This is a genomic window from Roseiflexus sp., assembly GCF_057785375.1.
This window is the reverse complement of the sequence record NZ_JBYNRX010000074.1, coordinates 1-57,671: the sequence shown is the minus strand read 5'-3', so window position 1 is coordinate 57,671 and position 57,671 is coordinate 1. Positions and strand designations below refer to the sequence as shown.

Sequence of the window (57,671 nt, the reverse complement as noted above, 5' to 3'; positions counted from 1 at the left end):
TACCAGGATTTGCGTGCATCTATCGAGGGAAGCCAGGAATGAGGGGAGGTTCTCATGTCCAAAAGACCCAACCTTAACAACCTTATTCTCTCCACCTGCGGCACGAGCCTGCTTACCAACGGACGTTCTGAGGGAGAACGCCGGTTGGTGACAAAGCACTCAAATGTGAAACAACGCGATGATTTAGCATCTGAGGTCGTGCAACAAATCGAATATCTCATCAATGACGTGCGCCAGAAAGCGGAAAACGCGCCTCTGCCCGATATAGCGCGCACGTCTGCTGAACTGAACGCACTGGTGCAATTGTACAACAACCAGCCGTTTCCCAAACAAGACGTTCATATTTTGCTTTGTACCGACACATGGCTTGGTGAAGAGGCTGCCCGCATCGTAGAGCAGTATCTTCGACGCCAGGGATGTCAGCAAGTCATACTGTACCGCCAGAAAGACCTGCAAACTGCAGAGTTGAGCGGTTTCCAGCTGGCACTGGCTGACCTCGTCAGATGGCTTGATGAAAATCTTTCTGGCTATAGGCAGCATTACCGTATCATCTTCAACCTGACCGGAGGCTTCAAAAGTGTCCAGGGTTTCCTGCAGTCGCTGGCGCCCTTCTATGCTGATGAAGTCATCTACGTTTTTGAGTCGCAAAAAGAATTGCTGCGCATTCCGCGCCTGCCGCTGCGCATGGCCGCCACCGAAACGGTACAAAACCACCTGGTGACTATACGACGCCTGAGCCTCAATCTGCCGGTATCTCATAATGAGATCAGCGAACTGCCCGAAACGTTGATAATGCGAGTAAACAGCGATGTCGCGCTATCGCCGTGGGGTGAGGTCATCTGGAGTCAGGAGAAAAAAGAGATATATCAGGAGCGACTTCATCCCTCCCCTTCTGAACGCATCGTTTTCAGCCCAAAATTTGAGCGCGACGTCAGCAATCTCCCGCCTGACCGCTGTATCCTGGTCAATGAGCGCATCGACGACCTGGTACGCTATCTGGAGACAGGCGCCAACCCGAAATCGCTCGACTTCAAGCAGTTACGCGGCAATCCCTGTCCTCCTTCCACGCACGAATGCGATGCCTGGAGCGACCGCGACGCCCGGCGAATATTCGCGCATTTTGGCGGTGACAGACTCGTTCTTGACGCACTGGACAAGGGGTTGCACTGATAGAGCATTAACCCCTGATGGAATCCCGCTTCGTGGCTGGCGTTGGCTTCGACAGGCTCAGCCAACGCTGGCTGCAAGTCGGTCAATGTGTGCGAGATTAGGCAACGTCCGATTGATTGCTCCGCGGGATGCTCAGCGACTCCATCGTTGCCTGAGCCTGTCGACGTTAACGGTGGGGCGACTGAGATCGTGCAAGCCCCTTCGGGGCTTACTTGTCCTGAGCCGGGGCGCTGCGGGCTGAAGCCCTGGCTGAGATCGTGCAAGCCCCTTCGGGGCTTCTACGTACTGAGCGAGAGCTTTAGCCCGCAGCTCACAGAACGCGCGACCGGGCCGCAAGGGTTACTAGAGGAGGCGCGGCATGGCAGTCCAAGCGATGCGGCACTCCTGTCAAAGCGTAAGAGTGCTTCGAATTCCCGCGGCTGACTTACTCCCCGCCCGTCGGCGTCACATCGCACACCGCCACATACCCCGCCACCTCACGCCCTACGGCATGCTCGACATCGTCCAGCCGCACGGTCAGCGGTCCGCCGAACGGCGCCACCGCTACGATGGTCACATCGACGCCGGGACGTAAACCAAGTTCCGCAAAGTAACGCAGCATCGCCGGGTCGTGGTCGCTCACCTCGGCAACCGTCGCCGATTGACCGGTTTGCAGGTCGCTCAGGCGGGTGGTGTGGGGTGGTGGCATTGTACCATCGCGCTTCGGGATCGGCGCACCGTGCGGGTCGGTCGTCGGGTAGCCGAGGAGTGCATCGATCCGGTCCTCCAGGTCCTCCGACAACACGTGCTCCCACTTCTCCGCTTCGGCATGCACCTGATCCCACGGCACGCCTAACGCCTCGGCGAGGTAACGCTCGATCAGGCGATGGTGGCGGATGACTTCCAGCGCGATCTTTTCGCCCGCTGGAGTCAGCACGACACCCTGGTACGGTTCGTACTCCACCAGGTTGAGCGCAGCCAGTTTTTTGATCATGCCGGTCACTGATGCGGGCGAATTGCCCAGGCGCTCGGCAATCGCGTTGGTCGCCACACGCCCGTGCTCGCGCTGGAGGTCGAAGATGGTCTTCAAATAATCCTGGACGGACTCGGTGTGCTCTGACAGTGGCATAGCCTTGGCATATTTAGGCATTCCTAAACCAGCCTCATTATACCGTTCTGGCAACCGGCATGTCAAGGTAATGGTACAATACCGGGTATGGACACGAATGTCACCATTCTGGCAATCGAAACATCGTGCGATGAAACGGCGGCGGCGGTCATTCGCGGCGGTCGCACGATCATCTCGAATGTCGTGGCGTCGCAGATCGATGAGCACCGCCGCTATGGCGGCGTTGTTCCCGAAGTTGCGTCGCGCCAGCATATTCTGACGATCGATGCTGTGTTGCACGATGCGTTGCGCCTGCTCCCGGGTGGATGGAACGACATTCATGCCGTTGCAGCCACCTACGGTCCTGGGCTGGCGGGCGCGCTGATGACCGGGCTGAATGTTGCCAAGGCGATTGCCTGGATCCGTGAACTGCCATTCGTTGGGGTCAACCATATCGAAGCGCACATCTACGCAAACTGGCTGCTGACCGATGCGCAACCTGATGCGCCCGAACCGCAGTTTCCCGTTGTTGCGCTGGTCGTCAGCGGCGGGCATACGCTGCTGGCGCTGCTCGAAGGGCACGGTCGCTACCGTATGCTTGGGCAGACGCGCGATGACGCGGCGGGCGAGGCATTCGATAAGGTTGCGCGGTTGCTGGGGCTTGGCTTCCCCGGTGGTCCTGCCATTCAACAGGCGGCTGAAAACGCGCCCGGCGGCGTCACCTTGCCGCGCGCCTGGCTGCGCGACAGCTACGATTTTTCGTTCAGCGGCTTGAAAACCGCGGTGTTGCACCAGATCCGCGAGTATCGGGCGCGTGAAGCGGCGCTTCAGCCTGGCGCCGGCAAACGTGGCGCACCCGCAGCCGCTAACCCGCCTCCCCTTCCACCGGCCATCGTAGCGCGTCTGGCGCGCGCATTCCAGGAGTCGGTCGTCGATGTGCTGGTGACCAAGACAGTCGAGGCGGCGCGCGCCTTCGGCGCAACCGAAGTGCTGCTGGCAGGCGGCGTGGCAGCCAACCTCCGCCTGCGCGAAGAACTGCGCCGCCGTTCACCGGTTCCGGTGCGCGTCCCGCCAATCGCCCTCTGCACCGATAATGCCGCCATGATCGGCGCTGCCGCCTTTTACCGCTTCGACGCCAGCAAACAGGATGGCTGGGATCTCGATGTGCAGCCGAATCTGCCGTTGCAGGCGGGGTAGAACACCTGTCGGCGGCGGTCGTGTAGGACGCCCACAAGGGGCGGCCCCTACGCTGGCGGTCGTGTGGGGCGGTCGTGCGCTGGCAGCGTGTCGTCATCCTTCGCTTCCCGTGCGACCGTTATCTTCGCATGCTGGCGGCTTCGCTCCTATCGCTTGCAGGACTCAGTGTATCTTTCCCCGGAAGTACATGGATACTATTCCCTGTACGGCGAGCGTGTTCCAATCTATGCTGCCTGTAACACTAACACTATCGAAGGAGCAGTTCAATGACAACAAAGAGTCTTCAGGCAAACAAACGTCAGTGGGAAGACCTTGGCCAGCTCGACCCGTTCTGGGGAATGACCGGCACGAACCGTTTTGATGGGTGGGACGTCGAGGCGTTTCTACAGACCGGCGACGAACAGGTTGCCTGCCTGGTTAACAGATTGCGCAATTTGAGCGTCCAAAGCGCTGGTCAACCGTGCTCGATTTCGGTTGCGGCGTTGGCCGGCTTGCGCCTGCCTTCCGCGTTCATTTCGAGCACTACATCGGTATCGATATTGCCGAGAGCCTGATCGTCAAAGCCCGCCAACTCCACGCTGACCTCAGCCTGGCGCATTTTGTCGTCAGCGCCAGTACAACGTTGCCGATTGCATCGAACAGTTGCGATATGGTCCATGCATGGGGCGTGCTGCAGCACGTGCCCGACCAGACCAGTGCGCTCGGCTATGTTGCCGATTTCGTGCGGGTAATGCGACCGGGGGGCTTGCTGGTCTTCACCGTGCTAGATTCGATCCATCCCATTTATCGTTTGCAGCCGCGCCGTCGTGCGTATGCGCTGCTGCGAACGGTCGGCGTGCCTCCGGCGATCCTATACCGCCGCCTCAAACTCTATCCCCACGAAGTGCATCCCCTGCCAGGACAGCGCGTGACTGCCCGGTTGAAGGCAGCAGGAGCGCACATCCTTGGCATCCATGATGATTCGCCGCCGGACGCTCCACACCAGTGGCGGACGTACTATGTGACGAAATGAATAAGTGGCAGAAGCGAGGGTCACAGGCGCTTCCGGTGCGGACCTGACCCCAGAACGCGGACGTGGAATACTACGCCACAGGCGCTTCGGCGCCCGGTGGGGCGCTGCGGCGGAACCAGCGGTTCCACTCGCGGTTCTCCCACACCACCAGCAATTGCGCAGCGTTGAAGATCGACGAATACGTGCCGCTGATCAGCCCGATCAACAGGATCAGCACCAGATTGCGGATACTCTCGCCGCCGAAGAGCAGCAGCGCTACCAGGGTGAAAAAGGTGGTCAACTGCGTATTCACCGAGCGCGGCAACGTCTGCACAATGCTGTGATTGACGATATCATCGAAAGTTTCGGCGGGGCGCCGGTTGATCAGATTTTCGCGGATGCGGTCGAAGACCACAATCGTGTCATGCACTGAGAAACTGATGACGGTCAGCAGCGCAGTCAGAAACAGCGCGTCCACCTCCAGCCCGATGGTGATGCCCAGGATCGAGGCGACACCCAGCACCAGCAGCACATCGTGGATCATTGCCAGGATGGCGCAGACGCCGTAGCGCACCGGATGCGGCGCCCGGCGAAAGGCGAGCGTCAGATAGATCAGAATGACTACACATGCCGCGATCACGGCAATGACCGCGCTACGGGTTGACTCGGCGCTCACCGTGGCGCCGACCGTCTGCAATGCCTGTTGATTCACCTGGCCATACTCGGCGCTGAGTGCGCGCAGCACCTGCTGGCGCTGCGACTCCGGGTCGGTTTCGCTCAGGGAACGGGTGCGCACCACAGCGCTGGCGACCGTGCGCCCATCGACCTGCGACTCGGTCAACTGTACCAGCGCCCCCTCAAACCCATGGGTGGCAAAAATCGCGCGAATCCGCTCAGTATCGAGTTGGCCAGGCGTGCGCTCGACGAACTGCAGATCCCACAGCGCACCGCCGCTGAAGTCGATACCCAGGCGCAACCCGACGATCGCCAGTGAGACAAGGCCGGGAAGGATGATCAGCATCGATAGTGCGAACCACCAGTAGCGCAGTTTGACAAGTTTATCCATACGTCTCTCTTGAAATCATCAGGCTATGCCGCCTCACGGGCATGGCGCATTCCCGGCGCATCCTTCAGTTCGTACAGCCAGGGATTCTGCGCAAATGGCAGCGGATTGATCGTATGCAGAAACGTGCGCGTCACCACCATGGACGTGAACAGACTTAGCAGAATACCAAGCCCGAGCGTCAGGGCGAACCCCTTGATCAGGCTGACGCCGAAGGTATTGCCGAACATGAACAGGATGGTGCACGTAATCAGCGTCGCCACGCTTGAGTCGCGAATGGCGGGCCAGGCTTCGACGAAGGCGGCGTCAATCGACGCATTCAGCGACTTGCCACGGCGCAACTCTTCCTTCAAGCGCGCAAAGATCAGCACATTTGCATCGACTGCCACACCGATCGAGAGAATGAAACCCGCAATGCCCGGCAGCGTCAATGTCACCGGTATCAACTGGTAGAGCGCAAAACTGATCAGCGTATAGAGCAACAGCGCCACTGTCGCCAGCACGCCTGGCAACCGATAGAACAGAATCATAAACAGCGCCACCGTCGCCAGACCGACAACGCCTGCCACAATGCTCGCATCGACCGACCCTTGCCCCAGTGACGCTGAGACTGTCCGACTCGATTCGACCTGAAGCGGCACCGGCAAGGCGCCAAACTTGAGTTGCGTGTAGATCTGCTCGGCGTCCTGGCGCGTACTGGTCGTAATTTCACCGCGCCCCCCGACCAGCGCCGCCTGGACGATCGGGCAACTGAACACCTGATTGTCGAGCACGATACACATCGGGCGCTGGATGTTGGCGGCGGTGAACTGCTCCAGTCGGCGCGCCGACTCGCCGGTGAATGCGAAAGGCACAGCAAACTGGTTTTGCAGACTCTGACCGGCGATCTGCGGCGGCTGCACCGAGTTCAGATCCAGGTCCTTGCCGTCGGTAATGCTCTCGTAGATCGGACCTTCTGGAACCGTCGGCGATATCGTTTCAGTCGAAGTGATCGACTCCGTGTCGGTGACCGGTGTTGTGGGGCGCAGCGCAATCGGATTGGGGCTGCCGGTGGTGCGCACGATGGCGCCCGGAGAAAGGAATTCGCCTTTGGTGTCGATGAACTCCAGCTTCCCAGTGCCGCGCAACGTTTCAATCGCCTGTTCAGGGTTGGCAATGCCTGGTATCTCGACGATGATCCGGTCATTTCCCGACAACTGGACGACCGACTCGGCCACGCCGAGACCGTTGATGCGGCGCTCGATGACGCCGGCCGCTGTCTGCATAACGCTGCGCTCGACCGGTTCAGCCGCACGGAGCAGCACCTGTGTGCCGCCGCGCAGGTCGAGACCCAGGCGAATGCTGACGTCGCGGTTGAACAGCCAGCGTCCTTCGGGCGCAAAGACGATCGACAGCGCGATGCCGGCGATCAGCAGGATGAAAATGAGCGAGTAGATATCCCGGTTACGCACGATGGTATCTCTCTGTTGCGTGCCACGACAATCGTTTTACACGCCGCCCGCACAGACGCGGGGCAGGCGTTAGACCCCGGCATTATAGCCATGCGGCGAGGGGATGTCAATAGAGCGACATGCCCCTGGGCGACAATCGTCTGAGTTGTGTCGTGGAGCGATGGACGTAGTTCAACGCCTCTTGCTTCAGGCTTGCGCTCTCAGCACAGACCTCATACTAACGTGCGGTCAGTCAGACAGGATGTTCGAGCGCCCGGTTCGCAACGCGCACCAGCAGTCCGTGTCGTGAACGTAGGACTGCGCAGTGGCGCCAGCAGCCCCGGCGGGGCTTGCACGTGCGGTGCGCGCAGTCGAACCGCGTCTTCAGCGAGGGCTTTCGCCCGCAGCACCCCGGCGCCCCGCTGTGCTCCCCGGCAGTCTTGTATAAATGACCGCACATGAGTATCAAGGATTCGGGTGCGTTAACCTGCCACCTGTAACCTTCAACACTCAACTTTCAACGTTCCTACCGCCCCCCAAGCGCCGCATCGACCGCCTGACGCATGCGGGCGTAGATTTCTTCCACACTGGTCGCGCCGGTGGTATCGACCAGTTGACCATTCACAGCGAATGATGGAGTTCCCGGCAGGCGCAACGCATCACCCGCTGCTTTTGCCTGGTTGATAGCGTCGCGGAAGCGATTGCTGGCGTAGCACTGCTCGAATGCAGCGGCATCGAGACCGATCTGGCGCGCATAGGCGACAAATTGCGCCCTGGGGTCTGGTTGAGGGCTCCACTGGCGCTGGTTGGTGAAGAGGTAATCGTGCATTGCCCAGTATTTGTCGGCGCCCTGTTCACCCGCGCAACGTGCTGCATATGCGGCAGGGGCGCCGTTCACGTGCCCGCTCAACGGGTACTCATGGTACACGAATTTGACTTTGCCGGTCGCAATATATTCCTGCTCGAACTGCGAAGACAACACAGTTGCGTAATAGGCGCAGCCGGGGCACTGGAAATCCGAGAATTCGGTCACGACAACCGGCGCGTTGGCATTCCCTTTGAAGAAAAAGCCATTGTCGTCCACCCCCGTGGGAACATTCGCCATCGGGCGCGCCGGTTCGCGCCCGGGAGTCGCCGCAGGCTGCCGGTTCTGCAGCGTAACCGTTGCGGCAATTGCAATCACCAGCAGAACAGCAGCGCCCATCACCACGTAGAGTGCGCGGGAAGCGCCGCCGCTTTTCTTCGTCTGAACCGCTCGACCACGCTGCGAACGTGTGCTCATAGTGCAACTCCGCGTATCGTATATCAGTAGATTGCCGGACTTCGGCGCGCCTCCAGTGCATCCCGCCGGACGCGCAACGGGCATTATACCATCACTGCAAGGGGGACACACGTTTGCGGAGTTGCACGCAGGATAAGAGTCTGATGAAAAAGCGCCATGATATAATACGCATCTGTCAGCGCTGTCGCTCCAATTCCCTGTACCCGCATTCGAGGGCGTCGTCCTGCCGGGTGTGCGCTGACCCGCAATATCAGTATCAATCTCGGGAAAAACACTGCCAATGTTGAATGTCCTTTCCGCCGATATACTGAATAGTGATCGGCTGTTTCAGTCGGCTTCGCAATCCGTCGTTCGGCAGGGAGAACAGTACGTCAAGCGCGGGCAGGTTATCATCGATTATGTGGATGCGCAAAACGCACAGATTAGCGTCTTCGAGTCGCTGGGCGTGGCGCACCAGGTCACTGTTCGCATGCACAACCATCAGATCTTTGCCAGTTGTACATGCCCGCAGCGCCACTACTGGACGCTCTGCCGACACCGCGTGGCGGCGCTGCTGGCGCTCCGCGATTACCTGATCGAGCGTCCTCCAAGCCTGTGGCGCGCTGTGATCGGCAAAATAGTCGAAGTGCAACCGCAGCGCGCGCCGACTGTTCATCATGCCTGCGTTGTGTTCAGTGTGCAGCGCAGCAATTCCTCATGGACAATCGTTCCCTATGCGATTGCACACCGCTCCCTTCCTTCTGAAGCGCTGCGCGACCCCGAGGCGCTGGCGGAAGCCATCACGTCGTTGAACCTGTCGAGCGAGGCGCGCCCGATCTCATCACGCATCAATCGGGCTTCCTATCCGGGCGTCGCTGTGGAAACGATCAATGCCGTCAATATGATCGTGGTCACCAACAACAGTGCGCCCTACATTTCCTACTTGTTTGGCAATGATCGAAGCGCTGTCTATGATCCGATACTCCCGCTGCTCGCCGATCAACTCGTCTATATCGGCGAACAGGACAATCCGTTTCAGTACCGTGTGCGCGTGCTCACCAGGCCAGCATCGGTCGAGATGTCCGTCGAGCAGGGCGATCAAGGCGCGCTCCGCCTCAGAGCACACCTGAACGTCGCCGGTGAACACATTGTGCTCGATCCGCGCGATGCTACAGTCTTCATCCGTAGACCGCTCCGGCTGATCGTCGGTGAATGGCTGTTGCCGGTTGATGCGCCAGACGGCGCCGCTGAAGCCCTGATCGAATACCCCGACCTGACGATTCCTCCGAATGAGCAGGAAGAGTTCTTCGATCGGTATCTGCTGCCGCTAGCGGAGCAGTTGCCGCTCAGCGGCGATCTACTGCGCTGGGAAGACATTGATGTTGCGCCGACGCCGCGCGTTTACCTGAGTGAAGTGGAAGGAACACTGCGCGCGCAGGTGCGCTTCGCCTACGGCGATTATGAAGTGCAGGCGGACAAATCGCCGCCACAACGCATCATCCGGCGACATCCCGGGACGATGACCCTGGTACGCATCCGCCGCTATATCGAAGAGGAAATGGTCTTCCTGCAGGACCTGGGAGCGTCCACATATGGGCTGAAAAAGTGCACCGACGTTGGATGGTTCGATCTGCGCAGGACGGTCCACCCGCTTGATTTTCTGCTGCACCGCATCCCGCTCCTGACGCAGCGCGGGTTCGAGATTTTCGGCGAAGACCAGATCAAGACGGCGCGGGTCAACCGCAATCGTCCGCAGATCTCGTTTCGTATCAGTTCCGGCATCGACTGGTTCGACCTTGAGGCGGTCGTCTGTTTCGGCGACCTCGAGGCGCCGTTCAAGGAGGTGCGCCGCGCCATTCGTCGCGGCGAGAAGTATCTGAAACTGGCGGACGGCGCCATCGGCGCGATTCCCGAAGAGTGGCTCGAACGCTATCGCTACCTGTTCGCCCTCGGTGAAGAGACCGACACAGGCGTGCGCCTGTCGCAGAGTCACCTGACCCTCATCGATCAACTTCTCGCTGACGCCGACCGCGCGCAGACCGACGCTGAGTTCGAGCGGCGTCGTGAACGCTTGCGTTCGTTCGAGCACATTCAGACGCAGCCATTGCCGCGCGGTTTCCGCGGCGAACTGCGCTCCTATCAGCGCGCTGCGTATGAGTGGCTCCACTTCCTCAACGAGCATGGTTTCGGCGGCTGCCTGGCGGACGACATGGGCACCGGCAAGACCGTCTGCGCGCTGGCGTTTCTGCAATCGCTCGAAGAGCGCCACCCTGATGGCTCCGCGAGCCTGATCGTGATGCCGCGTTCGCTGTTGTTCAACTGGGAGCGCGAAGCCGCAACCTTCACCCCCGATCTGCGCGTCTATGTTCACCACGATACTGACCGCATCGGCGATCCGGCGCTGTTCGACCGTTACGATCTGGTGTTGACCACCTACAGTACCATGCTGCGCGACATCGAGTTGCTGCGGCGCTACTGTTTTCGCTACGTCATTCTCGATGAATCGCAGGCGATCAAGAATCCGCTGACGGAAACTGCGAAAGCGGCGCGACTGCTCAACGCCGAACGGCGCCTGGTTCTTACCGGCACGCCGGTTGAAAACTCGACGCTCGAACTGTGGAGCCAGTTTGCGTTCCTCAACCCTGGACTGCTTGGCAATCTGGACTATTTTCGTGAGGAGTTCGTCACTCCCATCGAAAAGAAGCAGAACCAGGAGACGGCGCAGTTTTTGCGCAAAATGGTCCACCCCTTCATCCTGCGCCGCACGAAGGATCAGGTGGCGCCAGAATTGCCGCCGCGCAGCGAACGGTTGCTCGAAATCGAGATGGAACCGGCACAGCGTCGCATGTACGTCAAACAGCGCGACTACTACCGCGCGTTGCTGCTAGGGCTGATCGACAACGAAGGAATCAACAATGCGCGCATGAAGGTGCTCGAAGGGTTGCTGCGCCTGCGCCAGATCTGCAACCATCCGAAACTGGTCGCCCCCGACTTCCGCGGTTTGTCTGGCAAATTCGAGTTGCTCCTGGAAACGCTCGAAACCCTGGCGGCTGAGGGGCGCAAGGCGCTGGTCTTCTCGCAGTTCGTTCAGATGCTGACCCTCATCCGCGAAGCGCTCGATGCGCGTTCCATCCGGTACGCCTACCTCGACGGTCAGACCCGTCGGCGCCAGCAAGAGGTCGATCGCTTTCAGAACGACGAGACGCTGCCGTTCTTCCTGATCAGCCTGAAAGCTGGCGGCGTCGGGCTGAATCTGACCGCTGCCGACTATGTCATCCATGTTGACCCCTGGTGGAATCCGGCAGTTGAAATGCAGGCAACCGACCGCACCCACCGCATCGGTCAGGAGAAACCGGTTTTTGTTTACAAACTCATCACCCGCGAATCGGTCGAAGAGAAAATCCTGCACCTCCAACAGCGCAAACGCGAGCTTGTTGAGCAACTGATCACTGCCGACGCCAGCATGCTCAAATCGCTCACGCGCGAGGATGTGGAGGTGTTGTTTGGGTGAGGCGGGGAAGGTGCGAAGGTTCCAGGTTGCAGGTGCGAAGGTTCCCGGTGCGAAGGTTCCCGGTGCGATGGTTCAAGGTGCAGAGGTGCAAACATATGAAAGTGAAAGGTGCGAAAGTTGAAGGTACAAAGGTGGAATCACCTTCAACCTTCAACCTTCAACCTTCAACCTTCAACCTTCAACCTTCAACCTTCAACCTTCTCCCCCTCTTCATTCTCCTGCTGTGTCTGATCCCGATCTCGCTCTACGCCGCGCCGGTGCGCCAACCGTCCGTGGCGGAACTGACCATCGGCGCGTCGGCGCAGGGGCGCCCGATCTCTGCGCTGCGCATCGGCGATGGCCCGATCAAACTGGTAATCGTCGGCAATACGCATGGCGCGCCGGAAGCCAACACCCACGCGCTGGCAACCATGCTCGCCGACTATTTCCGCACCAACCCGCACGAGGTTCCGCCTGCCGTGCGCCTCTACATCATCCCCACCATCAACCCGGATGGACTGGCGCTCGGGACACGACTCAACGCGCGTGGCGTCGATCTCAACCGCAACATGAACACCAATCTCGACGCCTGCCCCGATAATGACTGGCGCGTGACAGTGTTCGGGGCGTATGGCATCGTGTCCGACACCGGCGGACCCTACCCTGACTCGGAGGTCGAGAGTCGTGTGCTGCGCAGTTTTCTGCTCGACGCCTGGGGCACGATATTCCTCCACTCGGCGGCTGGCAACGTGTTTCCTGCATTTTGTGAGCACGCGCCATCCATCGACATGGCGCACGTCTATGCCGCTGCCAGCGGCTACCGTTACACGCGCTTCTGGGAGCAGTACGTCATCACCGGCGGCATGCACGATTGGGCTGCCGGTCTGGGAATTGCCGCAATCATTCCCGAACTGATCACCGGTACGGAACCGGAGTTCGAGCAGAACCTGGCAGGCGTTCAGGCGGTGCTGGCGGCTGTGGAAGAACTGCTCCCTGCGCCGGAGGATCGGGTCGAGAATGGTATTGTCGTACCGGCGGTTCTCTGGCGACACTGGCGTATGCACGGCGGCAACGATCTGTTCGGTCCGCCGCTGGCGCCCGCCGTTGTCGAACATGGGGTCACACGTCAGATATTCGAGCGTGCCGTGCTCGAACTGCATCCCGAATGGGCAGATACGCCGTATCTGGTGCAGGCGGCGCCGCTTGGACGATCCTACGCGCCGGTTGGCGCTGCGCCGCAGAACGATTGCGCGCCGCCGGTGTGCCTTCGGTTCACGGAGACGCCTTACGCAATACGCGGCGCTTTCGCTGCGTACTGGGAGCGCCATGGTGGAACGCAGACGTTCGGCTTCCCGCTCAGCGACGAGGTGACGGCATACGCCGCCGACGGCGAATGGCGCGTGCAACAGGTCTTCGAGCGCGCCGTGTTGACCCTGAATGATGATGGGAGCGTGGTCCTCGAACCGGTGGGGTGGGCATTTCTGGTGCGTGAACGATCGCTTGCGCCGACAGCGGCGCATCAGGTGAGGTGAGCCTGTATCGCACCTGCTGGCGCAAGCGCCAGTGACCGACTCGCTAACAGGGCTGGATGCCTGCCCCCTAACCCTTAGAGGGAGATCCAATAACTCCTGGACAAGCGAGCCTGCACCTGTGAAGCGGTTGGCGTTGGTTTCGACAGGCTCAACCGGCGTTGGCTGAGCCTGTCGAAGCCAACGCCAAGTACGAGATGGTCCAATATCTGGTTGATCTTTCTAATTAGAGAGCGATCAATCAGACGTTGCACACTATTGAGTGAACAAGCGCCCGCTACATGTGCTACTCACGTCTTCGGCGCAGCAGGAGAATGCCAAGCAACCCAAGCAGACCGCCGAGTTTAAGCAGCCTTAAGAGCGCGTCGAGCAGTGTGAGACCGCCCATCACCGCAATAAAACCGCCAACCCCCATCACAATCGTCGAAGGGAGCCAGATCATCCAGGAGTCGATCATCGCTGACTGCGGCGTTTGCGGATCGTACAGCACCTCAACCGTATCACCCACGCGATAGGCTGCGGGGTTGCTGCCCATGGTGTCCTCAAAGCGAACCGCTTCGTCGTTCGCTGTGCGAAACTCCACAATCGGGTAGAAAAGCGTTTTTCGTTCTCCATCCTGGAGTTTTGTGCGTGAAACCACTTCCACGACCGTACCCTGCGCCTTGACCATTGTGGCGATCTGCTGTTGCGTATGCGTGCGCCACAATTGTCCCAGATATAGCATACCCAGACCGATTGCCACTGCAATCAGCCCCGACACGAACGCCGAAAAAGGATTCCAGTTGCGTACGCGAACGTTCATAGATGTGCATCCTCCTTCAGTTTCTTTCAGTAACGAGCGACTGCGGAGATGCGGGAGAGACGCTGATCGACAACATCTCTCCCATGGATATCGTTCCAACCCGCGTTGCGTTGCACCGACGCCTGTCAGATGACTCAAAACTCCTACCAGACCCAATAGCACAACGTGACCGGCATCGGCGCGGCATCGTTGGTGGGATCAGGCTATCGGGCGATCAGCGGCAGGTAGACCTGAAAACCGGAGGCGGGCGGCGTCCCCAACGCTGTCAGCCCCCACCGTCGTGGCTCGTATGCCACACTGCCGCGTGGCCACAAGGCGCGTGGATCGTGGAAGACCAGCATGCGCACCAGTTTGTTCCATCCACCCAATCGACTGACCGCAATGCGCACCTCTGCGCTCCAACCCACATCCGTGGCGCTGACCGCGCCGATCATGCCCTCGGTCACCGGGTCGAACACAGTGGCAGCGCTGTTACTGCCACGTCCGCTGAGCGCCAGACCATCGCGTTGCAGCAGAAAGATTACATCGTCCGGCTGCTGGAACGGATCGGCGCTGTTGTCAACATCGAACTTCAAGATAGCCGCTTCCGTAGCGCTTGAACTTAACGGCAGCCCACTGAAACAGGCATACACATAGTCGCCCGAACGCACAAAACGCACCTGCGCGACGGTCGCTGAAGGCGTGCCCTCGTTGTAGCGCAGTGAAATGGGATGCGGGTCTGCATTGTAGGCCGAGTCATCGCAGTAGCCGTCGACTTCCGGCGCTGCGCCATCAACGATGCGCTTGGGCGCAACGTTGATCTGCGCGGTGGCCTCACCGGTATTTCCATCGCTGTCGGTAGCCGTGAGGCGGATCGTGTAGGCGCCGGGCGGCAGATTGAGCAGCGTCAATTGATTGCCATCGCCGGTTGCGCTGACGGGACCGTTCACCTGCCACTGCAACCGCGCACCGCTCAAAAAGCCGTCTTCAGGGTCGTAGGCGCGGCTGCGCAGGATCACAGGATCGCCGGGATCGAAGGAGGGACCGCCGTCTGACAGAATGTCCACTTCGGGACTCCGCTGCGCAACCGCGAAAGGATCAGATGTCACGATGGTCGTGTTCAACCCGTCGGTGGTAATGATCTGGACGCGCGCAGCGGCGCCTCCCGGCATGGCGCCGATGTCCACCGTGAGCGATGTGCTCGTCAGGCTTTGTCCCAGGACGGTCCATGTTGCGCCGTTGTCGGCGCTGTAGCGCACCATGTGGTGAAGCAGCCCGCCATCCAGATCGCTGGCGTTCCAGCGAATCGTCAGGGTGCGATCAACAGAACTGCTTCCGGTTGGCTCGATCAGCGTCACCGAAGGCGGATTCGGCGTGGAATCGAACCCGCCGATAACACTGTTGTCGGAAACGCGCACGACCTCGATGCGTGTAGGTCTCGTCGGGAGATCGAGGCGCTGGAAAAAGCCGGTGATGGTCACTCCGGGCATGCCGGGGTTCCCATCGAATTCGGTTTCAACGATACGCAATGGTTCATTGGCAAGCAGTGTCGTTCCGTTGAACGCCCGCAGATGGTACGCGGCGCTCGCCGTCGTAGAGGCGTTGATCTGCGTCGTCACCTGGCTGAGCAGCGGTTCGGGAAGCTGGAAGGTCTCGCGCATCTCGGCGACCGTCCCGGAGATAAAGCCGGTGACGATGAAGGAGAGCGTCGCCTGGGTGGTCAACGGATCGGTTGTCCCGGCAGGAAGCGCCATGCTCCGGGCGCCAACTTCGTTGAAGATGCCTCGCCAGGTGTAATCCGATGTCCAGCGCGGCTTTGGGACGAAGTGCGCATACGACATCAGATCGCCGGTGTTCTCCGGCAGGAGGAGCGCTGGCGTTCGATTGGGGCTGAGGGAACCATTATCAAAGCCAATGTATGTGCCAGGCGCGCCAATCTGGCACGGCGGGTGTGGATAGCCGCCATCCACGCCGTCGGGGACGCCTACGGGACAATTGACGTGTCCGCGTCCATAGGTATGCCCAATCTCGTGCGCCAGCGTCACGCCGCCGCCCGGCACATTCTGCGGGAAGCCGCCTCCGGGTTCCCAGAAGGTGAAAAACAGTACGTTGTTCCAGAGCGCCATGCCGTTCACCTCACGGTTCCGAAAGTCCTGCGCCATCACCGTGCGGATGGTTTTGCCGCCGTCGGGACAGAGATTTCGGTCGAAGAGAGTCGCCATGTGCAACAGGAAGAGCATCCAGCCGCTATCGGCGTTGGTGTTCGAGAGACCAAACGGATCGCTTTCAAACAGATACCAGCGTGGCTTGCGCAGCGGGTCTCCCCCGCGCATGAAGACCTGCATCTCGTGGGTGGGCAGCAACTGTTCGGCGCGCCTGAAGAAGGATTGAACAAAGTTTCTTGTTCCTTCATCCCGTGGCCATGCCGCGATCGTGACGCCGCGTTCGGTGCTGACAGGCTTGATGTCCAGGCAGATGGGCGCTTTGCGAACGAACGATACGCTCAGCGTCGCCTCGTTGTTGGTGTAGTTCGTCTCGGACTGCACGCGGCGCGGATTGACCACGGCGCGCAACTGAACGGCGCCTTCCGTCCAGGACGCCGGCAAACGGAACCAGACGCCGCTGTCGAGGTTGCTCCGATCCGGCCCGGCTGCGTTGACACTCCTGGGAGTGCCAATGGCAGGAAGCGGTTCGAGGGGCGATCCAGGCAACGGCGATCCGCCGCGTGTGCCATACAGCAGGATATTGGGCCACATATCGATGCTCGTCCTGCTGGGGGCGCTGCTGAGAATGCGCGGAAAAGCGCGCACGAACGTCTCTTTGCCGCTTACCAGCGGAACATCGTTCGTCGGACCCTGGATCGTCTGCACGACTTCCAATCCGCTCACTCCCAGGTCCAGCGTCCAGGTAGAAGCGTTGACGGGCAGGCGATAAATCGATCCGTCCTTCCATAGCAGATAACGACCATTACTGACCAGGCTCGATGCGCCTTGCCTGGTATCGGTAATCTGCTCCGGTTCTCCGCCGGCAAGCCTGCGACGGTAGAACGGTCCGGTGAAACCGCGCACTTCTTGCCAGTACACATTTTCGGAGTCCACAGCGATCACCGGTGCTTGTGGACTGCCGACATTGCCGCGATCGGCAAGCGTCTCCGCTGCGCTGGGATTGCTGCGCGGCGCGCGTTTGATGCGCAGCCTGCCGCGGATCCTATCCGCCCAGTAGATGTGCGTACCCGTCAGCGCATAGGAATCCACGACGACAAAGGGGCTGTCTGTGGTAAAGCCGCTGCTGCCGGGTGTGGTGTGGGACAGGATGTTGAGGAATGTGACCACATAATAGGCGCCGCCTGCGCCATCGGCGCGCAACTGCAGGAGGCGAACTCCGACTTGCGCCATCAACTGGCGCTCGCCGCCCGCTTTGGGCATGCGGTGCAACCTGCCGGATGCCGGCGAGCCGTAGTCGCTTTCCGTCCAGAACACGAAATTGTCGTCCACATCCACTTCAAACAGAAGCGTTGATGTGGTGTATGCAGTATTGCCTATCACCTCCGGCGTTGTGCCGGCTCCAGCGCCGCGCGCAAGGCGCCTGATGCGAAAGTCGCTGCCAATCCAATACACATGCGTGTTGTCAACCGCAAGGTTCGACCTGATGAATGGACCGGCGGCGCCAGCATTGTGCATGATCCGGGCGATACTTCCTGATGACGAACCGTTGACGTAACGGCTGCGGATTTGGCAGGGATCAGGGAACTCCTCTCCGACCGGCGCACACGATGGCGGCTGCGCTGCCCAAAAAAGGTGTGATCACGGAGCGAAAGTCTTCCGGTCGAGGCGTCCGTGCCCCAGACTTCCGGCGTCTCAGCGATGACTGCTGTCGCAGTCGCAGGTTCGTCGCTGCCGACAGGCGTCGACGGTTCGTCGCGGGCATAGGCAGGAACAATCAGTCCTGCCATCAGATGGATGGTAAGGAGAAAGGTAAGCAAAGGGGTGCGTTTCATCGCCAGTCACCTCCAGGCAGTGTGTGTGCGCTCTTTTCCGCAGATGTTGTGCATTGTACACGGCAGGCGTCCACACAGCGTCTACATCCGGGTAACGGCAGAGCGTCATTACGACCATCCATCGCATGGAACGCCGTTGCACCGCAACGGCGGCGTTGTCATCGCACACACAGAGAGCCGTTGCATTGCAACGGCTCTCTGCGCGCCACCGTATAACGCTATCAGACGAGCATCGGCGGATCGGGCCAGATATCTTCGGCAGCTGCCCGGAGGATCGCACGGTTGAAGGCAAAAGCCGTGAGGTAGCGCTCGCGTTGAGGCGGAGGTTGTTGTTCAGCGCGGCGCAGACAGTCAACGGCGGCTGCCAGAGCGTCTCTGGCTTCGTCCGGTCGTTCCTGGGCGCGGAGCGTCTGCGCGCGGGCAAACCACACCTGTTGTGGATTTTCGACCTGCGGCATGCGCTTCAGGTCGTCCAGAGCGCGCGCGCTCTGGGCATCTGCGGCGTCGATGTCACCCTGGCGCAGACATGCGATCGCCAGGAAGGCGCGGTCGATGCTCACATCGATATGCCCCTGCGCCTCGCGCAATGCCAGCCCCTGTTCCATCGTCTGGCGCGCTTCGGCAAGTCGCCCCTGTTGCAGCAGGGCGGCCCCCAGGTTCGCCAGCGCCGCCGCCTGTTGCGCCGGTAAATTGAGCGTCTTTGTGCGCTCGTATGACTCGCGCAGCCAGACCTCGGCTTCGGCGCCGCACCCCATCCAGACCAGGGCCGCGCCGATGTTGCTGGTAGCCACGCACATGCCGCGTGCGTCGTTAATCGACCGGAACAGGTCATACGCTTCCTGCGCTGTGCGGGCGCTCTGCTCGAACTCCCCCATACGCAGCGCCAGAACGCACGCATTCACGCGGCTGGCAGCCATCCCCTGCCGCAGATCAAGCGCAGCATAGCCTGCATAGGCGGACTGATACGCCATCAGCGCCTCGTCCAGCCGCCCCAGACGCGCGAGCATGCGCGCCGCCAGAACACTGGCAGCCGCCTCGCTGTCGGGCAGACCGCGTTGTGCAAACAAGCGCCGCGCTTCCTGAGCGTACATCAGGGCGCTGTCGAAATCATTGCGCACCCCAACCAGGTTGCCCAGCGCCAGCAGAAGGTGCGGCAACATGGGCGACGCACGCCCTGCCAGATAAACAGCCTGTTTCAGCGCGTTCTCGGCGGCATCGAAGCGTTCACGTCCCTGTTCGACATCCGCACACGTCAGCCAGCCGCGCACCAGCGCCTCGCGGTCGTTCCGTTGCTGCGCCAGCGCCAGCGCGCGCTGCACAGCGTCACTGGCTTCGTTCCATTGCTGCGCGTGCGTCAGCGCGCGGGCGAGCAGACACAGTATCTCATCATCATGGTGCAATGTGAGCGCCGCTGCCCGTCGCAAGGCATCCACCGCCTCTCCCCACGCATTGCGCGCCAGTGCATATCGTCCTCGCTTGCGATAGACTTCAGCACGCCAGTCAGGATGATCCGGCGACCGCTCAACCAGTCCCTCAAGGGCAGCCAGCGCCGTCCCTTGTTCTGCGCGCAACCCGTGGTCGTGCAGGATCGCCTCCTGTTCGCTCAATAGGTCGAACTGCACCTGCCGATCAGCCGCCAGACGCAAACCATGCTGAATGGCGACCAGGGCTGCGTCGCGGGCGTAGAGCGACCGCGCCCGGCGGGCTGCCTGAAGCCACATCTCCGCCGCTTCATCCGGTTGATCGGCGGCGTCCAGGTGATACGCAATGCGGGCAGGATCGACATTGTACTGGCGCAGCAGTGCGGCTGCCTGACGATGCAACCGCTGACGACGCAGCGGGCTCAGGTTCTCCAACACTGCGGCATGCACTTCTGGATGGGCGATAGCATACCACGCGCCAACCATGGTGAGCCAGTCGTGGTCGATCAGTCGTTCGCAGGCGTGCTCCACTTCTTCTCCAGTGCGTCCGCTCAGGTGCTGAATCCACAGCCCACTGCCGCCTGTCAGCACCGCCGCGGCTTCCAGAACCTGGCGCGTGGTCGAATCAAGCGACTGAAGGTGCGTCAGAAGCGCCTCGTGCAATGAGGATGGAATGCGCGACTCTCCAGCAGGTCCGGCAGACAGGGTGGCAGCGTACAGCATCTCACGAGTTGCCAGCGGCGCCCCGTGCGCCTGACGCCAGATTGTCTCCGCCAGCATCACAGGCAGACCGGCGTTCTCCGCCAGGTGCAGAACCATAGCCTGATCGAAAGCAGGGATGGTCCATATCCGCACCATGTCGCGTATGAGCGGAACATCCAGCATCTCCGCCAGCGCACCGTCGGTGATACGACAGGTGATCACCAGCGCCAGATGTGTGTCCGGCAAAGCGCTCATCAGCCAGCCAATCGCCTCGATCGAGGGCGGATCCGCCTGATCCAGGTCCTCCAGGACGATGACTGTCGGATCATCGCCTTTCAGGGCGCGCAGCGCACGTGGTAACGCCTGCAACAATCGCCGGCGCGCCAGGTGGTGTGAGGCGGATTCATTCCCGCTCTGCGGCTGAAGCGGCAGCAAATGCGGAAAGACCGCGCGCAATTCCGGTAGCAGGCGCACCGCTTCGGTCATCCGCAGATCAACCGGAAGCGCATCGCTCCCTACCTGAACACGAGGACGACTCAAGCGCTCACGGAGCGCGGCGTCGAACAAATCAGCCACCAGACCGAAGGGGACGGCATGCCCGGTTTTACGCGCACCAGCGGACCAGACCAGGACATCCGGCAGTGTCTGTCGAATGCGCTCCAGCGCCTTGCGAACGAGCCGACTCTTGCCGGCGCCAGCTGGTCCCTGGATGCAGGCAACCAGCGTTGCGCCGGTCAATGCCTGATGCATAGCTGCGACCAGTTCATCGCAAAGAGGCGCATGATCAGGCGGGCGCAGGATTGCCAGCGTGCTGCGTGTGGCGGAAAGCGCAATGGATGATGGCGCTTCAGAGGGGTGCGCTCTGAACGCCAGTGATTGCGCTTCATCGATGCGGTCATCGAGAATCGCGCGGTACAACGCTGCAGTGTCGGCATCCGGCTCGATCCCCAGTTCGTGCTCCAGGAGCGCAGCGCAGTGCGCAAACTGCCGAATGGCATCGCTGCGCCGTCCTGTCTTTGCATACAGCCACATCGTTTTGCAGTGCAATTCTTCGGAGAGGGCGTCCATTGACAGCGCATGCTCGGCAGCAGCGATCGCGCGGGTAAAGTCTCCAATGTTGGCGTATCCGTCGACGATACGACGCCGCATATCAAGTTGAATGCGCTCGAAATGCTCGCGCTGTCGCAGCAGCCACTGCTCGAATTCCGGCGATGTATCGCGTTCCAACCCGCTCAGCAAGGGTCCTGTATAGAGTTGAGTCGCCTGTTCGGCGGCGCGCAGTCCATCAGGATCCGGCACTTCACGCGCTCGCATTGATAGATGCAAAAAAGTGCGTGCATCGACGTGACATGCATTCGGGTCAAAACGCAGAAGATGACTGCTCGTCCCCACACTGGTCAGCAACCGATCCGCCCATGGCTCGACTGACTGCCGCAATTGCGACAACGAACGGCGCAAACGCTGCCGTCCCACCCCTTGTGGCGAGTCGGGCCACAGCAGATAGGTCAGTTCGTCGCGATTGACAAGACGCTCGCTGAGCGCCAGCACGGCCATAATCGCCAGTGGTTGGCGGCGTTGAAATGGGACTTCGCGCCGATCAATCAACAGGCAAGGCGCGCCGAAAAGTCTTAGCTCGAACAAGAGATTGGAGGAATGAATGTCTGGCATTCTGGTCCCATCACACTGGCGCATCCGTCAGACGTTTGGGAGCAATGGTATTATATCATTGTCAAGTCAAACCATGTCTTCTGACGAAGAACGAGCCAATAGTTGCGAATTGGGGCATTCTGGCTGAAGCGCTCACGGCGCTGGATGCACGAGATGTCCAGGACGCATCAATATGTTGACTGAACTGTTTTTGATCCGCCATGCTGAACCAGATCGCACCACCGGTCTGCCGTATGCCGTCATGCCGGGACCGCCGTTAACCCTGCGCGGCGAAGAGGAGGCGGTGCAGGCGGGGCACTGGCTGCGCGAGCGCGGCATCGAGCGATTGCTCTCCTCACCGTTCACCCGCACTAGCGCCACGGCGGCGACCATTGGGCAACTCATTGGAGTGGAACCGACGCTGATTGAGACGTTGCGAGAAGTAGCGCCTGGGGAAACGCATCCGGAGGTGCGCACGCGCATTGCCGATCTGCTCAATCAGCTCGATGATACGCCATTGCAGCGTGTGGCGCTCGTCACCCATGGCAGTTGCATTCTTGCTGCGCTGCAACACACGACCAATGATCGCATCGATCTAAGCGGTCATCGCTACGACTACGGCAACCATACGCCGACGGCTGGCATCTGGCATGGCATTCGCGCCGACCAGGGCTGGCGCTGGGCGCTGGCGTTTCATCCGGGGATGGCAGTGGAGAGTTGAACGTTGCAGGTGAACGGTGTAAAGGTGTTGACAACGGGCAGGCGGTCGTTGCACGCGGCGCGTCGGAAGGCTCGCGCCGGGCGCAGCGCAGGATAGTCTCATCGAATTGTTTTGCGATGTCGATGATTTTTGTCAGTCGTTTCTCCCTCTGTGGCGGAACCAGATGCTGAGCGCGGGTGAAATCCAGCGACAGCGCGCAAGGAGTCTGAGCATGAGCGAGATCATGACCATTTTGATTCATGTTCATCAGTCGCATTATCGTCATTTCAAAGCGTACTCCACCGACTATGTTTTGGAGCGCTTGCGCCCAGAGTTTCCCGGTCTGGTCAGTTATAACCGCTTTGTCGAGTTCATTCCTTCTATCCTGGTTCCTCTGTGCGTCTCCCTGTGCACGACGTGCTTGGGAACGGGTCCTGGCATTTCCTTCATCGATTCGACCGCCCTGGCCGTCTGCAAAAACCCCAGAATCCACTTCCACACGGTCGTTGCAGGGCTGGCGGCACGCGGGAAAACGTCCACCGGCTGGTTTTTTGGCTTCAAACTCCATCTGATGTTCAATGACCGCGGCGAATTCCTCAATCTCATGCTCACGCCCGGCAACGTTGATGATCGTCAGCCCGTTCCTAAGTTGGCCTGCAACTTCTTCGGAACGTTGTTCGGCGACAAGGGGTATCTCTCCAAAACGCTCCGCAACGAACGCTTGCGCACCTTCGGTGTGGACCTGGTCACTGGCGTTCGCTCCACTATGAAGCACGCGCTCATGCCATGGTATGGACAACATCCTGCTTCACAAACGCGCAATTGTGGAGACCATTATTGACCAACTCAAGAACATTTCGCAGATTGAGCATTCACGCCATCGCAGTCCAATCAATTTCCTGGTCAATCTGCTTTGCGGCCTGATTGCCTATTGCCGTCAGCCCAAAAACCTTCTCTCCGCTTAGGCACTCTGCCTGCTCTGGTTGCCTAACCCGAACTCACGTTAGTATAATATCGCTCTCGGCTCTTGGTTCTCGGTTCTCGGCTCTCGGCTCTCGGTTCTCGGTTCTTGGTTCTTGTCACTCCTCTTGTGTTGCGGTAGAATACGACGTATTATAGTAAAAGCGCACATGTCAGGTGATGCTGCTTCCGTTCCCTGTTGGTTCAAGAAAACGGCACACTCACAACATTTGTCAAAAGAAGGCATTGCTCCGCCCGGCATTGCGCACCGCTCGATACGATGCTTTCAGGCGAACACTCTGATGAATGACATGCTCTGTCCCCGTCCCTGTCCTACGGTTGCCGCCATTCGCCGCGATTTTCATGCGGTGCGCGAACATCTCGCCGCCGGTCATCGTTGTGTCGATGCCTGGCTAGCGCTGGCAGACCTGGTATCGGTTCCGACGCATCGGCTCGATTGTCTGGCGCGCGCAAGCGCCCTTGCGCCGGATGATCTCGAATTAGAAATCGCCTATCTGGAACAGCGGTTGATCGTCGATCCTGGTGACATTGAAGCCTCGGGGGCGCTGCGCGCTGCGCGAGTGCGGCGGGTGCTGATGGGGCATAAGCCGCGTATTTTCAAGCAGATGGACGCATCGCTCACGCTGGGAGCGATCCTGGTGCAGATGGGGGCGATTACGTCCCGGGAACTGGAGTGGTTGCTGGAAGAGCAGGCGGCTATCCGGCGACGCGGCGATCAGATGATGTTTGGAGATGTTGCCGTGGCGCGTGGCAAAGTGACGCCTGAAACCCTGGCGCGTGCGCTGATCGTGCAGACTCAGCAGCGAGTCGGTAACGAAGTGGCGCCCCGCGCGCTTGGCGAATATTTGATTGCCGACGGGTTGCCGCTGGAACGTCTCGAGCAGGCGTTGACCGAACAGATCTACCTGCGACGTGTTGGTCGTCACGAAACGCTCGGTGAGATTCTTCTTCGACGGCGATGGATTACGCGCGATCAACTCGAACGCGCACTGACTCAGCAGCGCCAGGATGCAATGTCACTGTTCCGTTGAACGCGGCGCACCGCTGACGGAGGGGGCATCCACGACACGTCAGACAGTGAGTGGCGCACTTCCGTGGATCGATGAAGGTGCGTCGCAGCCCTGGTTGATCGCAGCGTGGATTGTGCGCCAGGCAGTGGTGGACGCATGCTTCAATGATCAGTGCGTGAAACTGCGCGAAGAAGAACGTGCCATTGTGGTTCGTTTCGACCGTCCGATGAACATGGAAGTTTTCCGTGGCAGGCGCCGTCGTTCCAGGCAAAAACGGGTGCAGCGCATGTTCGACGAGGCGTTGCACAGCATCATACGGCGCCCGGAGAAAATCGAATCCCGGCGCAAGATCAAGGCGCGCAAACAGCCGTCGCGTATAGGCGTCCACCACAAACACAGGCTGGCCACCGCCGTAGAGCATGATCGCATCGGCTGTCTCACGCCCGATGCGCGGCAGCGCCAGTAACCGGGTGCGCACCTCGTTGCGCTCGCCCGTGAGCAATCGGGTTGTGTTCCCCTCATACCGTTGTGCTATCTCGCAACAGATAGTTTGTAATCCGGCTGCTTTCTGGGCGTGGAACGCACAGGGGCGAATCAGTGCGGCAAGCGTATCGGTGTCGGCTGTCGCCAGCGCCAGCGGCGACATCAAGCCGGCGTCGTGCAGGCGGACAATGGCCGCCTCGACGGTCTCCCAGCGCGTTTGCTGGACCAGAACGGCGCCGACCAGCGCCTCGAACGGCGGATCATCGGTGATGACGGGCCACCAGTGTGGTTCGTGCCCGAAGTGTTCGTCGAGAGCGGCGAAGCATGCCAGTAACCGCTCCCCCAGTGCATGATCGCCGGTCACACCAGCTCCAGTGCGAAATCCACTTCAAACAGGCGACACCAGGGCAAGCGTGTGCTGCCCGGTGTGATTCGCCAGCGCCCGGCAAATCCGGGAAGCGCGCCAATGCGCGCGTTCAGGTGGGTTTCGATCCAGCGGCAGATCGCTCCGATCATGGTGTCGTCCGGTTCATCCGTACCGGTGGTACGTTCAAGCATCGCGCGCGCAGCCCGGCGCACCACATGCTGATACCCCCAATCCTCGACAAAGCGGTGGAGCAGGAAGCGCAGATGCGCGATCCGTTGTGCAGGGGTGGTTGCCAGCAGTGCGGCGCACCCCTGCGCTAACGCCGTGCCAATCGTATTGCCGGCGGTGTTCCAGGCGCCAAACCCGGCAAGTCGCGCGAGATCGACCTTCTCGATAAGCAATTCCATCAAGAGCGGGTCGGCGCCGTTGGGGTAGGCGACATCCGCAACGATCACCTGCTGTCCATTCTCCTGAAGTTCACTCACGCGATCAACAAGCGCATCGAGATGATTGTACCGCTCGTCGCGCTCTTCGGCTGCGAACGTCTCGTCCCACTCGGTGCGGCGTGGTGATGGCGTGTTGACCGCCAGCCACAGATCGGGATCGCCGTCGGCGGACGCAACCGTCCCGCCGATGGCGTGGATCTGTCGTTCGATGGTCAATCGGACTGGACCGTCCTCATAAGGAGCAACGATCTCCTCGCCGCCGGGAATGGCGTAGAGCGGTGCAATGCGCGGCGTGCGACCGGCGTGCTGATTGATGATCCGCGCCAGCAGGGTGCATCCCACCTCATCGGCGCCGGGATACATCAGCAGTATGCCTGGCGAACGGATGGCATCCTCGCGCCCGCCGGTCGCCGGATAGTCATGCCCTGGCGCCAGCAGGTCCGCCCAGCTGGCGAGCCAGCGTTTTTCGCGCGATCCAAGCCCGAACGGACTGGTATCGTCCGAACTGAGGACCAGGAGATCGATGGCGCCTGAGTCGAGCAGGTGGAGCGATGCCAGGTTGACAATATGGTTGCGCAACCGGCGACGCAGCATGTCGCGCACTACATCGGGAGGGATTTCGGCGCGCAATGCGGCGATCTCATCGGTCAGCGGCTCACCCTGCGCTGCGCGGTCGAGCAGTTGCGAGAGACGGTAGAGGCGTGTGCCATACGTTGCCCAGTAGAGTGGTTCTTCGGTGCTGGCATCCGCATTGGATATGCGGGTGATGACATTGAACGCCAGGATCGGCAGATGAGGCAGTTCGTTCTTGATCGTGCGCAGCATATCGAGACGACTCAACGCCGCTGCTGGGGGATCGTCGCTGATGCGCGAGGCGATCAACCCGCCAAACGCCAGCATCTCGACATCGACAATCAATGCGTCTACGGCGGGAGCAATCGCGTGCAGCCAGGCGACCAGATCGCCGCAGCGCGCCGGTTCGCGCAGATTGCTCAACAAATTATCGGGTGGCAATGCCAGTTCGATTCCGGCGATTGCTGCAATCATCGCCGGATACCGGACATTGACCGGCCGCTCATCGAGCGGAAGCAAACCAACCCTCATGATAGTGGTATCTCCCCTGGTAGATGTATAACAAGAAACCGCACGATGGTTGCCATCATGCGGCTTCAGAGCGCAGCACCACGCGATACGACGTTACTTGGTTTCGCGGTAGAGCACGTGCCGGCGCAGGGTTGGATCGTAGCGGCGTAGTTCGAGCCGGTTTGGATCATTCTTGCGATTCTTTGTCGTCGTATAGGTATGCGCGCTCTCTGTGCTGCGCATCTTAATGATAATCCGATTGCCTTTCTTGCTTGCCATGGTTCATCTCTGCCTTTGGATCTATCTGCTATCGTATAACATCTTTTTTCATTGTACCAGTAAGCGGCAGGATTGGCAAGAGAAATGATTGACAGCATCGGTTAACAACACGTATAATCTTCCTGACTCCCCGCTATGCGCTCGAAGTAAATCGGACGTTGATGTTCATCAAAGGAGGGACTCGATGCTGAATCTCGCCATCATTCTGGAGGAGCGCGCGCGCCGCATGCCCGGAAAAACTGCGGTGCTGCTCGATAGCATTCGCCTGAACTACGCTGAACTGAACGGCGCTGCTAACAAAATTGCCGGCGGTCTGGCGAAACTTGGCGTGCGCCCCGGCGACAAAGTGGCGCTCATGATCCCCAACACGCCGCACTTCCCGATGTGCTACTTCGGCATTCTGAAGGCTGGTGCGACGGTGGTGCCGCTCAATGTGTTGTTCAAGCGCGATGAAGTCCGGTATCATCTGGAAGATAGCGACTCGGTGGCGCTGATCATCTGGGAAGGGTTCCTCGACGAAGCGGCGCCTGGCTTTCGCATGGCGGGGTCGTGCCGCCACCTGATTGTCGCGCAGGCGCCCGGCTCGACAGCCACCCTCCCTGATGGCGCGATTCCGCTCGGCAGCATACTCGCTGAACAGCCGCCGATCTTCGACACCATTCAGACAATGCCCGATGACACGGCGGTCATTCTCTATACCAGCGGCACCACCGGTCGCCCAAAGGGCGCCGAACTGACCCATGCCAACATGTTTCTCAATGCGACGATCTGCACCGATAAACTGCTGAATGTCACCTCGGAGACGGTGGGTCTGGCGGTGTTGCCATTGTTTCACAGTTTCGGGCAGACGTGCGTGATGAACAGCCTGATCTACGCTGGCGGAACCATCACCATGCTGCCGCGCTTCGAACCGCAAAAGGCGCTGGAAGTGATGGCGCGTGATCGGGTGACCTATTTTGCTGGCGTGCCGACGATGTACTTTTATCTGCTCAACTTCCCCGGCGCGGATCAGTACGATCTGTCGGCGCTCAAGTTCTGCGTCTCAGGCGGCGCTGCCATGCCGGTCGAAGTAATGCATGCGTTCAACCGCAAATACAACGTCACCATCCTCGAAGGGTATGGTCTCTCCGAAACATCGCCGGTCGCGTCGTTCAATCACCTCGACCGCGAGCCAAAGCCGGGGTCGATTGGCGTGCCGATCTGGGGCATCCAGATGCGCGTGGTGGACGATCAGGGGCGCGAGGTGCCCAACGGCGAGCTTGGCGAGATCGTCATTCGTGGTCACAACGTGATGAAAGGGTACTACAAGCGCCCCGATGCCACTGCCGAGGCGATCCGCAATGGCTGGTTCCATAGCGGGGACATCGCTTATCGTGACGATGACGGCTTCTTCTTCATCAAGGATCGCGTAAAAGACATGATCATCCGCGGCGGCTTCAATGTCTATCCGCGTGAGATCGAAGAGGTGCTCTACGGGCATCCCGCCATTGCCGAAGCCGCCGTGATCGGCGTTCCCGACCAGGCGCTTGGCGAGGAAGTCAAGGCGGTGGTGGCCCTTAAACCAGGGCAGACCACCACCGAAGCGGAGATCATTGAGTACTGCAAGGAGCGCCTGGCAGCCTACAAGTATCCGCGCGTCGTCGAAATTCGTGATACCCTGCCCAAGACAGCCACCGGCAAAATCCTCAAACGCGAGTTGCGCCAGATCGAGGTGAACGCATAGAGGCTGTAGGGGCAGGTCGCAGACCTGCCCCTACAGGGGCATGGCGGGCATAGGGGCAGGTCGCAGACCTGCCCGTACTACGACACACCGTGGTCATCCTGCATACCGTTCCAACGCCTGCCGCAACACCGGGTACGGTTGGGCGCCGATCAAACGCTCGACGACTCGCCCTTCCTTGAAAATGTACAGCGCTGGAATGCCGGTGATGCCAAACCGCCGTGCTGTATGCGGGTTATCGTCCACATTCAGTTTGGCGACCACTGCGCGTCCGGCGAACTCTTGCGCCAGCCGCTCGACTGTCGGCGCTACTGCGCGACACGGACTGCACCACGGCGCCCAGAAATCTACCAGCACTGGTTGATGACCGGCGCCGATGACCTGATCGAACGTTGCGTCGCTGAGCGTCACCGGTTTTGCGCCTTTCGTCCCATTTGTCGTCCCCTGGTGCATCACCGATGACTCAGGCGTCGAACGAGCAGGCTGGCGCGTCAGCGGTACACTCGGACCCTGCGGCAACAGCGGCGGCGCGTCGCCATCAGTCAGCCGGATTAGCCAGGTGCGCAGGGCGTCCTCAGAAATGACGCCCGCGGTTTTTGCGAGAGGCGCGCCGTTTTTCACGAAGACAAGACCGGGGAGCGCGGCGATGTCATACTTTTGCGCCAGTGTCGGATTGTCGTCGGCATCCACCCGCGCCAACAGCACGCGCCCTGCGAAGAACGCCGCCAGCCGTTCAAGCGATGGATCGAGTTGCTGGCAGGTCGGGCATCCTTTGCGGTCGAAGATGAGCAGCACTGGAAGCCCGGCGCGCAACACGCGGTCAATGCTTTGCTCGCCTGTGCGAATAGGTGTTGAAAATGCCATATCGTCCTCACCATTACCATTCGTGTATGCTGATGTGACGATACTGCATGAGTGTTGGTCTGGTAATAACAATGCATTAGCCGGATGTTAGCGTGCTGGTGCGCCCCACGGAAATGGAGCCGCCTCGCCCCACGCAACTTCGACCCGTTGATCATTGATAGTAACCGTCGCGCAATCAGGGTGAGTCTCGATGAGGATGTGTATCTGCGTGTTGCGCCAGTGGAGCCGCACACCATAGGTGCGTCCGTCGGTACGCCAGGCGGGAGGCAGATTGGGGCGAACAACGAGGTGTTCACGCATGGGAGTCAACCCGACCAGCACATGGAGCAGCAGGTGAGTTGTGAAAGTGCCCCAACCGTACCCCTCGCCGCCACAGCGTCCATCAAGGGGCCAGTACTCGCACGCCACCCCCGGCAACGTGCGGTCGGGATGCGCCTGATGCGCGTCCCAAAACGTATATGCCCGGTCGATCACCGCAGCGGCCAGTTCGGCTGCGTGGTCGGTCAACCCCACGCGCAGAGCGGCTTCCGTCGCCGTCCAGGCGAACATAGGCCACGTCAGCGTATCGGGGTCGATGCGGGCAATCGCCGGACGCAGCGTTTCCCGCCGTTCCGGTCGGGCGACATCGAGCGCTATCGGCGTCAGGAGCATGACATCATCCACCTCGGTCGGCCTGCCAGCGCGGGTGTCATAGTCGGCGTAACGATTGAACGTATCCTGCCAGAGCGCATCGGTGCGCAGGACATACGCTTCGGCAAGCGTCAGCCACTCGTGAGAGTCGGCAACGCGCCCGAGTTCCCGGGCAATATCGCTCATCACCAGGCACGCATGGGCAAAGGCTGCCTGAAGATCGACAGGGCGCACATGGCGCACCGGATGACCGCCGCCGAGCGGTTGTTCGCCAAACCGCAGCGAGTCGTCCTGACCAGACTCCCAGCTACAGGCGTAGACCAGCCAGCCATCCGTGTCGCGCCGGTTCTCCTGCCACCAGTGCAGATACGCGGCTAGTGCCGGGTAGATGGTTGCCAGCCACTCGCGGTTGGGGTGCAGGTTGGCAAGCCAGTCCAGCACAACCCAGGGATAGCCCCATTCCGGCGCTGTCCCGCATACCGTGCCATCGGCGGCGACCATGTTGTAACTGCCGTCTTCGCGTGAACAGGGAACATTCGGTTCGGGTGCGTCAACGAACGTGCCCAGCAGCAGATGTTGCGCGAGGGTTGGATCGGCATAGGCGAGCAGCAACGCATCAATGGCTGCTTCGGCAAGCACTGTGCGCGGCGCGTGGATCTGCATGGCATCCCAGATATGGCGGTAGATGCCGGCTGGCGCACGCACCATCATGCGCAGCGTTTCGAGGTCGTAGACCAGCCCGCGTCGCCAGTGATCGGGCCAGTCGCCTTGCAGAATGGGCGCCCGCGCCCAGAACGCATCGTCCTCCGCCTGCTTGCGAACGCGATCTGCCGCTGCCGTGCGACGTGCGGCGCGTTGCCGGTGCTGCGCCATGCGCAGCGTCTTGCCGCGCGTCATATACAGATCGATCGATTCACACGGCGCGGCAAATCCCAGGACAGCGAAGAGCGATACCGTCTCACCGCGCTGTCCGATAACCGTCACGAACCCTTCGCCCGGCAACCCTGGCGCCTGTGATGTCGCCCAGGCGGCAGCATGCGCCGGATCGGGCGTAATGCCGATGTCGGCAAACGGCTGCGATGCATGCACGACGAATGCATCGCCATCCTCGAAACTTTGCAGCACCAGGTCGCCCTCGACCACGCGACCGACCAGCCCTGACTCGCCCCATTCGCCGCTGGCGGCGATCATGCGGGTGTATTCGACGACCACGGCAACGCGCGCTTCCCCTTGAACAGTCGCTGATGCGCAAAGGGCATGCTCGCCGATCAGGTGGAACGTGGCGTGGAGTGTTGCGCCACTGTGCGACAGGTCGAGCGTGAAGAGATTCATCGAATGATACGGACTGGAGACAACATCGAACTCGGTCAGTTCGAGCGCTCCTCCCAGCGCGAAGCGAAATCCGGCGCGGTAGGTTTCGCGCCGCCCGCCGTACATGCCAGCATACGCCGGGTAGTGCCAGCGAAAGCCCGCACCATATGAGCGCAGCACCCCGCGTGGTGAGAGGTTGCGCGTGTGCGTTGGCGTATTCAGATACCCATGCGGCGTGTAATCGTCGGTTGGAAATGGCATGGCGCCAGTATAGCATATTGGGAACCGAGAACTGAGAACCGAGAACTGAGAACCGAGAACCGAGAACCGAGAACCGAGAACCACGCAGGTGTCTCGTCCGCCCGCGATGGCGGCGATGGCGCGCTTCGCAGCCCGCGCCTTGAGTCGCCAGGCGGGCGGGCATTATCCGTCTCATAGAGCGATCAACCTGCTATTGCACAAGGATTGCTCGTGTTGACCGTCTTGCAGTTGCCGTTGGCTGAGCCGGTCGAACGAAGCCAGCGGTACAGCGTGGCGGCGCGAGCGCAATGCGCCCGTCTTGCAGTTGCCGTTGGCCGAGCCGGTCGAAGCCAACTGGCTCGACGATACGTGCATAAACCCCTCATTGCAACTTGCAGTTGCCGTTGGCTGAGCCGGTCGAACGAAGCCAGCGGTACGGCGTGGCGGCGCGAGCGCAATGCGCCCGTCTTGCAGTTGCCGTTGGCTGAGCCGGTCGAAGCCAACGGCAGCCGCCCCGCCAGGTTGTGGTTGATCGCTCTATCAGGTTCGCCCGACGGATGGTTATTGAGCAAATAATTGGTTCTCGCCCGATCAATCTCATACAGGCGGGTGTCGCGGTTTAGAGCCTGCGCCGTATGAACATGTACAACATAATTCGGCGTTCGCGCTGCGCCCGGCGGCTGAAGCCGCAAGCTACGGGTGCGAAGCCTGCCTGCGCGGGCTATAAAGGATTTCATTATATTCACCAGGCGTCGGGGCAGGCGGGCTTTGACGAAGCGGATGTGCCCGCCAGGAACGCCACAAACGCCGTGAACGCTCCTGGCGGGCGCCCCTGGTTGTGTCCGCAGCGCTGAGGTCGTGTGCTATGATACCTGTGCGACCAAGCACGATTTCATGTGACGCTCACCTGGCCCGATCTCGATGAGGACATTTCGGTCGCAAATCTGCTCGCTTGCACGGATGATCAGTTTGCATAAATAAATCCTGGTTGTTGCAATGAGCGCCAGGTCTGCATTAATCCGATCTCTGGCAATGTTGGCGGCTTTCGCTCTTGGCGTTTCAGGTTGTGCGTCTTCGACGATCCCGCCAGCGCCATCTCCGCCTGCTGCGACAGTTGTTCCTTCACCCGCAGTTCAGGCAACGACTCCCACGCCCTTGATCGAGGTCCTGCCGGAGTTTTTCGCCCGAACCGTGGCGGCTGGCGGCGAAGTGACCAGCGCCCGGGAGACAGCCAGGTGGTGGATCGAAGCAATCTGTATATAGGCGTCTCACGGATGCATAAGCATATGCGCCGGTGTTGGGCGTATCGCAACGGTACGCTGGCTGAATACACTGCGGACGATATCGAGCGAGTGTTCTACGTTCAGGAAGGGAAGCCGCCGATCCCCAACATATTCTTCGCAATCGCTACGGTGAACGACGACCGCGTCCTGGTGCTGCTGGACATCCAGTATTCCGCGTATTTTGAGTCGACCGATGGCTTCCGCTACGTGCTGCAGTCGGATCAGAGCGGGTGGCGCATCGTCTCACGGACGCAGGTCTACTGACCTGCGCTTCACCAGATACGTCTTCTGCGCTTTTTGGCGAGCGATGCGGCAATCAGCACGATGATCAGCGGCGCCCAGAACAGGCGGCGGCTGAAGAAAAAACCGATAGCAACCGCCAGGGCTACTGCCGCAACCATTCTGCGCGCGACGATGCTGCTCAGGATCGTGAGCAACAATCCAACCACGCCGATAGCAATGATGATGAACACCAGGAATCGCGGCAGCGTGACCATCGCTACTGCGCCGGTGATCAACAGCAGCGGAATCATGAGGTCGTCGTACCATTCCGTCTGCGACGGCGCTGATGGCTGTGGCGTAGCGACAGGAACCGGCGCCGGAGCAGGAGGGCGCGCCGGCAGTTGAACCGTCGGTCCGGTGGCGGGCGCCCGCTCGATGACCAGATGATCCATCGGCGCGCCGCACTCGATGCAGTATTGCGCATCAGCCGGAACGCTGGCGTTGCAGCGCGGGCAGACGACATTTGTGTCGGTCATGGGTGTGTCCCTTCCAGGTGCGCGACGCGCGAACGGGTGCTGAGTCTCGTCTCTTGCTATAATACGCATCTGGACTGGATAAGGTTGCAAGAGTTCTCGTTTGTGGGTTTCTGATGACTATCTCGAATAAACGTTTTCGCCGGCAGATTATCGAGGCGGTGCAGGCAAGCGAGCCGGTTACGCCGCGCTGTTCACACGCGCCGCCATTGGGTCAGTGTGGCGGGTGTACATTTCAGGATCGCGCCTACCCGGCTCAGGTGGCGGCGAAACGTGCAATGCTCCGCAGTCTCTGGAGCGATGATCTGCCTGACGATCTTATAGATGCGCTCGATGTGGTCGCCTCGCCGACCCCGTTTGCCTATCGCACGCGCATGGATTTCGTGGCGAGCAAGGAGCGGTTTGGTCTGCGGCGTGGCGGCAGATTCAACTACATCATCGATCTACAGGAGTGTCATCTTGTCCCGGCGCATGCCTTCGCTGCCGCGCGCGCCGTGTATGAGCACGCTGTGGGGTTGGGGTTGCCCGACTACAATCTGAAGACCCACGCCGGGTTTCTGCGGTATGTGGTCGTGCGGCGCAGCCCCGACGATGAACTGCTGCTGGCGCTGGTTACTGCCGCTCCAGAGGAGCAACAGGTCTACGCCGGGAAAGTAGAGCGCGCGGCGCTTGCCGCGCTCGAACATCCGGGTGTGCTCAGCGTTCACTGGCTGATCAATGCCACCCGCACCGACGTATCGTTTGGCGAATCGGTGCGTCACTGGGGGCGCGCGACATTGCCAATGCGCGTTGGCGCACACAGGCTCGAAATCGGTCCCAACTCTTTCTTCCAGAACAATGTCTGGCTGCTGATGCCGCTCCTCGATGCCGTGCGCGACGCCGTCGCCGCAGGCGGGCGCGCAGGCGCGATTGCCGATCTGTACGGCGGAGTCGGTACTATCGCGCTCCACATCGCTGATCTGGCAGAGAAGATCGTCTGCATCGAGACGGTTGGCGAGAGTGTGCGGCTGGCGCGCGAGAATAGTGTGCGCGCCGGATACAAGCACGTCGTCGTCGTCGAAGCGGATGTCGCTGAGGCGCTTCGTGCGCAGACGACCGGCGCGTTCGATGTGGTCGTCGCCGATCCGCCACGCACCGGTCTGGGTCCTGAGGTCTGCCGTGAACTACTGCGATTGCGCCCGCGGCGGATTGTGTATGTCTCGTGCAACCCGCTGACGCAGCGTGACGACATTCACGCGCTGCAATCGGAGTATCGCCTGGTGTTGCTCCAGGGGTACGACATGTTTCCGCAGACGCCACACCTGGAGTCGCTGGCGGTGCTTGATGCTAAGGATTAGGGGTTACGAGAACCGAGAACTATCAACGAGTTACTCGCAACGTCTTCGCTGGTAACGTTCAATGTTCAACATGCAACGTGCAATGTGTAAACCTCTCGCCTCTTGCCTCGCCCCTCTCGCCTCTTGCCTCGCCCCTCTCGCCTCTTGCCTCGCCCCTCTCGCCTCTCGCCTCGCCCCTCTCGCCTCTCGCCTCGCCCCTCTCGCCTCTTGCCTCGCCCCTCTCGCCTCTTGCCTCGCCCCTCTCGCCTCTTGCCTCGCCCCTCTCGCCTCATCCGCAACTCTGGAGCTTCCCGGCGCGTACTACCTGATAGTGAAACAGTTGCCGTTTCCGCGCAGGTGTGCTACCCTACCAGAGAGGCATCATGATGTCTGGCGCGCATGTCGCAGGTCCGCCAATGACCGACGTACAGCAGATTCTCTGCCCGAAATGCCATAAGCCGAACCTCCGGCGCGCTCGATTCTGTCAGCACTGCGGGCACGACGTCATCCTGAACAACGCCGGTCCGCGCTACCACATCACGCGCGTCATCAAAGAAGGCGGGCAAGGGGCGGTCTTTGAGGCAATCGGCGACGACGACCGCACCTATGCTATCAAGCAGATGCTGGATCGCTTTACCGATCCGCGGGAACGGGACGAAGCCATCGCTCGCTTCGCGGCTGAGGCGAAAATCCTCGAGCGCCTGCGGCACCCGCGCATTCCTCGGGTCTATGCCGACTTCAAGGATGAGGGGTACCATTATCTGGTCATGGACTTTGTGCGCGGGTCCGACCTGGAAGACATTATCCGGCGAGAGCGGTTCATTCCCGAAGAGCGTGCACTGCAATGGGCGGATCAGATCTGCGATGTGCTGGAGTATCTCCACCAGCAGCAACCGCCGATTATCTTTCGCGACATCAAGCCATCGAACATTATGATCGAGCCGGATGGCCATGTCAAACTGATCGATTTCGGCATCGCCAAGGCGCTGCAACCGTCGCAACGCGGCACCCAGATCGGCACTCCCGGCTACGCGCCGCCGGAGCAGTATCAGGGTATCGCCACGCCTGAGTCGGATATCTTTTCGCTTGGCGCGACCCTGCACCACATGCTCACCGGGCGCGACCCGCGCGATGAACCGCCTTTTTCGTTCCCGCCGGTCTACGCGCTGCGCCCGAATGTCTCCAAGCGCACGTCTGACGCCATTATGAAGGCGTTAAAGATGAAACCGGAGGAGCGCTACCGGAGCGTGGCGGAGTTTCGCCGTGCGCTGCTGCCAGAACGCGCCCCCGCGCAGGTGCGTGTTGTTCCGGCGACCCAGGCGCTTCCGATGCCAGCGCAGGTCGCTGCACCGGCGACGCCGCAGCCCATCGCTGCATCAGCAGGGCCGTCAGTGCCCCAACCCACTGCGCCGCCGACCAGTCGGGCAACTCCGGTGATGCCGCCATCTGCTCCGGCAGCCGCTCCTGCGCAGAAACCGGCAGCGCCCGCAAAAAAGCGCCGATCATCTGGGTTTGATACGCTGTTGTTTGCGCTGGTGATTATTGCGCTGCTGGCGGTAACGGTTGCACTTGCGTTTCCTGATCTTGCTGCGCGCGCCATCCAGAACATTCCGGCGCCGGCGACGCCGACGCCGCAGCGCCTGGTCCAGCAGCAGTTTACCGTTGAAGATATCGAAGTGATTGTTCCGCCAGGTGGTGATGTCCGGCAGGCATTCGTCGCAGCGTATACGCGCGCTGTGCAGGAGCAGTTTGGGCCGCAGGCGCAGATTCATACCAGTGTGCCATTGTCATACGTCGGCGGCGAACCGCAGAAGGTCGCCGAGGATGCGAACGGAACCAAATATCGCGCCTCGATCAGCGGGTTTATTCTCGTGCCGGTAACGCCGTAGGCGATTCGTTCAGAGGAGTTGGAACGCTCACCGTTTACGCTCGACGACGTTGATCGCAATGGCGGCGACAATTGCTGCAACCAGCACCGCGATCAGCGCAATAGTCACCGTGCTCCAACCGGTCTGCCAGGCGTTGACGAAGAGCGCACTCAGCGCCACAATGACGATGCCGATACACCCGCGTGTGACGCGCCGTTCAGGTCGATCTGACATGGAACCTCTTTTTTTAGACACAATGCTCCTGTATGATACAGGAAAAACAGGGGGTGGATGATGGGTTTTCTCGACGAATTGAGCCGGAAACTGTCCGAAGGGGTTGATCGCGCCCGCTTCGAGGCGGAAAAGTTTCAACGCGTGACTGCCATTCAGGGCGAGATCGGCAATCTTCGCCGTCAGGTTGATGCCAAGCGGTTGGAGTTTGGCGATCGGGCGATTGAGCTGCTCAAAGCCGGCGCCATTCAATCACCGACGCTGGCGGCGCTTCTGCGCGAGATCGAGGCATTACAGGCGAGTCTGACGCTGAAAGAAGAAGAGTTGCGCCACATCCAGGGGCAGGCGTTCATCGAACCGTCTCCCGCACCTCGCGCGCAACATATTCCGGTCAATGTTGAGCCGCCGCGCTCGACGCCGCCTGAACCGCCGCCGCTGCCGCCGGTCGCTGGAGGCAAAGTCTGCCCTTCGTGCGGTTTTCAGATGCCGCAGACCGCTGTTTTCTGCCCGAACTGCGGTCTGCGGGTGGGATGAGCGTATCCTGTATCAGTGCGACATTGTGTGCGTTTCGCTGTCGGGCAACCAGCGGATCACCATCGTGTCGTGCGCGTCCCACGGCTCATCGAGATCGTCGTCTTCGTCCGCCTGGGGATGAATGACGATCGGTCCCTCGTTGTAGACCCATGCAATCAGATCATCGATTGAATACCACCCTGCGCGATAGGACTCCTGGTCGACCGGGTTGAGCCAGAATTTGATCTCGCCATCCATCCACTGCCAGCGTTCGAGCGAGCGCCATTCCAGGTGATGCTCAGCGAGCACCGCTTTCGTTTCCTCGAAGAGACGCAGCAATTCTGGCAGGGTCAGACCCTTGGTGCGTCGCTTCTGCAAAATGCGGCGGTTGATTGCATCGCGCAGGCGTTCGAGTTCCGGAACGTCCAGCGCGTCCAGGTCGATATCGATGGGCATTCCCATAGCCGATGCATCCTTTCCAGGAGCGGTCGCGCCTGTGCGCGAGTGTCAGTGTATGCACCATTGCGAGACGACATCCGCCCTTATGGGTCGTGGCAGAACCGGTACCACGACAGGTGATATGCCACTGACGCGGGTCGCTTCCCGGCGAACCCGCTTCCATGATAGCAAGGATTGTCGTGTTCTACGTGAACAATTGTGTGACAGTCTATTCACAATTCGATGATAATTTGCAATGAACGGTTACTCCATGCTACGTTGCGCCGGAAGGGGTTGGATGGCGAGAGGGCATAGCGCCGGCGCACTCTCGAACAACCGCAGCAATCGCACCAATAGAAAGGCGCGAACCTGCGTGCCATTAGCATTCAAGCCTCGTAGCTTCTGATTATTTTTGTGATTGGTAAGGGACGACAAGGCGAACGCAGACAAACACTCTGTGCCTGCTGTTGCAACGTCGCCGCCTTTGCGCGCTTTCGGTGGCTGAACAGCGCGCGTCGTATGGGTCATAGCGGGTTGTGTATGCGCTGACTGATGCCAGCATAGTACGGTTGTGGAGGCGACGACCGGATTCGAACCGGTGAATGGGGGTTTTGCAGACCCCTGCCTTACCACTTGGCTACGTCGCCATACACTCCGATTCTAGCATAGCTGGCGGTCACTGTCAAAGGGATAACGACGTTACGACTCATCAGGTGCATCCGGCATTCCCGTCAGAAGCGCGCGTTCGACCGGCGGCAGGTCGCGCCAGGTGCGCGCCATCCAGGTTACTGCATTGAGAAATGTCTGCGCCCGGTCGGTGTCGGGGCAGACACTCCGCAGCAAGCGCCAGAATGCAGGCGAATGGTCAGGATGGATGGCGTGTGCAATCTCGTGGGCAACGACTGCTTCGACCACCCAGCGCGGCATGCGCAGCAGAACGGCGTTCAGGCGCACAGTGCGTGTCGCAGCGCTGTAACTCCCCCAGCGCGCTTCGGTCAGCGTGAATTCGGCGCGGTCGATCTCCGGCGGGTTGGGGAAGCGAGCGGCAACCTGGCGCACCAGCGCCAGCGCGTCTTCCTCGTGGTTGACTCGTCGCTTGTGGATGCGCTGGATCAGGCGGCGCGCCAGGGTGGTGATCGCCTCATCGAGGGCGGCGCCATCAATCGCGTGGGGTGCGCTGATAGAAAGCGTTGTGTTGCGCAGACGGGCATTGATGTTTTTGACCGCCTTGCGTTCGATGACCACCGTGAGGGTCACGCCGTCAACAGTCATGACACGCTGCTCTGCCATCGCTACGTCACCTGCACAGCGCAGGGGCGTTCTGTCGTGACGCCGACCCCTAACCAGACGAAGAGGATCGCGCCGGCGAAACGGAGCGCCGCGCCGGTCAGCAGCGCTGGCGTATAGCCGAAGAGATCCGCAAGCAGCGTGCCGACCAGCGGCGCAACCAGAGTTGCAATATAGGTCGTCAGTTGATACAGTGCAATGTACGATGCGGTTCGCTCAGGCGATGCCGTCGCCAGCGAGATGTCGAACAGCACCAGGTTCAACCCCGCGCCAAAGATGCCCGCCAGCGCCGCGTAGAAAACGAGCGGCTCGACTCGCGGGGTCAACGCCGTCAGCAGCGGATAGAGCACCAGCCCGAACACGCAGATGCGCAGCACCAGCACGTTTCCCTTGCGCCGGGTCAGCGCCGTCCAGATGAAGTAGGCGACCAGCAGAACACCGTTGTTGGTGGTGTTGATCAATCCGATCCAGAAATCCGAGGCGTTGAGCTGGCGCACCCAGTAGAGCGGAAAGAGCGGCAGTGCCATCATCATGCCGAGATTAAAGACAAATGCGCTGATAACAAACCGGCTGAACGGCGTTGGTTCGCGCAGCACCGCCAGCATATCGGCAAGGTACGCCCTCAACGACTGTTGTGCGACATCCTGCTGCGGCGGCGGATTGTCGGGAATGGTCAGGCGGCGCGAAAAGAGAAAACTCAGCGCTCCTCCCACAAATGAGGCGATAAAAACGATCTGGTAATTCAGCGGAAACGCGACGTTGTCGAGAAATGCGCCAATTGCTGCTACAGTGATCGCCGTCGTGGCGCCGAGGATCGACCAGCGCCGACTCATCAGATACTGACGCTGGCGCGGTCCTGCCACGGCGCCCATCACGACCGTGAAGGTGATATTGACAATCGCCTGCGGAATGGTCACCAGCGCCCAGATCACGACAATCGCGTAGGCGGTTATCTCCTGGCTCAGGAAGAAGGGGATCAGTCCCATCAGCACGAACGATCCCTGAACCATCGCGCGGGGAAGGGAATACCAGGGCGCCATATTGCGTTGCCGCTCGAGGAACCGTCCCAGTGGGATCGCCAGGAACATGCCGGTGAGAGCGGGGAGCGATGTCAGCAGCCCAACCAGGAAAGGAGAAGCGCCGAGGCGGGTCAGAAAGACGCCGAGGAAGGTCGAGACGCCAGTGACAATGCCAACGCCGATGCCATCGATCAGGACGCTCCGTACATTTTGTTTGTGGATGTCGGCTGGCTGAGAACGTCGGGTGCGCCAGCGGGACAGAATAGGCATGTTGTCCACGACTCCGGATCAGGGAGCGGCTTGAGGGTGGTATTATATCATCATTGAGGTGAGCGGTGACAGGCAAGGGGGTTACACGTTGCATGTCGAATGTTGAACGCAGGCAGAGACGTTGCACTGCAACGACTTCTGTACGGTGCGCATGAGTGCATTGCATGTGGAATGTTGAACGTGAATTGCAGCTGCGAAGGCTTGTCTCGCGTGAAGCGTGAGGATTGCACGTTGAAGGCGGGAAGGTCGCAGGTGCGGTTTTTGCGCAACAGAAGACAGAAGCCGGAGAGGGTTGATGAACATTACGAGATACATCCGGCGCCTGTGAGGGCAGGCTTCGCAACCGTAGCCGGCAGATGATGGTTTTTGGGAAAATAATCGGGTATCGCCCGGTTTTGCCCGCGCAGGCGGGCTTAGAGCCTACCCGGTCGCACTTCAGTCAGCGATTATTCAGATAGGCTCTTAGCAGACGTAGCCGGCAGATGATGGTTGTTGGGAACATCATCCGGCATCGCCCGGTTCAGCGCAGCCGTAGCTCGCGGCTTCAGTCGCCGGGCGGACGAGCGGATAGGATGCGCCAACCATCAACCGCCGGGCGGACGAGCGGATAGCGGACAGAAAGGGTAAGAGACCATGTTCATGCATCGTGTGACGCGCGGGTATCTGGTGTTGATCGCCGGACTGATCGCCTTCTTCGGTCGCCGCTTATTGGCAGGTGATGCACTCTGGCCCCCAGGTCTCATGCATGCCGAGATTCTCAGCGAAACCGAGATGTGGATCGTCATTTCGACCGCGCTGATGATCGGTCCGGCAGTGGCGCTTGGGCGTTTGCGCGCCATCCTGATCGCGCTGCCCTTTTCGCTGCCGCCAATCATGCTCTACCTTACGTTCTATCCGCTGCTGATCGTTTTTCTGCTGCTGGCAATGGTTCCATGGCTGGTGCATGCCGCGCTGAGTTCGTGGATGCCGGAGCGCCAGCAGGGAACCTGATAGAGCGATCAACCAAAATCTGAGGACAATCAAGGACGTGGGGCGGCTGACGTTAGCTGAGCCTGTCGAAGCCAACGTCAGCCGCAAGACGGTCAATACAAGCAATGATTGTGCAACATCTGGTTGATCACTCTATGAGGGTGGGTAATGAGGCGGCGAGACAACCTTTCATCCTGTCAATCATCCCGCCGCTCCACGCCATATCGAGCCACAAGCACAGCCATCGCACAGGCTGCTAGGACGCTCTGCGGATTTCCGCTGGGTTCGGGGAGCGCCACCGGCACACGCCCGCCAACAATGATGCCGGCGGATTGCGCGTTCGCCAGACGATCCAGTTGCTGCACCAGCATCGTGCCGGCTTCCAGGTCGGGTGCGACAAGAATATCGGCCTGACCAGCGACCGGCGAGGTCAGTTTCGCCCGGCGTGCAGCCTCCGGCGAAACGGCGTTCTCGAAGGCGAGCGGTCCATCCACGATGCCGCCAACGATCTGTCCACGGTCGACCATCTTGCACAGCGCAGCCGCATCAAGCGTCGAGCGCAGTTTCGGGCTGATGGTCTCGATAGCGGCAAGAATGGCGACTTTCGGTTGTTCAACGCCGAGCGCCAGCGCCAGGTCGATAGCGTTCTGCACGATTGCCCGTTTCTCTTCCAGATTCGGGTCCGTATTCATACCGGCGTCAGTAATGAAGAGAAGCCGGGGGTAGTTGGGCACGTCCATCGCGTACACATGGCTCATGCGCCGGTGGTCGGTAATGCCGGTATCGTGCGCCACTAGTTCATGCAAAAGCCCATAGTAGCGCACGCCGGGATCGACAATCGTCTCGACCTCTCCGGCGCGCGCCATAGCTACGGCGCGCGCCGCTGCGGCGCGGCCATCGGTCGTCGGTTCGAGCCGGAAGGCGTTGAGGTTGATATCGATCGTTTCTGCCACGCGCCGCAGCGGCGCTTCAGGTCCGATGATGATCGGGTCGATCAGGTTCGCATGCGTTGCCTCGACGATGCCGTGGAGCGCTATTGGCTCAGAGGGGAACACCACCGCCGCGCGCACCGGTCCTACCATCGATGCATGCCGGATGATCGCCTCGTAGTTGGCGCCGGGTTTGTGGAGCAGCACTTCCGGCAAACTGATCCGCTGGCGCTTGACCTTCTCGGCTGGCGCAAGCACCTCGGCGCTGCCGCTGATAACGACTTCGCCGTGCTGATTGGTGCACTGGCAGTCGAGGGTCACCCGGCGCTTCTCCGCGTCCTTGGCAGTCACGGTCACAGCGACAGTAATTGTGTCGCCGACTGCGACCGGACGACGGAAGCGCAACGTCTGGCTCAGGTAAATCGTGCCTGGACCGGGGAGCATTGTGCCAAGCACAGTCGAGATCAGCGCACCGCCCCACATGCCGTGAGCGATGATCTTGTGGAAGATGTCGCTGCGGGCATATTCCTCATCAAGATGCGCAGGATTGACATCGCCGGACATCACCGCGAACAGCTCGATGTCGGATTTGGTCAACGTGCGCGTCAGTGATGCCCGGTCACCGATCTTGATTTCGTCGAAGGTGCGATTTTCGATGTATTCCGTCATTGGAATGCCTCCCTTTGCCTCGTTCTCAGCATACGAGTGGCAGTTACAACGCGCTGCGTCAGAGTACGATATAGATGCGAATCGCACATGCGACAAAATTGTTATCAAACCGTATGGATATTGTGCCTGTTTTATGCGAAATGTCGCGTATAATGCGTATGGAAACAGGTGACATTGTGCAGTGCATTCATGGCCCGTATTCACCGCTTCTTCATTGCGATCGTTCTGTTGTATGCGCTGGCAACGGCTCTACCGGCAGCGGCGCAGCAGGAACCGCTTCCTGATCTCCCTGACGACGGCGCAGCCGGTGATATGCTGCCAACCGCGTCGCCCGCAGATGACCCTGATCCAGAGACGCTCGCCAGCTTGCAGGCAATGCACCAGGTGTATCTGCCGCTCATCGGCATGCCAGCTTCTCCCAATCCGTTTGGTTTTGATGTGCGCACCTATGCGCCGGATGCGGTGATGCCGCTGGTGGTCGAGGCGAATCCACGCTGGTCGCGCGCCGGTGATGTCTTGTGGGCGCTGGTCGAGCCGGTGCGCGGCGGCGGGTACCGCTGGGAGGCGATCGCCGATGTCGAGCGCAATGTGCGCCGCCTGCGCGCAGTGGGCATCGAGCCGACTCTGATCGTTCAGTGGTCGCCGTCGTGGGCGCAAAGCATCCCTGGCAAGCTGTGCAGCGCGCCGCGCCCGGATACGATTGCCGATTTTGCAGTGTTTATGCGTGCAGCGGCGCAGCGCTTCTCCAGCGGCGATCTGCGCGTCGATTACTGGGAGATCTGGAATGAACCCGATTTTCGACCGGACGAAGTGAAGGGCGATGAGGGGTTTGGGTGCTGGGCGACGTATCAGGCGCCGTACTACGGCGGCGACTATTATGGCCAGGTGCTGCGCGCGGTGTATCCGGCGGTCAAGGCGGGCAATCCGAATGCACAGGTGTGGGGCGGCGCATTGATGCATCGCTGGCCCGACGACACGCATACGCTGGGATTTGTGCGTGGCATGCTGGCGGCAGGTGCGGCAAACTCATTCGATGCGCTCAGTTTCCATGCCTACGGCGAATGGGGCGCCGGCGATCGTCTGCTGTTCAAGTACTGGCGATTGCGTCGCCTCCTCGATGATCATGGGCTGCGCGCAAAGCCGATGGTCGCCACGGAAATTGCAGCGACATGTCCTGCTCCGTCGAACTGTCCGCCCGATTTCCATCGCCATCAGGCAAACTATGCAGCGCGGATCTACGCGCAGGCGATTGCGCTCAATCTGTTGGGCGCCTTCTGGTATCCCGTATCGTTCCGTGGCGAGGGCTTTCTGCATAGCCATCTGATCGATGAAACCGATGAAGGGTTGGCGCCGCGCCCGTCGTTCTACGCCTTTCGCAACTCGGCGCGTCTGCTCACAGGTGCGCGCTACACCGGTCCGCCGCCGGTTGAACCGGCGCCTGGTCAGGCTGGGGATGTGCAGGTGCTGACATTCGAGAAGGGACGCAACCGTCTCTATGTGCTCTGGGTGCCGCGCTCGGACTTTCCGGTGCTGTATAATCTCCAGGTTCCGCCCGGCGTCACTGCCATCTGCACCGATCAGTTGAACCTTTCGACCCCGGCCACATACTATTGCTCCGATGAGAATCGTGATGGTCTCATTCCGCGTGCGGTGAACGAATTGCCGCAATATGTGGAAGTCCTGGCGCCATAAAGGTTTCCACGTTTGATGTTCAACTCCCGAATGAGCTGCCATCAGGGGCGATCTTACGCGGCCTGTCACTGGCAGCTTTTGCACATGCTTGTTGAACCACAGATTCCATCTGAAACGTTCAATCGCCATCACGAGCAGCGACGACGGAGCGGTGCAACGTTGCTCCCTTTGCACGTGCAATCTGCAACCTTCAATCTCCATCCTTGGCGCCCGCAAGGTGGCTCCCCTCTGGCCTCTCGCCTCTGGCCTCGCACCGCTCCTGCCACTCCTGCTGCGCCTGTGCATACGCTGCGGGCGTGCCAATGTCGAGCAGATACCCCCGCAACGGGCGTCCGTACACCGGTGCGCCCGCTCGCAACAGCGCCGGAATAATGTCGTGACCAAAATCGCTGAAGCCGGGCGGCGTCCAGGCGACGATATCCGGTTCACAGACGTAGACGCCAGCATTTGCGGTGTCGCCGCCGTCCCATACCGATGGTTTTTCAACAAAGCGCGTTACCCGACCGGTCGCGTCGATCTCGATCATGCCCTGCGAGTGCGGCGTGTCGGTGCGTTTGAGCGCCAGAGTCATCATCGCGCTTCGTTGACGATGGAACGTTATCAGATCATCAAGGTCGATGTCGAGGAGCAGATCGCCGTAGATGACCAGAAATGTCTGATCGAAGAAGCCGGGAAAATTGTGGAGTGCGCCGGCTGTGCCGCGCAGTTCTTCTTCCACTGCGTAGCGCAGCCGCATTCCAAACAGTGAACCATCCCCCAGCCCGGCGCGCACCACATCTGACAGGTAGTGCAGGTTCAGCGCCGCCTCGGTGACGCCGTAGCGTCTCAACCACTCCAGTGTCCACGCCAGGAGCGGTCGTCCGGCGACCGGCAGCATCGGTTTGGGGCATGTATCAGTGAATGGACGAAGGCGCGTCCCTGCGCCAGCCGCGAGAATGAGCGCTTTCATAAGGGTTAGGAGATCTTCTTCCCCGCCTTCAACCTTCCATGCGTCGATTATCTTTCGTTCGTATGAACATGCAATGAATCATGCCCGCCATGTTTTTCGCAAAACACGCAGCCAGTTTTCGTGCGCCAGTTTGCGGAGCGATGGCTCATCGAACCCGCGGCGGCGCAAGGTTTCCAGCAGGCGCGGCAACCCGGCGGCATCGCCGAGATCGCGCGGCATCAGCGCGCCGTCGAAGTCTGAACCAAAGCCAACGCGATCAATCCCCAGACGCTCAACCAGGTGCACAATATGGTCTGCTACCGCATCGAGCGGCGTGTTCGCGTCGCGTTGACCATCAGGGCGAAGGAAGCCGACATGGAAGTTGACGCCGACCATCCCATCCGATTCGCGGATCGCATCAAGTTGCCGATCGGTCAGGTTCCGTGGCGAGGGACAGATTGCATACGCATTTGAGTGTGTGGCAACCAGTGGGGCGTCGCTCAACCGCGCCACATCCCAAAAACCGGCTTCATTCAGATGAGAAACGTCGATCAGAATCCCAAGACGATTGCACGCCTCAACCAGTGCTCGCCCGGCGTCGGTGAGACCAGGACCGATGTCGGGGGTGTGGGGGAAACACAGCGGCACGCCGCACCCAAAAGCGTTCGGTCGGCTCCAGACGATACCGAGCGAGCGGAGGCCCGCCTGATACAACGCCTCGAGCGCGTGAAACCCGGTATCGATGGGGTCAGCCCCCTCAAGGTGCAGGATGGCGCTCAGGGTATTGGTCCGAAGACCGTGCTCGATTTCACCGATGGTGCGCGCAACGCATACCTGCCCGGCGGATTGGGCTTCGATGCGAAAGAGGAGCGCCGTCATCTCCAGCGCAGTGTGCAGTGCGTATGAATATGGCAGCGGATCGGGCAGACCGCCGTCATTGGGTGTTGATGCGTCGGGTGGTGTCGGGACAAAGACTGCAAAGAAGCCGCCAGCGAAACCTCCCTGGCGAGCGCGTGGAAGGTCGAGATGTCCGTCTGTAGATGTAAAGAACGAGTCGTCATGTTTTGCAGTGTAGAGACGTAGTAACGTGTCGTTATGGCCGTCGAAGACCGGTAGTACTGCTGTCACATCATCTCACTTTCTTGCCCCGCCCAGTTCGCGGAGTGCAACCCTGGCTCGTCTATTGTACAATACTGTGTATGAGCGATTACGTCCTACGCTGGTTGCTGGCCGCACAGCGGGATATAACCGGAGAGCGCACCGGGGGTGACGGCGATGGTGTTGGTCCGGTATGCATCGCAGAGGTCGAAGGGCTTATTCGCGCCCAGATTATCCGTTCGTACCTGGAGGACGCGGGGATACCGGCGCATCTGGCGGGTGAAGCGATTGCCGGGGTCTACGGCCTGCTGCACGGTTCCCTCAGCATCGTGAAGGTGTACGTGCCGGCAGCGCTGGCGCATGAAGCGCGCGATCTGCTGGAAGATCTCGATTTCGGCAATGAGAATCTATGACTGACGCAGCAGTGCCAGACCTTGGGTAAAGAAGGCGATCTGCGCCAGGGCAAACCAGACCGACAGAAGCGCCAGCAGCGCTCGCGCCACGCCGAACCAGAGGGGCAACGCTGCGCGCAGCGCCGTAAGGTCAGCTTGCAGATTGGCCACCAGTGTTTGATAACGGTTGATGACCTGGCGTGCGTCACGGAAACTGCCATTGATCTCGGCAATGTTTTCGGCGACTGCTTCGGTATTCGCGCCAATCCGGCGCAGGTTGGCGCTGGTGACCGTCAATCGATCACGGACGTTGTTCAGCGATGCGGGCAAGGGATCGAGACTGTCGGAAACCTGCTGGATCGCCTGGTTGAGCGGCACGTCTGGGTTGTAGGTGTTGGCGCCGAGCAACCCGATCCGGCTGATCGTCCCGAGCACGGCATCGGCGACACGCGCCGTTTCACGCGCCGATTCCAGCGTTTGCTGCGTCGAGCGAATGGCGCGCGGGATCTCGACGCCGACCAGCGTACCGATGCGGTCAATGGTTGGCAATGTATCGCTGATTGCCCGCCCGGAACTGCGAACGGTCGTTTCGATGGCGATGATCGTTTCGGATGCGCTGGTGAGCGATGTATCAGCGACGGTCAACCCATCGGCGGCAGCGAGCAGCGCCTGGTCGATATCGGCGATACGCGTGTTCAATGTCTCTTCCGCCGCACTGAGCGCCGGGAGCCCCACGAACAATCCTGTCAGGCTGATGACCAGCCCCACAATTCCTGCGCCAACGAGCAATAACCCGGCGGTTCGCTGCAAAAACCGTTTCATCGAACCCCTAACCCCTATCGTTCGCATCAAGCAGAGCAGTGGCTGCCGTCGGTTCAAGCGCCTGTGCGAAGAGCCAGCCCTGCCCATACGGGCATGACATCGAACGAAGGCGCATCAGTTGTTCCTCGGTTTCGGCGCCTTCAGCGATGACCGTTATCCCCAGGGAATGCGCCAGCGCAATGATGGTGCGAACGATCTCGGCGTTTTCGTGGCTGTGGTGAATCTGGCTGATAAACGAGCGATCGATCTTGATCGTCCCAATAGGAAAGCGATGCAAATAACTGAGCGACGAATATCCGGTGCCGAAATCGTCGATACAGATCTGAACGCCAAGCGAGCGCAGGTGCAGCAGCGCCCGACTGGCGACATCGCCATGTTCGATGATCGCTGTTTCGGTGATTTCGAGACGCAACATGGTTGCATCGAGGCGATATGCCTCGAGCAGCGCCGCGATACGCTCAACCAGGTCTGGATCGGCGATCTGGCGTGGCGAGAGATTGACATTCATTGTCAGTGAGCGTGTGAGGTAGCGTTGCGTCCACTCGTGTAACTGGCGGCATGCCTCACGTAACACCAAATGACCGATCGGAACGATCAATCCGGTTTCTTCGGCAATATCGATGAACTCGGCCGGCGTTACGATGCCGCGATTGGGATGTCGCCAGCGAAGCAGCGCCTCGAAGCCGACTGTCTGCTGCGTATTGAGTTCGACGATTGGTTGATAGACGACAAAAAACTCGTTACGTTCGATGCCGTGGCGCAGATCGGTCTCGATCTGTAAACGATAACGAGCACGGTCGTGCATGGCGGGATGGAAGACGGCGTAGCGCGATCGTCCCTCGACTTTGGCATGATACATCGCTGTATCGGCATCACGGAGCACATCGGCAGGCGAATGATGGCGCGCACTCGTGCTGAGCGCAATGCCAATGCTGGCGCCGCTGAACACATCGTGGCCGCCGAGATGGAACGGTTCTTCGAGCAGGCGCAAGATGCGTTCCGCCACGGTCAGCGCCGCCTGTGGGTCGTTCAGGTCTTCGAGGAGCACGGCGAACTCGTCGCCACCAAGACGCGCCAGGGTATCGCCGGGCCGCAGGCAGCGTTCGAGGCGTCGCGCAAGAGCGATGAGCAATTGATCGCCAATCAGGTGTCCGAGACTGTCGTTAATCAGTTTGAAACGATCAAGATCGAGGAACAGCACGGCGAACGATGGTGAAGCGCCGCGCTGTGCACGCGCAATCAGGTGTTCCAGACGGTCCATAAAGCGTGTGCGATTGGCAAGCCCGGTCAGGCTATCGTACAGTGCATCGTGCAACAGGCGCTGTTCTGCCAGTTTGCGTTCGTTGATGTCAGTTTGCGACCCAACAATTCGCATCGCCTCTCCGCTTGCATTCCACACCGCAATGCCGCGGCAATGCATCCAGCGGTAGGCGCCGTCGCGGTGCAGCATGCGATATTCATACTCGAACCCGGAGATCAGACGACGGAGGTGGGCAGCCAGGCGCACCTCCAGCCCCTCGCGGTCGTCTGGATGGACGCGGTCGAACCATTCGGACGGATCATTGTCGATCTCATGGTCCTGGAAGCCAATCGTCGCTTTCCAGCGTTGCGAGAAGTAGATTTTGCCGGTACGCAGGTTCCAGTCCCATAGTCCGTCGTTGGCTGCTTGAGCCGCCAGCGCGTAGCGTTCTTCGCTGGCGCGCAGCTCTTCAGCCGCCTGGCGCATCGTTGTGACATCACGAAACACCGCCACTGCGCCGCTGATGTCGCCGCCATTGTCGCGCAAGGGACGGGCGGTGACGCTCAGCCAGCGTGCAGGGGCGTCACCAGATGACGCGAGCAAGAATTCAGCGCCATCGAGCGTCTCGCCGCGCAGCGCAACCGCCAGCGGCAGGTTTTCGGGCGGGCAGGGATCGCCATCAGCCATCAGCAGCACAGGTGTGGCTGCCGATGCCTGTGGCGTCAGATCGGCAACACGGTCGCCGAAGAGGGTGTGCGCCGCCGGATTCGTATGGAGCAGATGGCCTGCGAGGTCCACAACCACAATCGCATCGCCGATACTGTCGAGGATCGATTGGAGCGTCAGCGTCTGCTGACGCAGCGCGGTAGCGATTTGCTCGGCAGCGGCGCTGCGTTCAGCAACGCGTTTTTCGAGGGTGGCATTGAGGACGCGGAGTTCGGCTTCAATCCGGCGGCGCTCGCGTTGCGAGCGTTCCAGCGCATCAAGCGCCGTCAAGAGTGCAAAGTCGATCGTTGCCGGCGCTGTAGCAGTTGCTGGTTCATCAGCGCTCTCGCTGTCCATGGTGCGCAACCGTTGCTCCAGGTAGGCGCGTTCGCGATCACGGAGCATCTTGCGTTCGAGCGAGGCGTTCACCCGCGCGCGCAAGAGGACATCGTTGAAGGGTTTGAAGAGATAATCATCGGCGCCAAGTTCGATGCATTGCGCGACCATATCGAGGTCGTACACCGCAGAAACCACCACGACCGGCGTGTGATAGATGAGGTTCTGCTGGCGCAACTGCTGCAGAACCTCGATGCCGTTCATATCGGGCATCATCAGATCGAGCAGCACCAGATCGAACGACTGACGTGAGAGCAGCTCCAACGCCGCACGTCCGCCAGCGACGACTTGTGTCCGATACCCCTGACTGCCAAGCAAGCGCACCAGTAGATTACGAATGTGGTCGTGGTCGTCAACGACCAGAATGTGTGGTGGCATGAACGTCGTGTTGGAGTCTAATGTATGGATAGTCACCGGCTCATTGGAAACGATAATGCAGTCAGGCGGCAGTTTCTCATTGCCTGGGCGATTCGCTCAGGAGTTTTTCGATTTTGCGGATCAGGCGATCAAAGTCGATCGGTTTGGCTTCGAAGTCGTCGCAGCCGATGTTCAAAGCGCGATACCGGTCTCGCTCAGTGCATAGGCGGTGAGCGCGATAATTGGAATGTGGCGCGTCTCAGCGCGTTTTCTGATCCGTTCAGTCGCCTGCCGGCCATTCATGATCGGCAGCCCCATATCCATGAGGATCAGGTCTGGTGCAGCATTGATCGATGCCAGAATGGCGCGGACGCCATCTTCGGCGAAGATCGTATCATATCCTGCCATATTCAACCGGCGCGCCAGCAGGTCGCGGATGGCGGCGTCGTCTTCAACAATCAGAATGCGGGTCATGCTCGTCAAGCCTCCATGGGTTGCAGTTGTGCATACGTGGCAATGGTGGTGCGCACCTCGTGGACGAATTCGTCGTAGTGGAACGTCCCTTTGTGCAGGATCCGCGCGACCGATTGGTTGAGACTGTCGTGTTCGGCAGGCGTCAGTTCTTTTGCAGTGACAACGATAATCGGGACGGAACATCCATCGGGAAGCATACGCAGCGCCTCAATAAACTGCATGCCATCCATGCCGGGGAGCATGAGATCGAGCACAATGCCATCCGGCATGCTGGTCGTGCAGTGCTCCAGCGCAGTCTGTCCATCCGGCGCCTCGACAATCGTCCAGTCCGAACATTCACGAGCTAGTGCGCGGCGCAGATAGTCGCGCATGGCGTCGTCATCCTCAACGATCAACACCCGTTTGCCGCCGCTCTCTGCGAGCGTCGCTCGTTTGTTGAGCAACAGACGTATCTGCCGCTCCAGTCGATCGAGATCAGCGGGCTTGTTCAACGTTTCAGCTGCACCGAGCAACACCCCGCGCTTTGCGTCATCCGCTATCGTGAGTAGTATAACAGGTATTGCGGCGGTTTCGCTCGATGCTTTCAGTTCATTCAGTACGGTCCAGCCATCGATCTCGGGCATCAGAATATCCAGGATAATCAGGCCGGGCATGAGCAATCGCGCCAGTTCCAGCCCGCTCGCTCCATCGGCGGCGGCTTCGATATGGAGATCGTGGCGTTCCAGCGCGCGCGGCAGCAGATCGTGGACGGCTGGATTGTCATCGATCAGCAGGATCAGGTGTTTGCGTTCCTGCTGGTCTTCAGAGTCGGTTGGCGTTGTCGTCGGCGTTTCACCTTCGACCGGCGCCGGCGCCGGTTCAGCAGCCGGCGCCAGGTGTTCGGGGAGTGTGACAACAAAGACGCTTCCGACGCCAGGTGTGCTGGCGACTGTGATGTCACCGCCGAGCAAATGGATCAGGCGGCGGCTCAGCGCAAGCCCCAGTCCGGTTCCGCCGTATTTGCGCGTCGTGGTGGGGTCTGCCTGGGTGAATTCCGTGAACAGACGGGCTATCTGTGCGTCCGTCATACCGATGCCGGTATCGCTGACGGTAAAGGTGATATGAGCGGTGTGGCCATTGGCGGCGGTTGTAGATGCTGGAATGGCACGTGTGATGGTCACAGCAACGCTGCCATGTTCGGTGAACTTACAAGCGTTGTGCACCAAATTGTACAGCACCTGTCGCACGCGCACGTCGTCGGAGTGCATCAACCCGACAGCCGGATCGATCTCCAGGCGCAGGGTATTGTTGCGATTGTGCGCAAACGCCTGCATGCTCGTCACAACGTCTTCAGCAAGCGCACGCACCGAAAAGGGCGTGACGTTGATCTGCATGCGTCCGGCTTCGATTTTCGAGAGATCGAGCAGGTCGTTGATAATCGCCAGCAGATGTTTGCCCGCATTGCGCACGCGCGTAATATCGTCTCTGACGCGATCGAACTCGCCATGTTGCATCGATATCATGATCAGGTCGGCATATCCGATAATAGTTGTCAGCGGTGTGCGGAGTTCGTGGCTCATGTTGGCGAGGAAGCGACTCTTGGCGCGATTCGCCTCTTCCGCCCAATCTCTGGCGTTGCGCAGGGTCTCCTCGGTCTGTTTCCGTTCGGTGATGTTGCGCGCCACGACCTGCCATGCCGGTTCCCCGTCGATTTCAAACGGTGCAGCAACGAGTTCCAGGGTAATCTCGTTTCCATCGGGCAGGGTCAGGTCGTGCTCGTAGCGAATGACGCCATCGCCTGTGCTGTAGCGAATCGGAGGGGGTACAAACGGTGCGGCGTGCGAGCCGATCAGGCTTGATGGGTCAGAGTGGCCAAGCAGCCGGGCGCCAGCCGGGTTAATGTAGAGAAGGCGCTCGCCGTTATGCACGATGATCGCTTCGGGAGAAATCTCGACCAGTTGCCGATAGCGCGCCTCGCTCTGAGACAGGCGGTCAGCAGACTGTGCCAGATCGTCGAGCATGCCGTTAATAGCATCGCCCAACCGGGTAATCTCATCGTTTCCCGTCAAGGCAATGCGCGTCTGTCTATCACCGCTGCGCCCAATCTGCGCCACCTGTGTACTGAGCGAAATGATGCGTGACAGGACACGCCGTTCGATCAGTGTGAGAATCACAGCGGCAAATGCACCGGTGACCAGCAGCAGGATCAGGAGGTTGTAACGCGAAGCAGCCAGACCATACCGGAGAATGTCGCGCGGCACGTCGATGCGCAGGATAATGCCCTCGCCGCTGCGCAGATCGTCGATCTGCGCGTACCCGGCGATCCGGTCGTCGGCAAATGAGAGCGGACGAACCACAATCGGCTTGTCGTCGTTCATCAACCGGGAGGCAAGCGCAAAATCGGGAACAGAAGCGGCGTTGCTTATCAGACCGAGTGAAATGGTGTAACCGGTAATGTCGCTAAGACGTGTCAGTTCGGCAGCATCGAGGTCGCGCCCCATGATCAGCACGCCGCGCGGTGGTCCGTCGCCCGAACTTGCCAGAATCGGATGGACGGCGATCAGCATTGGTTGACCATCGGCGACAATCACCCCGCTGATCCCATCGTTCTGTGCAGCAACCTGAAGGAATGGGGCGTTTGCGCCATCGAACGATGTCAGTGCAGCAGGGACGGGCAGGACCTGCCCGTCGATAAGACTCTGCCGACGGGCGTAGACAATGTCGCCGGAGCGGTTGATGAAGGCGATATACGATGCACGTATGGTGCGCAACGCCTCGACGTTAACATGCGTATTGATGTACTCGAGATCGCGTTGTTCAACAAATGCATACGTCGGGTCCCAGACCGCGTAGTCTTTGACGTTGCCATACAGCGCATCGATCTCATTCTGGAGCGTCTTGAGCGTCTGCTGCATGGAGGCTTGCACGCTTCGCTCTTCGAGTTCGCGAAAACTTCGCCCGATGATGAGCTCGGACGCGAGAACCTGCAATGCTAACAGCGCTGTCAGAGCAACCGCGATGGCTTTGAGCGTCGTTGTGCGCAGCGATGTCGTTCGGGCGTAGAACAATGCTGGTTTCCTTTGCTGTGCGAGAAGCTGCCGCTGTGTACGAGGCGTAGTGTACAATGTGATCATTACCAATGTGTGTCATGGCTTGTGCGATCCGGGGTCGTACATTCATTGAGCAGGCGCACGTTGAACGATAGTGAGTGGTATGAATTCCGTTCGCCTGGACCGGAACTACGTCGATCTGGAACGATCAAGACCGTGAAAGTCCTTGAAAAATTGTTTATTTCTCGTTTATGCCCCTGATGAATAGAATTTTCAACTCCTTGAATGTTGAACGGCGGTCATCATTAGCAACGCATCACACAATATTCTATGACACAATTGATAGACAAGCAATCTCATTCGTTACTGGCAAATGAATGGCGCAGAAGATCAGGCGTGCGCCATCTCTACATTCATATTCCTTTTTGTCATCGTCGTTGCGCGTACTGCGACTTCAACACCTACGCCAACATGGAGGATCGCATGGAGGCGTATGTGGCGGCGCTCTGCACCGAGTTGCGCTCGCTGGCGCTTCCGCAGCACGCTGTCTCTCCGGCTCTCCCAATGACTGCCGACCTGACGCGCGCAATGGTGCGCCCGACGATCTTCCTCGGCGGCGGTACGCCGAGCATGCTGCCAGAGGCATTGATGGAACAGACGCTCGCCGCGGCTGATGCGGTCGTGCCGCTGCGCGACGCTGAGGTGACGGTCGAGTGCAATCCAGGGACGGTGCTGGGGCGCGACTACCTGCGCGCCCTGCGCGCTATGGGGGTCAACCGGGTGAGTCTCGGGGTGCAGAGCCTGCATGATCCGACGCTACGGGTGCTGGGGCGCATTCACACGGCTGCGGAAGCCTATGCGTCATTCAACGATGCGCGTGCTGCGGGGTTTGAGAGCATCAACCTGGATTTCATCTTTGGGTTGCCGGGGCAGACGGTTGCGCAGTGGGAGGAGACGCTGTGCGAGATTGTGACCTGGGGCGCGGATCATTTTGCCCTCTACTCGTTGATCCTGGAGGAGCGCACGCCGCTGTATGCGCAGGTGATCAGCGGTCGTATCAGCGTTCCCGACGACGATGCCATGGGTGCGATGTATGAACTGGCAATCGAATATTTTGCCGCTGCCGGGTATGTACAGTATGAGATCAGCAACTGGGCGCGCGCCGATGCGTCTGGCGCGCCCGTGCCCTCTCATGCCTGCCATCACAATCTGGCGTACTGGCTGAACGCCGATTATCTTGCGGCTGGCGCGGGCGCACACGGTCATCTCTACCCGCGCCGGTTTGTCAATGTGGCAGGCATCGACGACTACATCGCTCGTGTGCGTGCTGGCACGCTGCCGGTTGCCGAGGTGATCGACCTGACTCCGCGTGATCTGGCGGCAGAAACCGTGTTTATGGGGCTACGTCTGAATGCCGGCGTCAGTTTTGCACACTTCCGTGATCGGTGTGGTGGGGAGATGGATGCGATTTTTGGCGCAGAACTTGCGGATCTGGCGAAACAGGGACTGATCGAGCGCGATGAGCGTGGTGTGCGGTTGACCCGTCGCGGGAGAATGCTCGGCAATCGGGTATTCGAGCGGTTTGTGTGAGCCTGGGTTGAACGCTGTGTTTCCCTCATCCCCCCGTCCCCTGCCTCCCACGCGGGGCGAAGGGGGTGTTTTTTCTCATCCCCCCGTCCCCCTTCTCGCACGCAGGGCGAAGGGGGTGTTAAGGCGACGCAGCGGCTTGTCCGTACCGGCGTTCTCAAGCCTGACAGCGAGCGATGCAATCACAGGTCTTGCTGAAAACGCACAACAATAGCGCTCGCATTATGCGGGCGCATTCTTTTTGAAGGCGAGCGAAGCAATTGAAGGGCCTACCGCAAGCGCGCCGCTCGTGCATTGCGGCAACGAATTCCGCATTGGTTTCGAGGGCGTACACCCCGCCCCAGTGCGGGGGTAGGGCTTTTTTTGCGCTGTGGCAACGAACTCCGCATTGGTTTCGAGGGCGTACACCATTCCTCTCCCCGCCGAGTCGTGAGATCGTTTTTGTAGCATTTAGCGCACGGAAATCCACTGCGGCCCGTGCGCGCCGCGGCGCAGTTTCAGTGCTCTTCTGCGAGCCGAAACTTCGGAAATGTGACCAGAGACGATAGGCGAGAGGGGATAGGTGAGGTTTCAGAACTCTTTTGCAGACGATAGGCGAGAGGAGATAGGTGAGGTTTCAGAACTCTTTTGCAGACGATAGGCGAGAGGGGATAGGTGAGGTTTCAGAACTCTTTTGCAGACGATAGGCGAGAGGGGATAGGTGAGGTTTCAGAACTCTTTTGCAGACGATAGGCGAGAGGGGATAGACGGGGTTTCAGTACTCTTCTGCGAGTCGAAAATTCGGAAATTCTTTCTCCAGTCTTGTTCGAACTGCACAGTCAAAGTTTCAGTACTCTTCTGCGAGTCGAAAATTCGGAAATTTGTTCCCGCCGGGCAAGACGTTGACGCTTGCGGCGTTTCAGTACTCTTCTGCGAGTCGAAAATTCGGAAATGGCACTTTCGCGACATCGACGCGCACGGCGCGGCGCAGGTTTCAGTACTCTTCTGCGAGTCGAAAATTCGGAAATCGGAAACGGCAAAAGTGGCCATCGTCCATGCCCGTGCGTTTCAGTACTCTTCTGCGAGTCGAAAATTCGGAAATGCCAGCAACGCGATCTTTTCCAAGCCCGCCGAAGTGTTTCAGTACTCTTCTGCGAGTCGAAAATTCGGAAATGTCTTCATGCAAGCATCCCCGATAGAAGCGTTTCCCGTTTCAGTACTCTTCTGCGAGTCGAAAATTCGGAAATTTTCAGCAACACTTACCGATCCTATGCGCCTTACGTGTTTCAGTACTCTTCTGCGAGTCGAAAATTCGGAAATATACACGTATAACGCGATAACCTATGCAACATCCTACGAGTTTCAGTACTCTTCTGCGAGTCGAAAATTCGGAAATTGGATACGAGTACAGCTTGCCGGCGGTTGAGGCCGACAGTTTCAGTACTCTTCTGCGAGTCGAAAATTCGGAAATACACTCTTTTGATAAAAGCTACAAGTCCTCCTGCGACGTTTCAGTACTCTTCTGCGAGTCGAAAATTCGGAAAT

At 60.0% G+C, this 57,671-nt stretch carries 44 protein-coding genes, 1 tRNA gene, 1 pseudogene and 1 CRISPR repeat array (1 of these 47 running past the window's edge); of the genes and pseudogenes, 20 read left to right on the top strand and 26 right to left on the bottom strand.

Annotation, left to right across the window (positions count from 1 at the left end):
- Both cmr6 and AC3EA7_RS13165 read left to right on the top strand, forming a co-directional pair.
- Positions 1-42, top strand: partial view of a type III-B CRISPR module RAMP protein Cmr6 gene (gene cmr6 / locus AC3EA7_RS13170; protein ID WP_488614519.1) — the 3' portion only. It extends 1,071 nt beyond the left edge of the window; the window shows 42 of its 1,113 coding nt (coding positions 1,072-1,113); its start codon lies beyond the left edge, outside the window; the stop codon is at positions 40-42.
- 12 nt (positions 43-54) lie between these two features.
- Positions 55-1,170 (top strand): putative CRISPR-associated protein, encoded by a 1,116-nt coding sequence (locus AC3EA7_RS13165; protein ID WP_488614518.1) that lies wholly within the window; start codon positions 55-57, stop codon positions 1,168-1,170.
- A 424-nt stretch (positions 1,171-1,594) separates the two neighbouring features.
- Here AC3EA7_RS13165 and AC3EA7_RS13160 read toward each other — a convergent pair whose 3' ends face one another.
- Positions 1,595-2,278 carry a metal-dependent transcriptional regulator gene (locus AC3EA7_RS13160; protein ID WP_488614517.1) on the bottom strand — a complete coding sequence of 228 codons (684 nt, stop codon included), beginning with the start codon at positions 2,276-2,278 and terminating at the stop codon, positions 1,595-1,597.
- An 87-nt stretch (positions 2,279-2,365) separates the two neighbouring features.
- Between AC3EA7_RS13160 and tsaD the strand changes: the two genes are divergently transcribed.
- Positions 2,366-3,454: a tRNA (adenosine(37)-N6)-threonylcarbamoyltransferase complex transferase subunit TsaD gene (tsaD, locus tag AC3EA7_RS13155; protein ID WP_488614516.1), complete on the top strand. Its 1,089-nt coding sequence runs from the start codon at positions 2,366-2,368 to the stop codon at positions 3,452-3,454.
- A gap of 460 nt (positions 3,455-3,914) precedes the next feature.
- A complete protein-coding gene (locus tag AC3EA7_RS13150) occupies positions 3,915-4,466 on the top strand; it encodes a class I SAM-dependent methyltransferase (RefSeq protein ID WP_488614515.1) in 552 nt (183 codons plus the stop codon).
- A gap of 70 nt (positions 4,467-4,536) precedes the next feature.
- Here the strand turns inward: AC3EA7_RS13150 and secF are convergent, their stop codons facing one another.
- The 3 genes from secF to AC3EA7_RS13135 all read right to left on the bottom strand — a co-directional run bounded on the left by secF (position 4,537) and on the right by AC3EA7_RS13135 (position 8,220).
- Complete coding sequence (gene secF / locus AC3EA7_RS13145) at positions 4,537-5,511, bottom strand: protein translocase subunit SecF (RefSeq protein WP_488614514.1); 975 nt, start codon at positions 5,509-5,511, stop codon at positions 4,537-4,539.
- 23 nt (positions 5,512-5,534) lie between these two features.
- Complete coding sequence (gene secD, locus AC3EA7_RS13140; RefSeq protein ID WP_488614513.1) at positions 5,535-6,959, bottom strand: protein translocase subunit SecD; 1,425 nt, start codon at positions 6,957-6,959, stop codon at positions 5,535-5,537.
- Positions 6,960-7,464: 505 nt separating this feature from the next.
- Positions 7,465-8,220, bottom strand: a complete 756-nt coding sequence (locus AC3EA7_RS13135; protein WP_488614512.1) for a DsbA family protein — start codon at positions 8,218-8,220, stop codon at positions 7,465-7,467.
- A 280-nt stretch (positions 8,221-8,500) separates the two neighbouring features.
- On the opposite strand from AC3EA7_RS13135, the gene AC3EA7_RS13130 reads away from it, so the two are divergent.
- Together AC3EA7_RS13130 and AC3EA7_RS13125 are read left to right on the top strand one after the other, a co-directional pair.
- Positions 8,501-11,710: an SNF2-related protein gene (locus AC3EA7_RS13130; protein WP_488614511.1), complete on the top strand. Its 3,210-nt coding sequence runs from the start codon at positions 8,501-8,503 to the stop codon at positions 11,708-11,710.
- A gap of 131 nt (positions 11,711-11,841) precedes the next feature.
- The gene (locus AC3EA7_RS13125) at positions 11,842-13,221 is read left to right on the top strand and encodes a M14 family metallopeptidase (protein WP_488614510.1); all 1,380 of its coding nucleotides are present in this window, start codon (positions 11,842-11,844) and stop codon (positions 13,219-13,221) included.
- Between the two features lie 283 nt (positions 13,222-13,504).
- Here AC3EA7_RS13125 and AC3EA7_RS13120 read toward each other — a convergent pair whose 3' ends face one another.
- From AC3EA7_RS13120 to AC3EA7_RS13105, 4 genes are all read right to left on the bottom strand, one after another.
- Complete coding sequence (locus AC3EA7_RS13120) at positions 13,505-14,020, bottom strand: DUF3592 domain-containing protein (RefSeq protein WP_488614509.1); 516 nt, start codon at positions 14,018-14,020, stop codon at positions 13,505-13,507.
- Positions 14,021-14,223: 203 nt separating this feature from the next.
- Complete coding sequence (locus AC3EA7_RS13115; RefSeq protein ID WP_488614508.1) at positions 14,224-17,493, bottom strand: Ig-like domain-containing protein; 3,270 nt, start codon at positions 17,491-17,493, stop codon at positions 14,224-14,226.
- A 47-nt stretch (positions 17,494-17,540) separates the two neighbouring features.
- A complete protein-coding gene (locus AC3EA7_RS13110) occupies positions 17,541-17,996 on the bottom strand; it encodes a hypothetical protein (protein WP_488614507.1) in 456 nt (151 codons plus the stop codon).
- Positions 17,997-18,217: 221 nt separating this feature from the next.
- A complete protein-coding gene (locus AC3EA7_RS13105; protein WP_488614506.1) occupies positions 18,218-21,787 on the bottom strand; it encodes an ATP-binding protein in 3,570 nt (1,189 codons plus the stop codon).
- Positions 21,788-21,959: 172 nt separating this feature from the next.
- On the opposite strand from AC3EA7_RS13105, the gene AC3EA7_RS13100 reads away from it, so the two are divergent.
- From AC3EA7_RS13100 to AC3EA7_RS13090, 3 genes and pseudogenes are all read left to right on the top strand, one after another.
- A complete protein-coding gene (locus tag AC3EA7_RS13100) occupies positions 21,960-22,487 on the top strand; it encodes a histidine phosphatase family protein (protein WP_488614505.1) in 528 nt (175 codons plus the stop codon).
- Positions 22,488-22,587: 100 nt separating this feature from the next.
- A pseudogene (locus AC3EA7_RS13095) lies at positions 22,588-23,431 on the top strand (IS982 family transposase).
- A 297-nt stretch (positions 23,432-23,728) separates the two neighbouring features.
- On the top strand, positions 23,729-24,478 hold the full coding sequence (locus AC3EA7_RS13090; protein ID WP_488614504.1) for a hypothetical protein: 750 nt from the start codon (positions 23,729-23,731) through the stop codon (positions 24,476-24,478).
- Here the strand turns inward: AC3EA7_RS13090 and AC3EA7_RS13085 are convergent.
- From AC3EA7_RS13085 to rpmG, 3 genes are all read right to left on the bottom strand, one after another.
- Positions 24,411-25,304 carry an endonuclease III domain-containing protein gene (locus tag AC3EA7_RS13085; RefSeq protein WP_488614503.1) on the bottom strand — a complete coding sequence of 298 codons (894 nt, stop codon included), beginning with the start codon at positions 25,302-25,304 and terminating at the stop codon, positions 24,411-24,413. The two genes, AC3EA7_RS13090 and AC3EA7_RS13085, sit on opposite strands and share 68 nt — an antisense overlap.
- Positions 25,301-26,857, bottom strand: a complete 1,557-nt coding sequence (locus tag AC3EA7_RS13080; protein ID WP_488614502.1) for a DUF4127 family protein — start codon at positions 26,855-26,857, stop codon at positions 25,301-25,303. The genes AC3EA7_RS13085 and AC3EA7_RS13080 overlap by 4 nt, the downstream gene beginning before the upstream one ends.
- A 93-nt stretch (positions 26,858-26,950) precedes the next feature.
- On the bottom strand, positions 26,951-27,115 hold the full coding sequence (gene rpmG, locus AC3EA7_RS13075; protein WP_012121808.1) for a 50S ribosomal protein L33: 165 nt from the start codon (positions 27,113-27,115) through the stop codon (positions 26,951-26,953).
- Between the two features lie 184 nt (positions 27,116-27,299).
- Between rpmG and AC3EA7_RS13070 the strand changes: the two genes are divergently transcribed.
- A complete protein-coding gene (locus tag AC3EA7_RS13070; protein WP_488614501.1) occupies positions 27,300-28,838 on the top strand; it encodes a long-chain-fatty-acid--CoA ligase in 1,539 nt (512 codons plus the stop codon).
- A 93-nt stretch (positions 28,839-28,931) separates the two neighbouring features.
- On the opposite strand, the gene trxA is transcribed toward AC3EA7_RS13070, so the two are convergent.
- On the bottom strand, positions 28,932-29,699 hold the full coding sequence (gene trxA, locus AC3EA7_RS13065) for a thioredoxin (RefSeq protein WP_488614500.1): 768 nt from the start codon (positions 29,697-29,699) through the stop codon (positions 28,932-28,934).
- An 87-nt stretch (positions 29,700-29,786) separates the two neighbouring features.
- On the bottom strand, positions 29,787-31,901 hold the full coding sequence (locus tag AC3EA7_RS13060) for an MGH1-like glycoside hydrolase domain-containing protein (protein WP_488614499.1): 2,115 nt from the start codon (positions 31,899-31,901) through the stop codon (positions 29,787-29,789).
- A 210-nt stretch (positions 31,902-32,111) separates the two neighbouring features.
- Between AC3EA7_RS13060 and AC3EA7_RS13055 the strand changes: the two genes are divergently transcribed.
- Complete coding sequence (locus tag AC3EA7_RS13055; protein WP_488614498.1) at positions 32,112-32,456, top strand: hypothetical protein; 345 nt, start codon at positions 32,112-32,114, stop codon at positions 32,454-32,456.
- A 710-nt stretch (positions 32,457-33,166) separates the two neighbouring features.
- Positions 33,167-33,427, top strand: coding sequence for a hypothetical protein (locus tag AC3EA7_RS13050; protein WP_488614497.1), 261 nt, complete (start codon positions 33,167-33,169; stop codon positions 33,425-33,427).
- 8 nt (positions 33,428-33,435) lie between these two features.
- Here AC3EA7_RS13050 and AC3EA7_RS13045 read toward each other — a convergent pair whose 3' ends face one another.
- Positions 33,436-33,921, bottom strand: a complete 486-nt coding sequence (locus tag AC3EA7_RS13045) for a zinc ribbon domain-containing protein (RefSeq protein ID WP_488614496.1) — start codon at positions 33,919-33,921, stop codon at positions 33,436-33,438.
- Positions 33,922-34,034: 113 nt separating this feature from the next.
- Here AC3EA7_RS13045 and rlmD point away from each other — a divergent pair, with 113 nt between their 5' ends.
- Positions 34,035-35,255, top strand: coding sequence for a 23S rRNA (uracil(1939)-C(5))-methyltransferase RlmD (gene rlmD / locus AC3EA7_RS13040; protein WP_488614495.1), 1,221 nt, complete (start codon positions 34,035-34,037; stop codon positions 35,253-35,255).
- A 395-nt stretch (positions 35,256-35,650) separates the two neighbouring features.
- A complete protein-coding gene (locus AC3EA7_RS13035; RefSeq protein WP_488614494.1) occupies positions 35,651-37,123 on the top strand; it encodes a protein kinase domain-containing protein in 1,473 nt (490 codons plus the stop codon).
- 27 nt (positions 37,124-37,150) lie between these two features.
- Here AC3EA7_RS13035 and AC3EA7_RS13030 read toward each other — a convergent pair whose 3' ends face one another.
- Positions 37,151-37,336, bottom strand: coding sequence for a hypothetical protein (locus tag AC3EA7_RS13030; protein WP_488614493.1), 186 nt, complete (start codon positions 37,334-37,336; stop codon positions 37,151-37,153).
- Between the two features lie 57 nt (positions 37,337-37,393).
- On the opposite strand from AC3EA7_RS13030, the gene AC3EA7_RS13025 reads away from it, so the two are divergent.
- Positions 37,394-37,867, top strand: coding sequence for a zinc ribbon domain-containing protein (locus AC3EA7_RS13025; RefSeq protein ID WP_488614492.1), 474 nt, complete (start codon positions 37,394-37,396; stop codon positions 37,865-37,867).
- A gap of 12 nt (positions 37,868-37,879) precedes the next feature.
- Here AC3EA7_RS13025 and AC3EA7_RS13020 read toward each other — a convergent pair whose 3' ends face one another.
- The 4 genes from AC3EA7_RS13020 to AC3EA7_RS13005 all read right to left on the bottom strand — a co-directional run bounded on the left by AC3EA7_RS13020 (position 37,880) and on the right by AC3EA7_RS13005 (position 40,860).
- The gene (locus AC3EA7_RS13020) at positions 37,880-38,308 is read right to left on the bottom strand and encodes a hypothetical protein (RefSeq protein WP_488614491.1); all 429 of its coding nucleotides are present in this window, start codon (positions 38,306-38,308) and stop codon (positions 37,880-37,882) included.
- 548 nt (positions 38,309-38,856) lie between these two features.
- A tRNA-Cys gene (locus tag AC3EA7_RS13015) sits at positions 38,857-38,931 on the bottom strand.
- Positions 38,932-38,983: 52 nt separating this feature from the next.
- Positions 38,984-39,556: a M48 metallopeptidase family protein gene (locus AC3EA7_RS13010; protein ID WP_488614490.1), complete on the bottom strand. Its 573-nt coding sequence runs from the start codon at positions 39,554-39,556 to the stop codon at positions 38,984-38,986.
- 20 nt (positions 39,557-39,576) lie between these two features.
- Positions 39,577-40,860 carry an MFS transporter gene (locus AC3EA7_RS13005; protein ID WP_488614489.1) on the bottom strand — a complete coding sequence of 428 codons (1,284 nt, stop codon included), beginning with the start codon at positions 40,858-40,860 and terminating at the stop codon, positions 39,577-39,579.
- A 633-nt stretch (positions 40,861-41,493) separates the two neighbouring features.
- Between AC3EA7_RS13005 and AC3EA7_RS13000 the strand changes: the two genes are divergently transcribed.
- On the top strand, positions 41,494-41,850 hold the full coding sequence (locus tag AC3EA7_RS13000) for a hypothetical protein (protein WP_488614488.1): 357 nt from the start codon (positions 41,494-41,496) through the stop codon (positions 41,848-41,850).
- A 176-nt stretch (positions 41,851-42,026) separates the two neighbouring features.
- Here AC3EA7_RS13000 and AC3EA7_RS12995 read toward each other — a convergent pair whose 3' ends face one another.
- Positions 42,027-43,427 (bottom strand): bifunctional enoyl-CoA hydratase/phosphate acetyltransferase, encoded by a 1,401-nt coding sequence (locus AC3EA7_RS12995; RefSeq protein ID WP_488614487.1) that lies wholly within the window; start codon positions 43,425-43,427, stop codon positions 42,027-42,029.
- Between the two features lie 189 nt (positions 43,428-43,616).
- Here AC3EA7_RS12995 and AC3EA7_RS12990 point away from each other — a divergent pair, with 189 nt between their 5' ends.
- Complete coding sequence (locus AC3EA7_RS12990) at positions 43,617-45,119, top strand: hypothetical protein (protein WP_488614486.1); 1,503 nt, start codon at positions 43,617-43,619, stop codon at positions 45,117-45,119.
- Positions 45,120-45,309: 190 nt separating this feature from the next.
- On the opposite strand, the gene AC3EA7_RS12985 is transcribed toward AC3EA7_RS12990, so the two are convergent.
- On the bottom strand, positions 45,310-46,068 hold the full coding sequence (locus tag AC3EA7_RS12985) for a nucleotidyltransferase family protein (protein WP_488614485.1): 759 nt from the start codon (positions 46,066-46,068) through the stop codon (positions 45,310-45,312).
- Positions 46,069-46,146: 78 nt separating this feature from the next.
- Positions 46,147-47,175 (bottom strand): dipeptidase, encoded by a 1,029-nt coding sequence (locus AC3EA7_RS12980; RefSeq protein ID WP_488614484.1) that lies wholly within the window; start codon positions 47,173-47,175, stop codon positions 46,147-46,149.
- Positions 47,176-47,246: 71 nt separating this feature from the next.
- Between AC3EA7_RS12980 and AC3EA7_RS12975 the strand changes: the two genes are divergently transcribed.
- On the top strand, positions 47,247-47,558 hold the full coding sequence (locus tag AC3EA7_RS12975) for a putative signal transducing protein (protein ID WP_488614483.1): 312 nt from the start codon (positions 47,247-47,249) through the stop codon (positions 47,556-47,558).
- On the opposite strand, the gene AC3EA7_RS12970 is transcribed toward AC3EA7_RS12975, so the two are convergent.
- Together AC3EA7_RS12970 and AC3EA7_RS12965 are read right to left on the bottom strand one after the other, a co-directional pair.
- Positions 47,553-48,359 (bottom strand): hypothetical protein, encoded by an 807-nt coding sequence (locus AC3EA7_RS12970; protein ID WP_488614482.1) that lies wholly within the window; start codon positions 48,357-48,359, stop codon positions 47,553-47,555. The genes AC3EA7_RS12975 and AC3EA7_RS12970 overlap by 6 nt on opposite strands.
- A gap of 7 nt (positions 48,360-48,366) precedes the next feature.
- Positions 48,367-51,078 carry a two-component system response regulator gene (locus tag AC3EA7_RS12965; protein WP_488614481.1) on the bottom strand — a complete coding sequence of 904 codons (2,712 nt, stop codon included), beginning with the start codon at positions 51,076-51,078 and terminating at the stop codon, positions 48,367-48,369.
- Here AC3EA7_RS12965 and AC3EA7_RS12960 point away from each other — a divergent pair.
- Positions 51,077-51,283 (top strand): hypothetical protein, encoded by a 207-nt coding sequence (locus AC3EA7_RS12960; protein ID WP_488614480.1) that lies wholly within the window; start codon positions 51,077-51,079, stop codon positions 51,281-51,283. The two genes, AC3EA7_RS12965 and AC3EA7_RS12960, sit on opposite strands and share 2 nt — an antisense overlap.
- Here the strand turns inward: AC3EA7_RS12960 and AC3EA7_RS12955 are convergent.
- On the bottom strand, positions 51,250-51,531 hold the full coding sequence (locus tag AC3EA7_RS12955) for a response regulator (protein ID WP_488614479.1): 282 nt from the start codon (positions 51,529-51,531) through the stop codon (positions 51,250-51,252). The genes AC3EA7_RS12960 and AC3EA7_RS12955 overlap by 34 nt on opposite strands.
- A gap of 5 nt (positions 51,532-51,536) precedes the next feature.
- Positions 51,537-54,578 (bottom strand): response regulator, encoded by a 3,042-nt coding sequence (locus AC3EA7_RS12950; RefSeq protein WP_488614478.1) that lies wholly within the window; start codon positions 54,576-54,578, stop codon positions 51,537-51,539.
- A gap of 378 nt (positions 54,579-54,956) precedes the next feature.
- Between AC3EA7_RS12950 and hemW the strand changes: the two genes are divergently transcribed.
- Positions 54,957-56,150, top strand: coding sequence for a radical SAM family heme chaperone HemW (gene hemW, locus AC3EA7_RS12945; protein WP_488614477.1), 1,194 nt, complete (start codon positions 54,957-54,959; stop codon positions 56,148-56,150).
- Between the two features lie 748 nt (positions 56,151-56,898).
- Positions 56,899-57,671: a CRISPR direct-repeat array (repeat unit 37 nt; unit sequence GTTTCAGTACTCTTCTGCGAGTCGAAAATTCGGAAAT).

Coding starts and splice junctions, on each gene's coding strand:
- AC3EA7_RS13035 (WP_488614494.1), top strand. CDS start 35,651: ATGACCGACGTACAGCAGATTCTCTGCCCGAAATGCCATAAGCCGAAC.
- AC3EA7_RS13100 (WP_488614505.1), top strand. CDS start 21,960: ATGTTGACTGAACTGTTTTTGATCCGCCATGCTGAACCAGATCGCACC.
- AC3EA7_RS12965 (WP_488614481.1), bottom strand. CDS start 51,078: ATGCCACCACACATTCTGGTCGTTGACGACCACGACCACATTCGTAAT.
- AC3EA7_RS13025 (WP_488614492.1), top strand. CDS start 37,394: ATGATGGGTTTTCTCGACGAATTGAGCCGGAAACTGTCCGAAGGGGTT.
- AC3EA7_RS13135 (WP_488614512.1), bottom strand. CDS start 8,220: ATGAGCACACGTTCGCAGCGTGGTCGAGCGGTTCAGACGAAGAAAAGC.
- tsaD (WP_488614516.1), top strand. CDS start 2,366: ATGGACACGAATGTCACCATTCTGGCAATCGAAACATCGTGCGATGAA.
- AC3EA7_RS13105 (WP_488614506.1), bottom strand. CDS start 21,787: ATGCCAGACATTCATTCCTCCAATCTCTTGTTCGAGCTAAGACTTTTC.
- AC3EA7_RS12975 (WP_488614483.1), top strand. CDS start 47,247: ATGAGCGATTACGTCCTACGCTGGTTGCTGGCCGCACAGCGGGATATA.
- AC3EA7_RS12995 (WP_488614487.1), bottom strand. CDS start 43,427: ATGACGGAATACATCGAAAATCGCACCTTCGACGAAATCAAGATCGGT.
- AC3EA7_RS12970 (WP_488614482.1), bottom strand. CDS start 48,359: ATGAAACGGTTTTTGCAGCGAACCGCCGGGTTATTGCTCGTTGGCGCA.
- rpmG (WP_012121808.1), bottom strand. CDS start 27,115: ATGGCAAGCAAGAAAGGCAATCGGATTATCATTAAGATGCGCAGCACA.
- trxA (WP_488614500.1), bottom strand. CDS start 29,699: ATGGCATTTTCAACACCTATTCGCACAGGCGAGCAAAGCATTGACCGC.
- AC3EA7_RS13000 (WP_488614488.1), top strand. CDS start 41,494: ATGTTCATGCATCGTGTGACGCGCGGGTATCTGGTGTTGATCGCCGGA.
- AC3EA7_RS13030 (WP_488614493.1), bottom strand. CDS start 37,336: ATGTCAGATCGACCTGAACGGCGCGTCACACGCGGGTGTATCGGCATC.
- AC3EA7_RS13050 (WP_488614497.1), top strand. CDS start 33,167: ATGCGCCGGTGTTGGGCGTATCGCAACGGTACGCTGGCTGAATACACT.
- AC3EA7_RS13010 (WP_488614490.1), bottom strand. CDS start 39,556: ATGACTGTTGACGGCGTGACCCTCACGGTGGTCATCGAACGCAAGGCG.
- AC3EA7_RS13130 (WP_488614511.1), top strand. CDS start 8,501: ATGTTGAATGTCCTTTCCGCCGATATACTGAATAGTGATCGGCTGTTT.
- AC3EA7_RS12960 (WP_488614480.1), top strand. CDS start 51,077: ATGAACGTCGTGTTGGAGTCTAATGTATGGATAGTCACCGGCTCATTG.
- AC3EA7_RS13160 (WP_488614517.1), bottom strand. CDS start 2,278: ATGCCACTGTCAGAGCACACCGAGTCCGTCCAGGATTATTTGAAGACC.
- AC3EA7_RS13020 (WP_488614491.1), bottom strand. CDS start 38,308: ATGGGAATGCCCATCGATATCGACCTGGACGCGCTGGACGTTCCGGAA.
- AC3EA7_RS12990 (WP_488614486.1), top strand. CDS start 43,617: ATGGCCCGTATTCACCGCTTCTTCATTGCGATCGTTCTGTTGTATGCG.
- AC3EA7_RS13090 (WP_488614504.1), top strand. CDS start 23,729: ATGAATGACATGCTCTGTCCCCGTCCCTGTCCTACGGTTGCCGCCATT.
- rlmD (WP_488614495.1), top strand. CDS start 34,035: ATGACTATCTCGAATAAACGTTTTCGCCGGCAGATTATCGAGGCGGTG.
- AC3EA7_RS13080 (WP_488614502.1), bottom strand. CDS start 26,857: ATGAGGGTTGGTTTGCTTCCGCTCGATGAGCGGCCGGTCAATGTCCGG.
- AC3EA7_RS13045 (WP_488614496.1), bottom strand. CDS start 33,921: ATGACCGACACAAATGTCGTCTGCCCGCGCTGCAACGCCAGCGTTCCG.
- AC3EA7_RS13110 (WP_488614507.1), bottom strand. CDS start 17,996: ATGAAACGCACCCCTTTGCTTACCTTTCTCCTTACCATCCATCTGATG.
- AC3EA7_RS13165 (WP_488614518.1), top strand. CDS start 55: ATGTCCAAAAGACCCAACCTTAACAACCTTATTCTCTCCACCTGCGGC.
- AC3EA7_RS12955 (WP_488614479.1), bottom strand. CDS start 51,531: ATGACCCGCATTCTGATTGTTGAAGACGACGCCGCCATCCGCGACCTG.
- AC3EA7_RS13060 (WP_488614499.1), bottom strand. CDS start 31,901: ATGCCATTTCCAACCGACGATTACACGCCGCATGGGTATCTGAATACG.
- AC3EA7_RS13005 (WP_488614489.1), bottom strand. CDS start 40,860: ATGCCTATTCTGTCCCGCTGGCGCACCCGACGTTCTCAGCCAGCCGAC.
- secF (WP_488614514.1), bottom strand. CDS start 5,511: ATGGATAAACTTGTCAAACTGCGCTACTGGTGGTTCGCACTATCGATG.
- AC3EA7_RS13120 (WP_488614509.1), bottom strand. CDS start 14,020: ATGAACGTTCGCGTACGCAACTGGAATCCTTTTTCGGCGTTCGTGTCG.
- AC3EA7_RS12985 (WP_488614485.1), bottom strand. CDS start 46,068: ATGAAAGCGCTCATTCTCGCGGCTGGCGCAGGGACGCGCCTTCGTCCA.
- AC3EA7_RS13070 (WP_488614501.1), top strand. CDS start 27,300: ATGCTGAATCTCGCCATCATTCTGGAGGAGCGCGCGCGCCGCATGCCC.